This window comes from Aliiroseovarius sediminilitoris, from assembly GCF_900109955.1.
In the GTDB taxonomy this organism is placed as follows: Bacteria; Pseudomonadota; Alphaproteobacteria; order Rhodobacterales; family Rhodobacteraceae; genus Aliiroseovarius; species Aliiroseovarius sediminilitoris.
Window position 1 is genome coordinate 1,758,087 of sequence record NZ_FOJB01000001.1, and the last position, 54,292, is coordinate 1,812,378.

Annotated in this window: 61 protein-coding genes, 2 tRNA genes and 1 pseudogene (2 of these 64 only partly in view); 32 read left to right on the plus strand and 32 right to left on the minus strand. The window is 58.9% G+C overall.

Features of this window, described 5'->3' with window-relative positions:
• The 3 genes from BMY55_RS08685 to BMY55_RS08695 all read right to left on the minus strand — a co-directional run.
• Window positions 1-1,535, minus strand: partial view of a hypothetical protein gene (locus tag BMY55_RS08685; RefSeq protein ID WP_091429942.1) — the 5' portion only. 334 nt of this gene lie to the left of the window's left edge; only the first 1,535 of its 1,869 coding nucleotides appear in the window; it begins with the start codon at window positions 1,533-1,535; its stop codon lies beyond the left edge, outside the window.
• Complete coding sequence (locus tag BMY55_RS08690; RefSeq protein ID WP_091429943.1) at window positions 1,532-1,813, minus strand: hypothetical protein; 282 nt, start codon at window positions 1,811-1,813, stop codon at window positions 1,532-1,534. The genes BMY55_RS08685 and BMY55_RS08690 overlap by 4 nt, the downstream gene beginning before the upstream one ends.
• Before the next feature lie 354 nt (window positions 1,814-2,167).
• Window positions 2,168-2,257: transfer RNA gene (locus tag BMY55_RS08695), tRNA-Ser, on the minus strand.
• A 168-nt stretch (window positions 2,258-2,425) separates the two neighbouring features.
• On the opposite strand from BMY55_RS08695, the gene BMY55_RS08700 reads away from it, so the two are divergent.
• Together BMY55_RS08700 and BMY55_RS08705 are read left to right on the plus strand one after the other, a co-directional pair.
• The gene (locus tag BMY55_RS08700; RefSeq protein WP_091429944.1) at window positions 2,426-3,256 is read left to right on the plus strand and encodes a DUF2059 domain-containing protein; all 831 of its coding nucleotides are present in this window, start codon (window positions 2,426-2,428) and stop codon (window positions 3,254-3,256) included.
• The gene (locus BMY55_RS08705) at window positions 3,256-4,137 is read left to right on the plus strand and encodes a hypothetical protein (protein ID WP_091429945.1); all 882 of its coding nucleotides are present in this window, start codon (window positions 3,256-3,258) and stop codon (window positions 4,135-4,137) included. Before BMY55_RS08700 ends, BMY55_RS08705 begins: the two co-directional genes overlap by 1 nt.
• Window positions 4,138-4,182: 45 nt before the next feature.
• Here BMY55_RS08705 and BMY55_RS08710 read toward each other — a convergent pair whose 3' ends face one another.
• The gene (locus BMY55_RS08710; protein ID WP_091429946.1) at window positions 4,183-6,351 is read right to left on the minus strand and encodes a tetratricopeptide repeat-containing sulfotransferase family protein; all 2,169 of its coding nucleotides are present in this window, start codon (window positions 6,349-6,351) and stop codon (window positions 4,183-4,185) included.
• 328 nt (window positions 6,352-6,679) lie between these two features.
• Here BMY55_RS08710 and BMY55_RS08715 point away from each other — a divergent pair, with 328 nt between their 5' ends.
• The 8 genes from BMY55_RS08715 to BMY55_RS08750 all read left to right on the plus strand — a co-directional run bounded on the left by BMY55_RS08715 (window position 6,680) and on the right by BMY55_RS08750 (window position 12,852).
• Window positions 6,680-7,291 (plus strand): 50S ribosomal protein L21, encoded by a 612-nt coding sequence (locus BMY55_RS08715; protein ID WP_091432229.1) that lies wholly within the window; start codon window positions 6,680-6,682, stop codon window positions 7,289-7,291.
• 21 nt (window positions 7,292-7,312) lie between these two features.
• Entirely contained in the window at window positions 7,313-7,582 is a 270-nt protein-coding gene (gene rpmA / locus BMY55_RS08720; RefSeq protein WP_091429947.1) for a 50S ribosomal protein L27, read from the plus strand.
• Window positions 7,583-7,778: 196 nt separating this feature from the next.
• The gene (locus BMY55_RS08725) at window positions 7,779-8,318 is read left to right on the plus strand and encodes a GNAT family N-acetyltransferase (RefSeq protein ID WP_091429949.1); all 540 of its coding nucleotides are present in this window, start codon (window positions 7,779-7,781) and stop codon (window positions 8,316-8,318) included.
• Window positions 8,319-8,330: 12 nt separating this feature from the next.
• Window positions 8,331-8,846: a GNAT family N-acetyltransferase gene (locus tag BMY55_RS08730; RefSeq protein WP_091429951.1), complete on the plus strand. Its 516-nt coding sequence runs from the start codon at window positions 8,331-8,333 to the stop codon at window positions 8,844-8,846.
• Window positions 8,846-9,358 carry a GNAT family N-acetyltransferase gene (locus BMY55_RS08735; protein WP_177179315.1) on the plus strand — a complete coding sequence of 171 codons (513 nt, stop codon included), beginning with the start codon at window positions 8,846-8,848 and terminating at the stop codon, window positions 9,356-9,358. Before BMY55_RS08730 ends, BMY55_RS08735 begins: the two co-directional genes overlap by 1 nt.
• A 90-nt stretch (window positions 9,359-9,448) precedes the next feature.
• Window positions 9,449-10,480, plus strand: coding sequence for a GTPase ObgE (gene obgE / locus BMY55_RS08740; RefSeq protein ID WP_091429955.1), 1,032 nt, complete (start codon window positions 9,449-9,451; stop codon window positions 10,478-10,480).
• A complete protein-coding gene (gene proB / locus BMY55_RS08745; protein ID WP_091429957.1) occupies window positions 10,468-11,574 on the plus strand; it encodes a glutamate 5-kinase in 1,107 nt (368 codons plus the stop codon). Before obgE ends, proB begins: the two co-directional genes overlap by 13 nt.
• Before the next feature lie 30 nt (window positions 11,575-11,604).
• Window positions 11,605-12,852, plus strand: a complete 1,248-nt coding sequence (locus BMY55_RS08750) for a glutamate-5-semialdehyde dehydrogenase (RefSeq protein ID WP_091429959.1) — start codon at window positions 11,605-11,607, stop codon at window positions 12,850-12,852.
• A 6-nt stretch (window positions 12,853-12,858) separates the two neighbouring features.
• On the opposite strand, the gene BMY55_RS08755 is transcribed toward BMY55_RS08750, so the two are convergent.
• Window positions 12,859-13,458 carry a histidine phosphotransferase family protein gene (locus BMY55_RS08755; protein ID WP_091429961.1) on the minus strand — a complete coding sequence of 200 codons (600 nt, stop codon included), beginning with the start codon at window positions 13,456-13,458 and terminating at the stop codon, window positions 12,859-12,861.
• A gap of 25 nt (window positions 13,459-13,483) precedes the next feature.
• On the opposite strand from BMY55_RS08755, the gene BMY55_RS08760 reads away from it, so the two are divergent.
• The 3 genes from BMY55_RS08760 (at window position 13,484) to BMY55_RS08770 (ending at window position 15,391) form a co-directional block, all read left to right on the plus strand.
• Window positions 13,484-13,675 (plus strand): DUF3553 domain-containing protein, encoded by a 192-nt coding sequence (locus tag BMY55_RS08760; RefSeq protein ID WP_091432231.1) that lies wholly within the window; start codon window positions 13,484-13,486, stop codon window positions 13,673-13,675.
• Window positions 13,676-13,781: 106 nt separating this feature from the next.
• On the plus strand, window positions 13,782-14,558 hold the full coding sequence (locus BMY55_RS08765; RefSeq protein ID WP_091429963.1) for a GNAT family N-acetyltransferase: 777 nt from the start codon (window positions 13,782-13,784) through the stop codon (window positions 14,556-14,558).
• Window positions 14,555-15,391 (plus strand): lysophospholipid acyltransferase family protein, encoded by an 837-nt coding sequence (locus BMY55_RS08770; protein ID WP_091429966.1) that lies wholly within the window; start codon window positions 14,555-14,557, stop codon window positions 15,389-15,391. The genes BMY55_RS08765 and BMY55_RS08770 overlap by 4 nt, the downstream gene beginning before the upstream one ends.
• Here BMY55_RS08770 and BMY55_RS08775 read toward each other — a convergent pair.
• Both BMY55_RS08775 and BMY55_RS08780 read right to left on the minus strand, forming a co-directional pair.
• Window positions 15,388-16,017, minus strand: coding sequence for a thiamine phosphate synthase (locus BMY55_RS08775; RefSeq protein ID WP_091432233.1), 630 nt, complete (start codon window positions 16,015-16,017; stop codon window positions 15,388-15,390). The two genes, BMY55_RS08770 and BMY55_RS08775, sit on opposite strands and share 4 nt — an antisense overlap.
• Before the next feature lie 82 nt (window positions 16,018-16,099).
• Complete coding sequence (locus BMY55_RS08780; protein ID WP_091429968.1) at window positions 16,100-16,429, minus strand: TfoX/Sxy family protein; 330 nt, start codon at window positions 16,427-16,429, stop codon at window positions 16,100-16,102.
• Window positions 16,430-16,511: 82 nt separating this feature from the next.
• Between BMY55_RS08780 and BMY55_RS08785 the strand changes: the two genes are divergently transcribed.
• The gene (locus tag BMY55_RS08785; protein WP_091432235.1) at window positions 16,512-17,255 is read left to right on the plus strand and encodes an RNA methyltransferase; all 744 of its coding nucleotides are present in this window, start codon (window positions 16,512-16,514) and stop codon (window positions 17,253-17,255) included.
• Here BMY55_RS08785 and BMY55_RS08790 read toward each other — a convergent pair whose 3' ends face one another.
• Entirely contained in the window at window positions 17,256-17,732 is a 477-nt protein-coding gene (locus BMY55_RS08790) for a disulfide bond formation protein B (RefSeq protein WP_091429969.1), read from the minus strand. It lies immediately after the preceding gene.
• Window positions 17,729-18,307, minus strand: coding sequence for a YqaA family protein (locus tag BMY55_RS08795; protein WP_091429971.1), 579 nt, complete (start codon window positions 18,305-18,307; stop codon window positions 17,729-17,731). Before BMY55_RS08795 ends, BMY55_RS08790 begins: the two co-directional genes overlap by 4 nt.
• A gap of 167 nt (window positions 18,308-18,474) precedes the next feature.
• On the opposite strand from BMY55_RS08795, the gene ypfJ reads away from it, so the two are divergent.
• The 7 genes from ypfJ to BMY55_RS08830 all read left to right on the plus strand — a co-directional run bounded on the left by ypfJ (window position 18,475) and on the right by BMY55_RS08830 (window position 24,954).
• Complete coding sequence (gene ypfJ / locus BMY55_RS08800) at window positions 18,475-19,314, plus strand: KPN_02809 family neutral zinc metallopeptidase (RefSeq protein WP_091429973.1); 840 nt, start codon at window positions 18,475-18,477, stop codon at window positions 19,312-19,314.
• 294 nt (window positions 19,315-19,608) lie between these two features.
• Window positions 19,609-20,646 (plus strand): TRAP transporter substrate-binding protein, encoded by a 1,038-nt coding sequence (locus BMY55_RS08805; RefSeq protein ID WP_091429975.1) that lies wholly within the window; start codon window positions 19,609-19,611, stop codon window positions 20,644-20,646.
• 111 nt (window positions 20,647-20,757) lie between these two features.
• Complete coding sequence (locus tag BMY55_RS08810) at window positions 20,758-21,342, plus strand: TRAP transporter small permease (RefSeq protein WP_143064314.1); 585 nt, start codon at window positions 20,758-20,760, stop codon at window positions 21,340-21,342.
• On the plus strand, window positions 21,339-22,691 hold the full coding sequence (locus BMY55_RS08815) for a TRAP transporter large permease (protein ID WP_091429978.1): 1,353 nt from the start codon (window positions 21,339-21,341) through the stop codon (window positions 22,689-22,691). Before BMY55_RS08810 ends, BMY55_RS08815 begins: the two co-directional genes overlap by 4 nt.
• A 74-nt stretch (window positions 22,692-22,765) precedes the next feature.
• Window positions 22,766-22,851: transfer RNA gene (locus BMY55_RS08820), tRNA-Leu, on the plus strand.
• 68 nt (window positions 22,852-22,919) lie between these two features.
• On the plus strand, window positions 22,920-24,038 hold the full coding sequence (locus BMY55_RS08825) for a cystathionine gamma-lyase (RefSeq protein WP_091429980.1): 1,119 nt from the start codon (window positions 22,920-22,922) through the stop codon (window positions 24,036-24,038).
• 241 nt (window positions 24,039-24,279) lie between these two features.
• Window positions 24,280-24,954 carry a Hint domain-containing protein gene (locus BMY55_RS08830; protein WP_143064315.1) on the plus strand — a complete coding sequence of 225 codons (675 nt, stop codon included), beginning with the start codon at window positions 24,280-24,282 and terminating at the stop codon, window positions 24,952-24,954.
• A 19-nt stretch (window positions 24,955-24,973) separates the two neighbouring features.
• Here the strand turns inward: BMY55_RS08830 and BMY55_RS08835 are convergent, their stop codons facing one another.
• The 9 genes from BMY55_RS08835 to BMY55_RS08875 all read right to left on the minus strand — a co-directional run bounded on the left by BMY55_RS08835 (window position 24,974) and on the right by BMY55_RS08875 (window position 32,762).
• The gene (locus BMY55_RS08835) at window positions 24,974-25,573 is read right to left on the minus strand and encodes a nucleotidyltransferase family protein (RefSeq protein WP_091429984.1); all 600 of its coding nucleotides are present in this window, start codon (window positions 25,571-25,573) and stop codon (window positions 24,974-24,976) included.
• A gap of 7 nt (window positions 25,574-25,580) precedes the next feature.
• A complete protein-coding gene (locus BMY55_RS08840; RefSeq protein ID WP_091429986.1) occupies window positions 25,581-26,936 on the minus strand; it encodes a branched-chain amino acid ABC transporter permease in 1,356 nt (451 codons plus the stop codon).
• On the minus strand, window positions 26,933-27,943 hold the full coding sequence (locus tag BMY55_RS08845; RefSeq protein ID WP_091429988.1) for a branched-chain amino acid ABC transporter permease: 1,011 nt from the start codon (window positions 27,941-27,943) through the stop codon (window positions 26,933-26,935). The genes BMY55_RS08840 and BMY55_RS08845 overlap by 4 nt, the downstream gene beginning before the upstream one ends.
• A complete protein-coding gene (locus tag BMY55_RS08850) occupies window positions 27,943-28,284 on the minus strand; it encodes a hypothetical protein (RefSeq protein ID WP_091429989.1) in 342 nt (113 codons plus the stop codon). Before BMY55_RS08850 ends, BMY55_RS08845 begins: the two co-directional genes overlap by 1 nt.
• A 2-nt stretch (window positions 28,285-28,286) precedes the next feature.
• A complete protein-coding gene (locus tag BMY55_RS08855) occupies window positions 28,287-29,114 on the minus strand; it encodes an ABC transporter ATP-binding protein (protein WP_091429991.1) in 828 nt (275 codons plus the stop codon).
• Window positions 29,111-29,893, minus strand: a complete 783-nt coding sequence (locus tag BMY55_RS08860; RefSeq protein WP_091429992.1) for an ABC transporter ATP-binding protein — start codon at window positions 29,891-29,893, stop codon at window positions 29,111-29,113. Before BMY55_RS08860 ends, BMY55_RS08855 begins: the two co-directional genes overlap by 4 nt.
• A 93-nt stretch (window positions 29,894-29,986) precedes the next feature.
• Window positions 29,987-31,171, minus strand: coding sequence for an ABC transporter substrate-binding protein (locus BMY55_RS08865; RefSeq protein WP_091429994.1), 1,185 nt, complete (start codon window positions 31,169-31,171; stop codon window positions 29,987-29,989).
• Between the two features lie 98 nt (window positions 31,172-31,269).
• Window positions 31,270-31,776, minus strand: coding sequence for a GNAT family N-acetyltransferase (locus BMY55_RS08870; RefSeq protein ID WP_091429995.1), 507 nt, complete (start codon window positions 31,774-31,776; stop codon window positions 31,270-31,272).
• Window positions 31,773-32,762 carry a GlxA family transcriptional regulator gene (locus tag BMY55_RS08875; RefSeq protein WP_091429997.1) on the minus strand — a complete coding sequence of 330 codons (990 nt, stop codon included), beginning with the start codon at window positions 32,760-32,762 and terminating at the stop codon, window positions 31,773-31,775. Before BMY55_RS08875 ends, BMY55_RS08870 begins: the two co-directional genes overlap by 4 nt.
• 237 nt (window positions 32,763-32,999) lie before the next feature.
• Here BMY55_RS08875 and BMY55_RS08880 point away from each other — a divergent pair, with 237 nt between their 5' ends.
• Window positions 33,000-34,373 (plus strand): class II 3-deoxy-7-phosphoheptulonate synthase, encoded by a 1,374-nt coding sequence (locus BMY55_RS08880; protein ID WP_091429998.1) that lies wholly within the window; start codon window positions 33,000-33,002, stop codon window positions 34,371-34,373.
• A gap of 91 nt (window positions 34,374-34,464) precedes the next feature.
• Here the strand turns inward: BMY55_RS08880 and BMY55_RS08885 are convergent, their stop codons facing one another.
• Window positions 34,465-35,340: a PAS domain-containing protein gene (locus BMY55_RS08885; RefSeq protein WP_091430000.1), complete on the minus strand. Its 876-nt coding sequence runs from the start codon at window positions 35,338-35,340 to the stop codon at window positions 34,465-34,467.
• Between the two features lie 169 nt (window positions 35,341-35,509).
• Here BMY55_RS08885 and BMY55_RS08890 point away from each other — a divergent pair, with 169 nt between their 5' ends.
• From BMY55_RS08890 to BMY55_RS08905, 4 genes and pseudogenes are all read left to right on the plus strand, one after another.
• A complete protein-coding gene (locus tag BMY55_RS08890; RefSeq protein WP_177179316.1) occupies window positions 35,510-36,403 on the plus strand; it encodes a YicC/YloC family endoribonuclease in 894 nt (297 codons plus the stop codon).
• 4 nt (window positions 36,404-36,407) lie between these two features.
• Complete coding sequence (gene gmk / locus BMY55_RS08895) at window positions 36,408-37,052, plus strand: guanylate kinase (protein ID WP_091430003.1); 645 nt, start codon at window positions 36,408-36,410, stop codon at window positions 37,050-37,052.
• Window positions 37,049-37,573, plus strand: coding sequence for a gamma carbonic anhydrase family protein (locus BMY55_RS08900; protein WP_091430005.1), 525 nt, complete (start codon window positions 37,049-37,051; stop codon window positions 37,571-37,573). The genes gmk and BMY55_RS08900 overlap by 4 nt, the downstream gene beginning before the upstream one ends.
• A gap of 90 nt (window positions 37,574-37,663) precedes the next feature.
• Window positions 37,664-37,957, plus strand: a pseudogene (locus tag BMY55_RS08905) (4a-hydroxytetrahydrobiopterin dehydratase); the annotation flags it as partial.
• A 242-nt stretch (window positions 37,958-38,199) separates the two neighbouring features.
• Here the strand turns inward: BMY55_RS08905 and BMY55_RS08910 are convergent.
• Window positions 38,200-38,745, minus strand: a complete 546-nt coding sequence (locus tag BMY55_RS08910) for a peroxiredoxin (RefSeq protein WP_091430008.1) — start codon at window positions 38,743-38,745, stop codon at window positions 38,200-38,202.
• A gap of 82 nt (window positions 38,746-38,827) precedes the next feature.
• On the minus strand, window positions 38,828-38,998 hold the full coding sequence (locus tag BMY55_RS16925) for a hypothetical protein (RefSeq protein ID WP_177179317.1): 171 nt from the start codon (window positions 38,996-38,998) through the stop codon (window positions 38,828-38,830).
• Here BMY55_RS16925 and lipA point away from each other — a divergent pair.
• Window positions 38,997-39,947, plus strand: coding sequence for a lipoyl synthase (gene lipA, locus BMY55_RS08915; protein WP_091430010.1), 951 nt, complete (start codon window positions 38,997-38,999; stop codon window positions 39,945-39,947). The genes BMY55_RS16925 and lipA overlap by 2 nt on opposite strands.
• 189 nt (window positions 39,948-40,136) lie before the next feature.
• Here the strand turns inward: lipA and hpt are convergent, their stop codons facing one another.
• Window positions 40,137-40,682, minus strand: a complete 546-nt coding sequence (gene hpt, locus BMY55_RS08920) for a hypoxanthine phosphoribosyltransferase (RefSeq protein WP_091430012.1) — start codon at window positions 40,680-40,682, stop codon at window positions 40,137-40,139.
• Between the two features lie 69 nt (window positions 40,683-40,751).
• Between hpt and BMY55_RS08925 the strand changes: the two genes are divergently transcribed.
• Entirely contained in the window at window positions 40,752-41,222 is a 471-nt protein-coding gene (locus tag BMY55_RS08925) for a type II toxin-antitoxin system RatA family toxin (protein ID WP_091430013.1), read from the plus strand.
• A gap of 15 nt (window positions 41,223-41,237) precedes the next feature.
• Here BMY55_RS08925 and BMY55_RS08930 read toward each other — a convergent pair whose 3' ends face one another.
• The 4 genes from BMY55_RS08930 to BMY55_RS16775 form a co-directional block, all read right to left on the minus strand.
• Window positions 41,238-43,187: a DEAD/DEAH box helicase gene (locus tag BMY55_RS08930; RefSeq protein ID WP_091430015.1), complete on the minus strand. Its 1,950-nt coding sequence runs from the start codon at window positions 43,185-43,187 to the stop codon at window positions 41,238-41,240.
• Between the two features lie 124 nt (window positions 43,188-43,311).
• Window positions 43,312-44,250 (minus strand): site-specific tyrosine recombinase XerD, encoded by a 939-nt coding sequence (locus BMY55_RS08935; RefSeq protein WP_091430017.1) that lies wholly within the window; start codon window positions 44,248-44,250, stop codon window positions 43,312-43,314.
• Window positions 44,247-45,734: a hypothetical protein gene (locus tag BMY55_RS08940; RefSeq protein ID WP_245744698.1), complete on the minus strand. Its 1,488-nt coding sequence runs from the start codon at window positions 45,732-45,734 to the stop codon at window positions 44,247-44,249. The genes BMY55_RS08935 and BMY55_RS08940 overlap by 4 nt, the downstream gene beginning before the upstream one ends.
• 115 nt (window positions 45,735-45,849) lie before the next feature.
• Window positions 45,850-46,110 carry a hypothetical protein gene (locus BMY55_RS16775; RefSeq protein ID WP_177179251.1) on the minus strand — a complete coding sequence of 87 codons (261 nt, stop codon included), beginning with the start codon at window positions 46,108-46,110 and terminating at the stop codon, window positions 45,850-45,852.
• Between the two features lie 23 nt (window positions 46,111-46,133).
• On the opposite strand from BMY55_RS16775, the gene BMY55_RS08945 reads away from it, so the two are divergent.
• Both BMY55_RS08945 and aroB read left to right on the plus strand, forming a co-directional pair.
• On the plus strand, window positions 46,134-46,649 hold the full coding sequence (locus BMY55_RS08945; RefSeq protein WP_245744767.1) for a shikimate kinase: 516 nt from the start codon (window positions 46,134-46,136) through the stop codon (window positions 46,647-46,649).
• A gap of 1 nt (window position 46,650) precedes the next feature.
• A complete protein-coding gene (gene aroB, locus BMY55_RS08950; protein WP_091430020.1) occupies window positions 46,651-47,763 on the plus strand; it encodes a 3-dehydroquinate synthase in 1,113 nt (370 codons plus the stop codon).
• A 49-nt stretch (window positions 47,764-47,812) separates the two neighbouring features.
• Here the strand turns inward: aroB and ssb are convergent, their stop codons facing one another.
• On the minus strand, window positions 47,813-48,283 hold the full coding sequence (gene ssb / locus BMY55_RS08955) for a single-stranded DNA-binding protein (protein WP_091430022.1): 471 nt from the start codon (window positions 48,281-48,283) through the stop codon (window positions 47,813-47,815).
• Window positions 48,284-48,496: 213 nt separating this feature from the next.
• On the opposite strand from ssb, the gene BMY55_RS08960 reads away from it, so the two are divergent.
• A complete protein-coding gene (locus tag BMY55_RS08960) occupies window positions 48,497-49,105 on the plus strand; it encodes a lytic transglycosylase domain-containing protein (protein ID WP_407639023.1) in 609 nt (202 codons plus the stop codon).
• Between the two features lie 9 nt (window positions 49,106-49,114).
• Here BMY55_RS08960 and BMY55_RS08965 read toward each other — a convergent pair whose 3' ends face one another.
• The 5 genes from BMY55_RS08965 to miaA all read right to left on the minus strand — a co-directional run bounded on the left by BMY55_RS08965 (window position 49,115) and on the right by miaA (window position 53,799).
• Window positions 49,115-49,462, minus strand: a complete 348-nt coding sequence (locus tag BMY55_RS08965; protein ID WP_091430024.1) for an antibiotic biosynthesis monooxygenase family protein — start codon at window positions 49,460-49,462, stop codon at window positions 49,115-49,117.
• Window positions 49,463-49,512: 50 nt separating this feature from the next.
• Window positions 49,513-50,058 carry a VOC family protein gene (locus tag BMY55_RS08970; protein WP_091430026.1) on the minus strand — a complete coding sequence of 182 codons (546 nt, stop codon included), beginning with the start codon at window positions 50,056-50,058 and terminating at the stop codon, window positions 49,513-49,515.
• A gap of 92 nt (window positions 50,059-50,150) precedes the next feature.
• Window positions 50,151-51,797, minus strand: a complete 1,647-nt coding sequence (locus BMY55_RS08975) for a hypothetical protein (protein ID WP_091430028.1) — start codon at window positions 51,795-51,797, stop codon at window positions 50,151-50,153.
• A 90-nt stretch (window positions 51,798-51,887) separates the two neighbouring features.
• The gene (locus BMY55_RS08980; protein ID WP_091430030.1) at window positions 51,888-52,694 is read right to left on the minus strand and encodes an AraC family transcriptional regulator; all 807 of its coding nucleotides are present in this window, start codon (window positions 52,692-52,694) and stop codon (window positions 51,888-51,890) included.
• Window positions 52,695-52,899: 205 nt separating this feature from the next.
• Window positions 52,900-53,799 (minus strand): tRNA (adenosine(37)-N6)-dimethylallyltransferase MiaA, encoded by a 900-nt coding sequence (miaA, locus tag BMY55_RS08985; protein ID WP_091430032.1) that lies wholly within the window; start codon window positions 53,797-53,799, stop codon window positions 52,900-52,902.
• Between the two features lie 127 nt (window positions 53,800-53,926).
• On the opposite strand from miaA, the gene pyrH reads away from it, so the two are divergent.
• Window positions 53,927-54,292 carry the beginning of a UMP kinase gene (gene pyrH, locus BMY55_RS08990; protein ID WP_091432240.1) on the plus strand. Its footprint extends 408 nt past the window's final position, so only the first 366 of its 774 coding nucleotides appear in the window; its start codon is at window positions 53,927-53,929; the stop codon falls past the right edge of the window.

The following is a 54,292-nucleotide window of genomic DNA, read 5'->3' on the forward strand; positions in this document are numbered from 1 at the left end:
GCACCCAACAAGAAATGGTTTTCTTCGATCCAGATGTCACCGTCTTCCTGATAGGTATAGATATAGGGACAACTGCCAATGCCCCCTCCGGCAAACAGGATGAAGTTGTTCGGGTCGTGCTGGCGGAAATCATATTTGATGCCATCCACTTCGACTGCCTGAATGGCCCATGCGGGACCGTATTCGAACCGCTCTACCAATTCAGGAATGCGCCCTTTGGGCAAGTCGGACGGGGGCAGGGCAAACAGCACGTTTGAACGCTCGTTCGGATGAACGAATGCAATCGGATTGGTCGCCGAGGTCGCAGCTTCGTCCCGGATCGCTTCGCTCGCTGCATAATTGTCACGATAGCTCGATGTGATCCAATCAAAAAACTCCGGCAACAAAGGCATTTCGATGCGAACCGGAATGACCAGCTTTTCCCCCGGCGCCAGCATTCCCGGCGGCCACAACCGCTTTTCCACAGGGCGCGCCGCGGCCAGAAGGGCCTGTGTGTCGTCATGGCGTCGCAAGGTCATCTGATTGGTTTCGGCGATGCTGAAGGCGCCCACATCCATCGGCGTGTCGCCAACGTTTTCCAGGACTGCCACTAGCAGATCGGCACTGCGCGTGTTGGCGGTGAACGACCAGCCGTAATGGATCCCGGGTTCACCCATCACAATGGCATAATTGTCGGGCAAGCCGTTTCGTGCAAGGTATCGCAGCGCATCAAGGGAGGTGTGCTGAATGCGGCGTCCCGCAGAATATCCCGCGCCTGCATTGGCAAACAGCCCGCGTTCGGACCGTTGACGAAGGTCACTTGTGCTGCGCGCGTCATTGGAAATATCAAGCGCTCGACCCAGATAGGCATCATAACGGGTTTCATAATCCTCCAGGTCCGCCAGAGTCAGGGATCGCCACAGGGTGGGCGCGGTCATTTTCGATCCGGGTTCGACCCATTCCGCCGGCCCGGATGACGTGCCCCAAAAGGTCTGATAGCCCGCCGGGATTGCATATTGTTGAAACAGGGATCGGGCAGCATCCAGATCGGGGACGAAAAGCTCTCCGGGACCGAAGACCCGCCAGCCTTCGTTTGCCTTCAAATCCGGCATTGCGCCCGCATCGCTTTGAAACACCTTGATGTCAGCGTTCACCTCTTGCGCGTAGTCGGCAAGCCCCATGCTGAAGTCGCCACCTTCGAACCCCACATTGCCAGACAGATAGCTGCCCCCGATTTCCTGACCGAATTTATCGGTAAGATTGCGGATTTCGGAATGGACGGCGTTGTTGACGATGGCCTGCTGGCCGCCCAGATACTTCTCCCATTCAGGTGACAGCTTGCCGTTGATCAGAAAGCTCTGCCCGATGCCACCCAACCGGTAGTAGACCACACGGAACCGGGGTTTCTGGTCGCGGTCCTTGTAGCATACGACCGTCACATCGCCGCCGACATCCTGAATGACCGGACTGCAATCCCCATAGGTCGTGATGTCCTGAGCATGCGCGGCAAAGGGCAGGGCGGTCAGCGCCGCGATCCATGCCGCGCGCCCGATCATTGGCCGCCCGTGATGGAGACGTCGCCATCTACGTCCTGAACGATCGGGCTGTTGTCACCGCTTGTGGTCACGTCGCCGCCGGTGTCGATCTTTTGCGTCGTCGTCGATGGTCTAGGGGTGTCCGAGGCGAACAGACCCGCCTTGTCGGCCGCGGCAAGCAAGGTTGCAACGGCTGTCACAACGGCGGCAATGCCCGTCAGAATGCCGGGAATTGTCTTCCAGAACGACTTCTCTTCAGGTTTTTTCCTGCCGTCTTGCTGTGGTTTCTGGTCTGTCATCGGGGTTGGATATACGCGATCCGTTAGCTTAAAATACGATAAAGCCCGACTTCGAACAACCATGAGTTTACCCGCATGTTTGGTGCGGGCAAAGCGGGCTTGCCTGTGGCCCTTCCCATGGACCCCATGCATAAAGGGCACATTCTTGTCCGACGTGTCGAAAGATTGCTTGAAGGCTTTCTTTTCGCAGCGGCCAATCAGACATCTTTCGGGATGGCGACTTGCGACGAATGTAGGTGACGTTTTCTGATGACGTAAATTGTCGCTGTGCCGACACCCCATTAAACCATGCTTCATGCTTGGTGATGAACGTAAAGTCTGAATAACAATTTAAAACAAGCGGTAAAGGGGTAGTGGCGGAGAGACAGGGATTCGAACCCTGGGTAGGCTTGCACCCACAACGGTTTTCGAGACCGCCCCGTTCGACCACTCCGGCACCTCTCCGCGGGGGTCTTGCGGGGGGCATAATTCGCTCGCGCGGCATGTGCAAGCCATTTTTTTTTGAACAATTCATTGCCGACCGGCGGTTTCGTGATCGAGCAGAGCTTGGCACCCGAACTGTGTGGGGCTAGGTTATGGGGAACCAAACCAATCAAAAGGGCAATTGTTCCAATGAGACTTAACAGATTGGCACCGTTATTTGCCTTTGTGCTCTTGATTTTAGGGGGTGCGACTGCGGCGCAGGCGGCGGAAGAACAGGACATTCGCGACTTCCTGAAGGTCACGGGCTTTGACGTTGCGATTGCCTCGATCCAGCAGGGCGCGATGGCGGGACCGGCGCTGACCGGCGAGGATCCCGATGTGTTTGGCCGCCAATGGGTCAAACTGGCCGAGGAGGTTTTCAACCCTGACGAGATGATCTCGGAGGCGGTCGAAATGCTGGGCGCCGTCATGCCGGACGAGCTTCTGGATCACGGTGCGGCCTTCTATGGTAGTCCGCTTGGCCAGCGTTTGGTCGAGGTGGAAAATGAAAGCCACATGGCGGATGACACCGTGAAATATGCCGAAGGAGAGCGGCTGACCGGCGAATTGCTTGAACAAGACAGTATCCGCATTGATCTGTTTCGCGAAATGGGCACGGCGATTGGATCGACGGAAACCGCGATCAGGTCGATCGTGGAAATTCAAGTCCGGTATTTGATGGCGGCTGTGGCGGCGGGGGCCAGCGACTTTGACATCTCGGAGGAAGATCTGCGCCTGATGTTGATGGCGCAGGCGGGTGAGATGCGCAAGAACATCGAGGTCAACAGCCTTGTCGCGAATGCCTATGCCTATCGTGATCTGACCGATGAAGAACTGATCGATTATCTCGCCGCGCTTCAGGATCCGAAGATGGGCCAGGTCTACGAGATCTTGAACGCGGTTCAGTATCAGATCATGGCCGAGCGGTATGAGACACTGGCCAGCCGTTTGGTCGATCTGCGCCCCGAGCAGGAACTGTGATGCCCATTCGACTGCGACATACATTTGGCGTCGCAGCGATGCTTTTCGCACTGACGGTGTCTGGTGTGGCAACCAGTGCCTGGGCTGTGCCGCGTGATGTGACACCTGTGGGGCAGAACGAGACGCAGACTTACGACAAGCTCTGGTCGCTTCTGCGATTGAACGAACTGCTGGACATCATGCATGAGGAAGGGGCCAGTATGGCGCTGGAGGCCGATGTTGATTTGCTGGGCCATCCGGGTGGCGATCCGTGGCGTCGTCGGGTGCAGGCGATATATGATGTTGACCGCCTGAAGTCCGAAGCCGAGACTGCAATGAAAGCAGCGCTGGATGCCGCGCATCTGGATGCGCTATGTGATTTCTATGAAACGGATGACGTGCAGAGCGTTGTCGATCTTGAAATCACCGCCCGTCGTGCCTTTCTGGATGCCGATGTTGAAGATCGTGCTCGTCGCGCGTGGCTGAGCGGACGCATCCTGACGACGCATGAAGAGGCCATTCTGCGGTTTGTCGAGGTCAATGACCTGGTTGAACGCAACGTGATGGGCGCGCTGAATTCAAACTATGCATTCTTGCGGGCGATGACCGACGCCCATCCGGTTGCAGACGAAAAGCTGACCGAACAGGAAATCCTGTTCGAGGTCTGGTCGCAAGAGAAGGAAATCCGGCGCGACACTTCGGAATGGTTGTTTGCCTTTCTGTCGATGGCTTATGGTCCGCTGCCGCAGGATGTGCTGGATGACTATGTGGCGTTTTCCGAAACCGAGGCCGGTCACGCGCTGAATCAGGCGATGTTCGAGGCGCTGGATCAAATCTATGTCAGATTGTCCGCCGATCTGGGCCGTGCCGTGGGCGAGCTTGGGGCGCAGCAAGACCTCTAGACCACCGGTGAGTGGAAAAAGATGGGGCGGGCGGGGCGCATCTGGTCACTCCTCTGGCACTCCGTCCAACCCTTTCAGGCCGTCGATCATCTCGCTCAGCTGGTTTTCGTATCTACGCCATTTCCCGATGGACGAGCTGTATAACGGTTGCCGCACCTGCGCCAGCGACAGCGTTTTCACGTCACGGTCGGTCTTGTGGAAGTCCAGACAGGCGTCTTCCCACTCCAAATCGCAAAACTCCAACAGCTTTCGCACTTCCCGTTCGGGGTTGGCGACAAGGGCTTCATACTCAAGCTCATAGATACGGTCGGGTGCCATCTCTTGCCACAATGCAAGGTATTGGGTGAACAGGCGATAGGTCTCGACAAGATCCGATTGCGTGTAGGTATAAAGGTGCAGCCCCGTGACAAAGCGGTTCTTGAACATCGACCACAAATTGTCACGCGGATCGCGGCGCAGGGCGACAATCTTGGCATTGGGCAGTGCCAGCCATGCCAGCGGCGCGATCTGATAGGTCGAAATTGTCTTGTCGGTGATCCGCCCCGCCCCCGGAACACGAACATCAATGGCGGCCTGATAGTCGCGGCCCAAGGTCTCGAACTGGTCCGGGGTCATATCGGCAACAGTGCCCCCGTCGCGGTCAGTTCTTGCAACAGACCGAAACACCAACGGGTGCAGGATGCTCAACTCGTCTCCGCCGGTAATGGTCGAATGGCTGGCCAATATCTGCTCTACCAAAGTGGTTCCGGATCGCGGCAAGCCGGTCACGAAGATGGTTTGGTTGTCCTGATAGCCGACCTTGCCAATCTGGCGCTTGTCGAAGCCATCAAGAAACGCTTTCAGCTTGTCGAAATCCCGTTGCGCCTTGGCGCGGTCATAAGGGTGGCGCTTTGCCATGATTTCATTTGCGCGCGACAGATAGTGCCAGGCTTGATCGTCGTCGCCAAGGTCCTCCATGACTTTCAGAAGCCCATAGCCCAAATCCATGCGGCCATCATCGGGCAGGTCGTCACGCAGCCACAGGTTTTTCATTTCGGTGACGACCGGATCATCGGCAGCAAGTTTCTTGCCATGGGCGATCATCCGGTAAATCGCACCGGATCGCACATCGCGCGCCAGGGCATCCCGCAGAACGGTATCAGCGGCCTCCATAGCCCCTTCCTGTTGCAGGATGTTGGCCGCAATGGTGACAACGCGCAGATTGTTCGGATCAGCCTCCAAAGCCGCCTTGATGCGTTCATGGGCAGCATCGGCGTCTCCCGCCAGCTTGCGGGCGACCGCCCCAAGGGCAAGCGTTTCTCCGGTGGGCGGGGCAAGCCGCTCCAGATGATCCAGATCGGCCAACGCAGCGGCAGCGTTTTCCAGAGAGAGATGCGCCTGCGCCCGCGTCATCAGGGCCAGACGGTTGTCCGGATCCTGTTTCAAAAGCCTGTCAAGGCAATCCACCGCTTCGTAGGGCGAACCCAGATCCTGATAGAGCTTGCCAAGGTTGCCCAAAACTATCGGGTTGTGCGGAATCAGCCGTCGGGCATGCAGCAGCAAAGGCTTGGCCTCCTGATGACGACCGGACGCCAAAAGCAATTGCCCCAGTTGTGCGGCGGCCTCGCCGTAATCGGGGTCAATGGTCAAGGCTGATCGAAAGGCGGTTTCCGCCTCCGCGGTGCGGCCCAGACTGGCCAGTGCCGCACCGTGTATGGTCGACAGAATCTCGCTTCCGCCACGCGTGGCGATCAATTGGCGCGCCTGCGCTTCGGCCTCTGCCATCTTGCCGGCATTGATCTGCGCGACCAGCCTGTCGATCTCGGCGGTCGTCACTTTGGTCGACACGCGTGCGGTGCTGGTCTGGACGGCATCCATTGCCTTGGCGATCGCCTTCCGATCGCGCTGTCCCAGATTTGCGGCTTTCAGCTGCGCCTTTGCCTCTTTCCGGGCGGTGTCATCGCCATAGGCGGCGATGGCGGCAGCGTAAGCCTGCCACACTTTCAATTCGGTCGGCGCAAGTTGGGCGGCGCGTGCCAGAAAGTGACTCGCATCCTTTGGACGCCCCGCCTGCATATGAATCTGTCCCATGTGAAAGGGGATCTCGGCGCGTTTCGGGGCGAGCTTCGAAATCTGGGCAAACAGGTCCAGCGCCTCGCGTGGTTTGCCGCCGCGTGCAAGCCCCATGGCGCGATTGAACATGGCAGGGATCTGGTTGGAATTTAGCGGCAGCATCGCAGGCTCCTTGCGCTTTGGTCATAGGCATGAGCAGCGGGCGCACATGCAGGATATTTCCATTCATGGCCTAATATGTCATGCCATGGGTCGCAAGGGTTGTTGCGTGGCAGAGCGGGGTCGTGCGCCGGTGGAGTTTTCACTGGAAACCGGCTTGACTTGCAGGCCGTTTCACCCGATAAGCCGCCACTCCTACCGGGAATTTCCCGAGTGGGGGCGTTTAACATTGCCCATCGGGGCGCGCTGTTCGAGGCAAGTGAAGGGATCAACCCTTCGACAAACACCGGGTTTTCGGGGCCACAGAACGCGGAATATGAAGGAAGATCAAATGTTTGCGGTTATGAAAACCGGCGGCAAGCAGTATAAAGTCCAGGCAGGAGACGTTTTGCGCGTCGAAAAGCTGGCGGCTGCTGCGGGCGAAAAAGTCCAGTTCAACGAGATTCTGATGGTTGGTGCAACCGTCGGCACCCCCACCATTGCCGGTGCTGGTGTGCAGGCCGAAGTCATCGACCAGATCAAAGGCGACAAAGTCATTCACTTCGTGAAGCGTCGTCGTAAACATGGCTCCAAGCGCACCAAGGGCCACCGTCAGCAACTGACGCTCTTGCGCGTGACTGACATCCTGGAGAAGGGTGCAGATAAGTCGGGCGTGAAAGCTGCGATTGGTGCGGGGTCGGTTCCGGGTGGTGCTGCCGCTGCGCCGGCCAAGAAAACCGCGCCGAAAAAGGCTGCCCCGCAGAAAGCCGAGAAGGCCGAGGCCTCTGCGGCTGCTGCTGCGGACGACCTGACAGCAATCACCGGTGTCGGTCCCGCCGCCGCCAAGAAGCTGGCCGACGCTGGCATCACCACCTTCGCCCAACTTGCGGCCGTTGACGTTGACAGCTTTGACGCTGTCAAAGTTAAGCCCGAGTGGGTTGAGCAGGCCAAAACGCTGGCCTAATCTGAGCTAAGGAGAGATAGCATGGCACATAAAAAAGCAGGCGGTTCATCCCGTAACGGCCGCGACTCGGCCGGTCGTCGCCTTGGCGTCAAGAAATTTGGCGGTGAAGTCGTGATTCCCGGAAACATTATTGTGCGTCAGCGCGGCACCAAAATGTGGCCGGGCGCGAATGTTGGAATGGGCAAGGATCACACCATCTTCGCGACGGTTGAAGGCCAGGTCCAATTCCATAAAGGCCTGAAAGGCCGCACCTTTATTTCGGTTCTCCCGGTGGCGGAGGCCGCTGAGTAAGCCGAACCTGACAAGGTTGTGACAAACCAGGGGCCGGCTGTGAATGCCGGCCCCTTTTCTTTTTGTATCAAGCACCTATCTGCCATTCATCGGGATTTCATAATTTGGTCTTATTGCCCCCCATATCCTGCGATATGTCCACCAGGGAGAACTGACCAACCCGGTGCGTTCTGCGCTTTTCAGAGGAGGGAAAGCCATGAAGCATGTTGAGATCACACGCCAACCGCTTATCGAGGCGGACCGCTTTGTGCTTCGCCCCGTTCGACGTTCGGATGCGGGGATGCTGTCCATGTATACGGCGGATGAACGCGTGGCGTCTGGCACACGGTCGATCCCGCATCCCTTGCCACCCGGCACGACCGAGGCATTCATCGAACGGTCGTTGCAAGACGAGCGTAATGAAGATGTCTGGGTGATGGACGCCGCGCAAAACGATGGGCGCGAAGTCCTGGGCGTGATCAGCCTGACCCATTTGGATCGGGCGCAATCTCAACTTGGCTATTGGGTCGCGCCGGGGTTCTGGAACACTGGCATCGCGTCAGAGGCCGTGCAGGCGATTGTTGCGGCCAACCCACAGCACAACACGTCAATCTTTGCCGAGGTTTTTCAGGACAACGCCGCATCAGCCCGTGTTCTGACCCATGCGGGGTTTGAATATATCGGCGACGCCGAAAGCCACTGCGTGGCGCGCAACGCCAATGTGCCGACATGGACTTACATCAACAAGATATCTTAACGCGTTGCTATAATGGATGATTGTCTTATCAGGACGAAGCGGCTGACGCTCCGTCCTTTGACGGCTGCGGATGGTGATCAGGTGGTTGACTTGCTCAACGACTATGAGGTCGCGCGCTGGCTGACCGTCGTCCCGCACCCCTATACACTTGCTGATTTCAACGGGTTTCTGACCCATCTGGCCGACACCTCTCGGCTGGGCGGGTTGGCCATTGAACGGAACAACAGGGTCTCGGGCGTGGTTGGACTGGACCCGACACTTGGCTACTGGTTGGGGCGCGCGCACCAAGGACGCGGCGTGATGATCGAGGCGACGACGGCTCTCTTGGAGTGGGCCTTTGCCAATCTTGAGATCGACCAGGTCAGCTCGGGGTATTTTCGTGACAACATCGCGTCGCGCACGGTGCTGACAACGCTTGGATTTCGCCATACCGGCGTGATCGAACAGGTGCACTGCACCTCTCAAGACATTGATGTTGAACTGATTAAAGTCGAACTAAGTCGCGCAGATTGGCAGTCCCGCCGATGATGACCCGTCTGATCACTGACCGTTTGATGCTGCGCCGCACACAGCCTGCCGATGTCGACGCCTTCCACGCGCTGGTGTCTCACTTTGACGTGGTGCGCATGACCGCCAGTTGGCCCTGGCCCGCAGACCCTGCGTATACGAAATCGCGTTGTGCCCCCTGCGACCCGGCGGTCGGTCTGGCCGGTCCGGTATTTCGCCATGGCCAGCTTGTCGGTGCCATGGGCATCATGTCCCGCGAAGAGAATGGCCCGGAACTGGGTTACATGTTCGCGCCCGCGCATTGGGGCAAAGGATATGCAACCGAAATGGGGGTACAACTCATCGCTTATGTATGGGCGCATTACGATTGGGATGCGATCCGCGCAACGGCGTTTGAAGACAATCCGGCCTCGGTGCGGGTGCTGGACAAGCTGGGCTTCACCGAGACCTGCCCGACAATCGGCAGATGCAGGGCGCGCAATGGCGATGTTCCCCTGCGCAGTTTCACCCTGCCACGCCCCGTCAATCCGTAAGCTGTTTGCGACGCAAACCACCTTGAACTCTTGAGCCTCGGCTCATTTCCCTCTATCGCAAATATCGTAACCAGAAAAGGCGTGCGCCCGATGAAATTCCTCGATCTCGCAAAGGTCTATATCCGTTCGGGTTCCGGCGGCGGGGGCTGCGTGTCGTTTCGGCGCGAGAAATACATCGAATATGGCGGTCCCGATGGTGGGGATGGCGGACGCGGTGGCGATGTTGTCATCGAGGTCGTTGACGGGCTGAACACCCTGATCGACTTTCGCTATCAACAACACTTTTTCGCAGGCAACGGGCGCCCCGGCATGGGGCAACAGCGCACCGGACCGGACGGCGACGATATTGTCCTGCGGGTGCCTGTGGGAACCGAGATCCTGGACGAAGACCAAGAGACCGTGATTGCCGACATGACCGAGGTCGGGCAGCGTTTTGTGCTGGCCAAGGGCGGCAATGGGGGGTTCGGAAACCTGCATTTCACCAGTTCGACCAACCGCGCGCCGCGCCGCGCCAATCCGGGGCAGGAAGGCGTCGAGCGCACGATCTGGCTGCGTCTGAAGCTGATCGCTGATGTGGGGTTGCTGGGCCTGCCGAACGCGGGAAAATCGACATTCCTTGCCGCGACCTCGAACGCGCGGCCCAAGATTGCGGATTATCCCTTCACCACGCTGCACCCCAATCTGGGAGTGGTCGGTGTTGACAACGCCGAATTCGTCGTGGCCGACATTCCCGGCCTGATCGAAGGTGCGTCGGAAGGGCGGGGTCTTGGCGATCTGTTCCTTGGCCATGTCGAACGTTGTTCCGTTTTGCTGCATCTGGTCGATGGCACGTCCGAAGATGTGGTGGCAGACTGGCAAACCATCATCACCGAGATCGAAGCCTATGGCGACATTCTGGGCGGCAAGCCCCGCGTCACCGTTCTGAACAAGATCGACGCGTTGGATGACGAGGAACGCGCAGAAAAGCGCAAGATGCTTGAGGCCGTCGCCGGCCCAGTGATGTTGATGTCCGGTGTCGCTCATGAAGGGACCACCGACGTGCTGCGTGCGTTGCGTAAAGAGATTTCCGAGGACCGCATCCGCCAGAAACCCCGAGAGGAGCAACAGACGTGGCAACCCTGACGAAGGCCAGCCGTATCGTGGTCAAGATCGGCTCGGCGCTTCTGGTCGATGTCGCGACGGGGACATTGAAATCCGATTGGTTGCAGTCTCTGGCCGCCGACGTGGCTGCGCTGAAGGCGCGTGGGGCGGATGTGGTTCTGGTGTCCTCTGGCTCCATCGCCTTGGGGCGCGGGGTGTTGGGGTTGCCCTTGGGCACCTTGTCGCTGGAACAGTCGCAAGCGGCTGCTGCGGTCGGGCAAATCCGGCTGGCGCGAGCCTACGAAACGGCACTCGCCCCCTTGGGTGCGACCACCGCGCAGGTGCTGGTGACGCTGGAGGACAGCGCCGATCGCCGCCGATACCTGAACACACGCGCCACGTTAGAGACGCTTCTGTCGCTGGGCGTTGTGCCCATCGTGAACGAAAATGACACGGTGGCCACGGATGAAATCCGCTTTGGCGACAACGACCGGCTGGCCGCGCAGGTGGCCGTCACGGTTGGGGCCGACCATCTGGTTTTGCTGTCGGATGTGGATGGGTTCTATTCCGGCAACCCCAAGGACGATCCCGCCGCCACGCGCTATGACGTCATCGACGCAATCACGCCCGCGATTGAGGCGATGGCAGGCGACGCGGGCACGGGTCTGTCTAAAGGCGGGATGAAAACCAAGGTGATGGCCGCGAAAACCGCGACCGGGGCAGGGTGTGACATGACGATCACGCTGGGGTCGCGAATGAACCCCTTATCTGCCTTGGCCGAAGGCGCGGCGTCCACCTTGTTCACTGCGCGCACCGACCCGAAAGCAGCGCGGAAACATTGGATTGCGTCGATGAAATCGCGCGGCGCGGTGGTGGTCGATCAGGGGGCCGAACGCGCGCTGCGCTCGGGCAAATCGCTATTGCCTGCCGGGGTGGCCGCGGTGCGGGGTGATTTTCAGCGCGGCGACCCGATCGAAATACATGGGTCCGATGGAACTCATCTGGGCGCTGGCCTAAGCCGCTATACTGCGGACGAAGCGCGGGCGATCAAGGGGCAGCGGTCGGACAAGATCGAGGCCATTCTGGGCTATCCGGGCCGCGCCGCCCTGATCCATCGCGACGACATGGCCCTGTAAGGACAGCGATCAAGAGAACGGAGATCAACCATGAGCGAAGACATCACGTCCATGATGACCGAGATCGGACGCCGCGCGCGCGATGCGGCCAAGGTGCTTGCCTTCGCTCCGGCAAGGGCCAAGGAAAAGGCCCTGCTGGCGGCTGCGGATGCCTGTTGGGACCGGCGGGCCGAAATTACCGATGCCAACCAGAAAGACATGGCGTTTGGTCGCGACAAGGGTCTGTCGCCCGCCATGATGGACCGCTTGATGCTGGACGAAGATCGCATCAAGGGCATGTGCGACGGGTTGCGCGCCGTGGCGAGGCAGAACGATCCGGTGGGCGAGGTGCTTGAGGAATGGGATCGTCCCTCGGGCTTGCATATCAAACGCGTCCGCACGCCATTGGGTGTGATTGGCGTGATTTATGAAAGCCGTCCGAACGTGACCGCGGACGCGGGTGCGCTGTGCCTGAAGGCGGGGAATGCGGTGATCCTGCGTGGCGGGTCCGAGAGTTTTCATTCTGCCGGGCTGATCCATGCCTGTTTGCAAGACGGATTGCGTGCCGCAGGTTTACCTGTGGATGCCATCCAGCGTGTGCCGACCCGAAATCGAGCAGCGGTAAGCGAGATGCTGACAATGACCGATTACATCGACGTGATCGTGCCGCGTGGCGGCAAGGGGTTGGTGGGATTGGTCCAGCGCGAGGCGCGTGTGCCGGTCTTTGCACACCTTGAAGGCATCGTGCATATCTATATCGACAAGGACGCCGACCCGGACAAGACCGCACGGGTGGTGATGAATGCCAAGACCCGACGCACAGGAATTTGTGGCGCGGCCGAGTGCCTGTTGATTCACCGCGATACGGTCATCTTGGGACAGAAGGTGTTGAATGATCTTATGGATGCCGGGGTCGAGGTGCATGCGGGCGACGGGCTGACGGGCACCATCGCTGCCACCGAGGACGATTGGGGCAAGGAATTTTTGGACAGTATCATCGCGGCCCGGATTGTCGACGACGTGGACGGGGCGATTGACCATATCAACCGCTATTCTTCGTCTCATACCGATGCGATCCTGACCGAGAACGACGCGACTGCCGAACGGTTCTTCACCCGGCTGGACAGCGCGATCCTGATGCGCAATGCCTCGACCCAGTTTGCGGACGGAGGCGAGTTCGGCATGGGCGCTGAGATTGGCATCGCCACTGGCAAGATGCACGCGCGCGGGCCGGTGGGTGCGGCGCAACTGACATCGTTCAAGTATCTGGTCGAAGGGGACGGCACGACCCGCGCGTGATATCTCCTAGAACTCCACGCTGATCGAATGTTCTGCTATGGTCACGCCGGCATTGCGACCTTGGCGGGCCAGTTCGGGCCCAACCAGCGCGAAGTGAACCTGCGCCGGGGGCACGTCGGCGTCGCTTTGCAGGGTCGAGACCATGTTCCATAGAACGGTGTCCACTTTCATCTTGTCCGCCTGACCCTGTATCCGCCAGTGTGCACCGTCGCGGCGCACTTCGATCCGACCGCCCCAAGGCATTGCGGTCTCAAAGCACTGAAGGATCAGGAAAGCCAATTTGACCGCGCAGCGCGGTTGGTTTCCGGTGGGGTGCCAGTCTACTTCGATCTTACGACCATCCACGCCGGGCGCAAGAATGGCACGGATTTCGTGTTCTGCGATCAGTTGATCTTCAGATGCAGCACCAAAGGCCACGCGGAAATAGCGAATGCGCAGGTTGGCGTTGGTGACGCTTTCTGCGATCAGCGCCATTTCCGGGCTATCGGCCAAACCGGAAAGCTGCAACAGTTCAACGCCGTTGCCGATCGCGCCCAGAGGGCTGATAAGATCATGGCAGATACGAGAGCCGATAAGGGACGTCAGGTCGCGGTCTTGTTGGGTCATGGAAGATACCTTGAAAGGAAGACGGATGAATTTGGGATCGATGCTGGAACCGGGTATGTTGGTGCGTCATCCGAACCAACCGGACTGGGGCGTAGGGCAAGTGCAATCAAATATCGGCGGCAAGATCACGGTGAATTTTGAGCATGCTGGCAAGCAGGTGATTGTTTCGGATCGCATAGACCTGATCCCGGTTTTTGAACCTCCGCAAGCAACTTAAAGTAAATCATCGGAAAGCAATACAATCATAACGAGCCGCCCACTCAGTTGCAAACCCTAAGCCACCACCATAAAAGCCCAGCAAAGTTAGCAAAACGTTAATAACGATGCCCAAACCCGATTTTGCCCTGCGCCTGGCCCAAGACGAGGCTGACCTGATCGCTGCCCAGCGATTGCGCTATGACGTTTTCGTGGCTGAACTGGGCGGAACGGGCAAGTTGGTCGATCATGACGCGCGGCTGGAACGTGACGCGTTTGACCCCTATTTTGACCACTTGATTCTGTTCGATCAGGCCCGTGAAGGATGCCCTGCCGTGGGCGTCTATCGGTTGCTGAGGGGGGATCGGCTGTCGACGACCGGAAACGGCTTGTCGCGGTTTTATTCCGAAGATGAATATGATCTTACGCCACTACGAACTTCGGGTCGTAAGCTGTTGGAATTAGGGCGTTCCTGCCTTCATCCCGACTATCGTGGCGGCCGCGCGATGATGCTTCTCTGGACCGGGTTGGCCGACTATGTGGCAGAGCACAAGATCGAGCTTCTGTTTGGTGTCGCCTCGTTTCATGGCACGGATATCAACGCATTGGCAGCGCCTTTGTCCTTGCTGCATCACCGCCACTTGGCACCCGAAGCGTTACGGGTCAAAGCTCAACCTGCGCATTTTCAATCCATGAACCTGATCGATGCGGATCATATCGACCGGCCTGCCGCGATGCGGGCGGTGCCATCGTTGATCAAGGCCTATCTTCGGCTGGGTGGCTTTGTTGGGGAAGGGGCCTATGTTGACCATGAGTTCAACACGACGGATGTGTGCCTGATCATGGACACCGAACAGATGAGTGAGAAACACAAGGCAATCTACACCGGAAAGTCCCACAGATGACCGCCCAGTGGCATGGTGAGCCAGAGCCGCATCCCTTCCGTCCGTCTGGTGCAGATTGGCTGCTTATCGTCGCGCGCGGGTTTCCCTTGGCAGTGCTTGTTTTCGGCGGTTTGGTCGTGCTGTTGCTTATCCGACTGATCGAGCGGCCCTTGTGCGGCATCAGGCGACCGATCACACCGCACATCACCCAATTTGTCTGCCGTGTGGCGTTTGTGATCCTTGGCATCCCCTTCAAAGCGATCGGAACTCCCATGCGCGAGAAGGGGGCGGTGGTTGCCAACCATGCGGGCTGGCTTGATATCTTCTCGCTTAACGCCAGGAAGCGCGTCTATTTCGTGTCGAAATCCGAGGTGGCGGGTTGGCCCGGTATCGGCTGGTTGGCGCGCGCAACGGGCACCGTGTTTATCAACCGTGACCGGCGCGAAGCCACAATGCAGATCGAGGTCTTTCGCGAACGCCTCCAGGCCGGCCACAAGTTGCTCTTTTTTCCGGAGGGCACATCCAGCGACTCGCGCCGCGTTCTGCCTTTCAAATCAACGCTTTTCGCCGCGTTCTTTACGCCTGAAATGCGAGATTTCATGTGGGTTCAGCCGGTCACGGTGCGCTATATTGCGCCCCATGGTGCCGATCCGCGTTTTTACGGCTGGTGGGGCGATATGGATTTTGCGCCGCATCTGGTGCAAACGCTTGCCGCGCGTCGGCAGGGCCGGGTTGAAGTGGTCTATCACGCGCCGGTCAAGGTGTCTGACTTTGCCGGTCGGAAAGAACTGGCGGCCTATTGCGAAACCGCCGTTCGAAGCGGATTGGACGATTTGAAGGACCAGGCGACTTAACCGGTCATTGCACCCAAAAGCCGCGCCAGCGTCGCCGATGGGTCGTCCGTGCGCCAGATTTCTTCCCCGATGGCGAAGAAATCGGTGACGGGTGTCAAAGCACGGATGGTGTCTTCGTCCAGCGCGCCTTCAGCCACCACGGGCACTTCGATCATCTTGGACCACCAATCGAACAGGTCCGCCTCGGCCCGGGTGCCATCGCCAAGTGCGGTCGCGCCCACAGGCCCGAAGCTGACGTAATCTGCGCCCACTTCACCAGCCGTCATGCCATCATGGCGCGAGGCACCGCAAAATGCTCCGACAATGGCGTCGTGGCCAAGATCGTCGCGGCTCTTGCGCACCCGGCGCGCGCCATCCCCCAGATGAACCCCATCCAGCCCCAGGCGTTCAACCATCAGAGCGTGGTCCGCGATCACGATCGGCACGTCGCGCGTATGGGCCACTTCGCGGCAAGCGTCGGCGGCGCGCATGATGCGGTCCTCGTCCGTTGTGGCCAGCGATAGCCTCAGACAGGCGGTTTCATGGGCGTCCAGCACGCGGGCGAGCTGATCGGGAAACTGCGACAGCTCAAATTCGGGCGGTGTCACCAGATAAAGCTGGGGAAGTTCGAAAACTGTCTCGGCCATCGCGCGCGGTCCTCTTCGTGGGGTGTTTTGCAGCTTCATAGACGGCTAGAGCGTCTTTGCAAGCCTGACAAGGGGATCGGCGTCACTTCGCAGGCAGCGAGGCGACATATTCCAGCGCCAAGCGAAGCAGGTCGCCGCGCGTGTCATCATCTGCCATTGCGTCCGGACCCGCCTCGATGAAGCCGCCCATGCGTCGGCCCGTGAACGCCATGGGTTCTGCCCCAGGCAGCGCCAGCGCAGCGGCTTCATTTACCTTGCCAACGCGATACATCGCGCCATCCTTGTGCACGCCGCACAGCATGTTGCCATTCAGCATAAAAGCGATCCCGCCGAACATCCGTTTTTCGGACAATCCGTGGGTCGCTGAAAGATCGTCTGTCAAAAGCTCATAGATTCCTTCGTCATATGCCATGCGCGACCTCATGCTTGCCCTGATGCTGCGCTCAGCGTATCACGCGCCCAATCAAAGGGAAGGGTCGGCATTGGCGGATCACATGACGGATAATCTGGGGCCGCAGCCCGAAATCGTGCTGGTGCGTCCGCAGATGGGCGAAAACATCGGGGCAGCGGCGCGCGCGATGCTGAATTTCGGGCTGGAGCGGATGCGCATCATCGCCCCGCGCGACGGTTGGCCGAACCAATCAGCGGTGGCCATGGCGTCTGGTGCGGGCCGGGTGCTGGACGGGGCGGGGGTCTATGACACGCTCGCGGACGGGATCGGCGATTGCGACTATGTTTACGCCACGACAGCGCGTTCGCGCGATTTGGCGAAACCGATCCTCAGCCCTGAACGCGCCATGGCCGAGGCGCGCGCGATGCGGGCAGAGGGCAAGAAGGTGGCGATCCTGTTTGGGCCGGAACGGACCGGGCTTGAGAATGGCGAGGTGGCGCGGGCAAACGCGATCATTTCGGTGCCGGTGAACCCCGGGTTTGCGTCTTTGAACCTTGCGCAATGCGTGCTTCTGACCGCCTATGAATGGCGGCGCCAGACCACCGAGTTTCAGCACGAGGTGATGGAATGGGCAGGCTCTGAGCGCGCACCGTCCATCGAGGTTGAGAAACTGGCGGAGCATTACGAGGCTCGACTGGATGAGGCCGGGTTCTTCTATCCGCCGACCAAGGCGCCGGTCATGAAAACCACGCTGCGCAATATGTGGAGCAGGATGCCCATGACGCGCGCCGATGTGCAGATTTTTCACGGTATCCTGCGCCAATTGTTGCGAGGCAAACAGGGTTGATCAGGTTTTTCGGGTGGCCGCCACCACCCAAATGATCGCCAACACGAGCGCGCCGACCGCGTTCAGGTTCGCCATGGTGACACCAAACAGATCCCATGGGATTTCATCGCAGCGGATCAGCGGCGCATCGTTGATTTTCGACAGCAGGTCATCGACAGACATATCTGCGACACCGCTGCCGGTGCACGAGCTTGGGCCGTCCCACAGCTTGCGTTCAACGCCTGAGTGGAAAAAGCCGATAGCGGATGTCGTTGCTGCCGCCAGCGCGCCAAGCCAGGCAAGCGCTTTCTGCTTTGTCGAAAGTGCCACGCCTCCGATCACGATGGCGGCAGCATGGGGCCAGCGTTGCCACAGGCACAGTTTGCAGGGCGCATAGCCCAAGGCCTGAAAGACGAATGCGCCGCCAAGGATCAGCGCCGAGGAGATGGCTGCGAAGGCGATCAACTGGTTCGCCGTGAAGCGGTCAAGAAATCTCATAGATATTTTACCGTGTAAAATCCGCCGATCAGGATCACGACGAACAGGATGAACATCAGACCCAAACGCCGCTCGATGAAGTCGCGGATCGGCGCGCCGAATTTCCACAAAAGGGCCGCGACAACAAAGAAACGCAAGCCTCTTGCAATCACGCTGGCGACCATGAAAACGCCAAAGTTCAGGCCGGTGGAGCCGGACAGAATGGTAATGACCTTGTAGGGGAACGGTGTCACACCCGCGATCAGCACAGCCCAGGCACCCCATTGGTTATAGGTCTCGGCAAAGTGGCCAAACTCGTTGGTTTTGCCATAGAATTCCAGCACAGGCTGGCCGACGCTTTCAAACAGACCCCACCCGATGAAATAGCCAAACGCCCCGCCGAGGACGGACGCGACCAGCGCGACCGTGGCAATCACGAAAGCGCGCGACGGGCGGGCGATGATCATCGGGATCATCAGGATATCGGGTGGGATCGGAAAGACCGAGCTTTCCAGAAACGCCACAAACGCCAGCCCCCACAACGCGTGGCGCGTGTCTGCCAATCCCATGGTCCAATCGTAAAGACGCCTGATCATCTGCGTGCCTCTTGCTTTTTGCTCACGAACCACGCCCCGTGCGTGACGTCAAGGGACAGGCGGGACATCATGGCTTGATAGAAGTCGAATGGCCGGTAAACTGGCTGTGAAACGATAGTGCAATGGTCCGATGCTTCGGTTGTCGGGTGGGCAAAGGGAGCATCACGATGAAATGGCAAGGCCGGCGCGGAAGTCGGAACATCGAAGATCGACGCCGGGCAGGGGGCGCGGCGCAGGTCGGCGGGCTTGGGCTTTTGGCGGTGTTGGCCATCGGCTATTTCCTGGGTGTTGACGTTACCCCATTCCTGCAAGGCGGCGGAACGCTCGGATCGGGCGGCGGCGGCGAAATCACCGAGGCCGACCGGCAGGAGGGTGAGTTTGTCTCGGTCACACTGGCCGATACCGAAGAAGTTTGGGACGAACTGTTTCGAACTCAAGTTGGGCAGAGTTACAATCCGGTGACGCTGGTGCTTTACAAAGGTGTCACGCAAAGCCCCTGTGGCGGTGCGTCTGGTGCGACCGGACCGTTCTATTGTCCGGGGGATCGCAAGGTTTATCTGGACACCTCGTTTTTCACCACGCTGTCCCGACAGTTGGGCGCAAAGGGGGATTTCGCGGCGGCCTATGTGGTTGCACATGAGGTGGCGCACCATGTGCAGAACGAGTTGGGCATTCTGGGGCAGGCCAATTCCATCCGCGCGCAGGTTGGTGAAGCCGAGGCTAACGCGGTCTCGGTTCGGATCGAGCTTCAGGCAGATTGCTATTCGGGCATCTGGGCACGCGAGGCGCAGGCACGGTTTGGCTCGCTGGAACGTGGCGATGTGGCCGAGGCGATGAACGCCGCTCGTCAGATCGGTGATGATACGCTGCAACGCAGTGCAGGCCGCATACCGATGCCGCACACCTTTACCCATGGCACATCCGAACAGCGCCAGAACTGGTTCCTACGGGGCTATGAGAGTCGCGATATGCGCAGTTGCGATACCTTCTCGGCGGACCAGATCTGAACGGTGATTCTTTTTGGATTGGTTCGGGAATTGAACCGACAGCGTCCAACGTGGATGCACATACGCCAATATTACATGCGTTAAGTAGCGGAAAAATCGTCATGTTTACAAGGTTGTTGCGCATGCAACGAGTTTTGTTTACGAATATTTCAGCGACAGGATCATAAGCAAACCCGACCGTGCAGTCGATAATACTTGCGTGACGGCAAAGAGCCTGTTTTTATCGGTTTGTCTGTAAGGCGGTGGAACCGCCAGTGGCAGACCGGACATAGTTCGCGTTTGGGAGGAAGCGAAATGAAATTCACCATGAAAACTGCTTTTGTTGGCGCTGTAGCACTTGGGCTGACCGCCGGAGCCAGCTTCGCGCAAGAAGTCACGCTGAGATGTCAGCACTTTTTACCGCCGACTGGGTCCACGCCGCTCTATTTCATGACGCCATGGGCCGAAAAGATCGAACAGGAATCCGGTGGTCGGATCAAGGTTGAACTTTATCCGGCCATGCAGCTGGGCGGCAAACCTCAGGCGCTGTATGACCAGATACGCGATGGCGTGATTGATTGTGGGTGGGCGCTGCCCGCCTATACGCCGGGCCGTTTCCCCGAAGCAGAAGCGTTCGAACTGCCCTTCATGACGGGCCGCAACGCCGAAGCCTCCTCCAAGGCGGCGTGGGAGTATTCGGAAAAATACCTGATGGAACGGATGAGCGACGTCAAACTTCTGGCCACCCATGTCCACGGCCCCGGTGTTGTCCACAAGAAGGGTGAACCGGTAAAGGCACTTGAGGATTTTCAAGGGCTGAAACTGCGTGGACCGTCGCGTCAGGCCAATGCGTTGTTTGAAGAACTGGGCGCATCCCCCATCGGCATGCCGCTTCCGACCTTCCCCGAAGCACTGTCCAAGGGCGTTGTGGATGGCGGGGTGATCCCATGGGAAATCGTGCCACCGCTGAAGGTGCACGAACTGGCAGACAGCCACACGGAATTTCCCGGCGATCGCTCGCTTTACAACACGTTCTTCATCTGGGCGATGAACAAGGACACCTATGCCAACCTGCCGGACGACCTGAAAGCGGTGATCGACGCCAACTCGGGACTTGAGACCTCGGGTTGGGCTGGCGCCTCGTTCGACAAGGGCGACGTGATCGGGCGCGAGATTGTGGCGGGCACCGACAACACCATTCACGAGCTTGATCCGGCTCTGGTCGCCGAAATCCGGGCCATTGGCGACAAACAGGTTGAAGCCTGGGCGGCTGACATGACCTCCAAAGGCCTGGATGGTGAAGGCATGGTGGCCTATGCCAAAGAGCTTGTCGCCAAATATGCCGACAACTGATCGACGATAAAAACAGCTCCGGGCAGCGGGTTTGCCCGGAGTTTTTTTTGCGCAAAGGTGGTGCATCGAAAAAGGCACGCCGACCCGACATCAGATAAACAGGGGATAGCTTTGGCAATCGCGAAATCGGCACAGATACGGGTTGGCCGCTGGTTGGAACGCGCAAGTCGTTGGATGGCGTATTCCGGCGGGGCGGTTCTGGTCGCAATTGCACTGACAACGGTGATTTCGATCATCGGGCGGACGCTTTCGGGTTTCGGTCTCATCCCCGTCAAAGGCGACTATGAAATCGTTGAGATGGGATGCGCGATTGCGGTCTTTGCTTTCATGCCATGGTGCCAGTTCAAGCGCGGTCATGTCACGGTCGATATCTTTATTTCCAAACTGTCCGACAGGATGCAGGCGATCCTTGGACTGATCGGGGATCTGTTCCTGACGGGGGCAGCGTTCATCATCCTGTGGCGGCTGTGGTTGGGGTTCGGCGAGAAGTTTCCGTTCGGTTCGGACGGTCTGCGCAATGTCCTTGGCATGGGGGCGAAACCCTTCTTTGCCGAAAGCACTTATGAACTTGAAATACCCCTATGGATCCCTTTCGGTCTGAGCTTGGTTGGCGCGGCATTCTTTATGATTGTCGCGGCCTATTCGGTCTGGCGGTCTTTCAACTGGGTGCTTGATGGCAAGGAGGAACGGGTATGACCGGGATCGAACTGGCGATTGTCGCCTTTGCCCTGATGCTGCTTGCGATCTTTCTGCGCCTGCCCATCGGGTTGGCCATGGGGCTGACCGGGTTTTTCGGCATCTGGTACCTGATGGGGCATCCATCAGTGACGCTGAGCCAGCTCAAGACGCTGTCGTATGACACGTTCTCCAGCTATTCGCTGTCCATCGTGCCGCTGTTTCTGCTGATGGGGCAGTTTGCGACGAAATCCGGCATGTCCGGCGCATTGTTCGAGGCTGCAAGCGATTGGCTTGGCCACCGAAAGGGTGGAGTGGCCATGGCCGCCGTAGGGGCCTGTGCGGGTTTCGGCGCGGTGTGTGGCTCGTCGCTGGCGACGGCCTCTACCATGGGGCAAGTGGCCTTGCCGGAAATGCGAAAACGTGGCTATTCCGACGCCCTGTCCACCGGCGTTCTGGCCGCAGGCGGGACACTTGGGATCCTGATCCCGCCCTCGGTCATTCTGGTCATCTATGCGATCCTGACAGAGCAGAACATCGTAAAAATGTTCATCGCCGCCTTGGTGCCGGGCATCCTCGCCGCGCTTGGATACATGCTGACCGTGGCCGTCATGGTGCGGATCAATCCAGACAGCGCCACCACCGCGGATCGGGTGCCCTATGCGCACCGGTTCCGGACTTTGTTATCGATCTGGCCGGTGGTGGTGATCTTTGGTCTGGTGATGGGCGGTATCGCTGCGGACTGGAACTGGACCAAGACTGGTGTGCAAGCCTTGTTCACCCCAACCGAAGGCGCCGCCGTGGGCGCGGTTGCCACCGGGCTTTACGGTGTGATGACCGGCGGGCTGACCTGGAAGGGGTTTCTGGACAGCATCCTGTCCACTGCGCAATCCACTGCGATGATCTTTTTCATCGTGCTGGGCGCGCAGATCTTCAACTCGTTTCTTGCCTTCACGCAGGCCCCGCAAATGCTGGCCGAATGGGTCACAGGACAGGGATTTTCGCCACTGGTGGTTTTGACACTGATGCTGATCGCCTATCTGGTCTTCGGTTGTGTCATGGACAGCCTGTCGATGATCCTTCTGACCATCCCGATCTTCTATCCGATCATCGAGGTGCTGGATTTCGGTCTGACCCCTGAAGAGGCGGGCATTTGGTTCGGCATCCTTGCCCTGATCGTGGTCGAGGTCGGATTGATTACGCCGCCGGTGGGCATGAACCTGTTCATCATCAACTCGATGGCCCGCGATATACCGATGTCGGCAACCTATCGCGGGGTCGCGCCCTTCGTGCTGTCCGACCTGATCCGCGTTGTGGTTCTGGTCGCCTTTCCGGGCATCACGCTGTGGCTGGTCGGGGTGATGTTCTAGCAGCAATAAAAACGCCGGGGGCAGGGCAAAACCTCGTTGACGTTGCCTCGGCGCTTGGGTAATCCCATCGCAGTGCCCAAGTGGCGGAATGGTAGACGCAGGGGATTCAAAATCCCCCGCCTTCACGGGCGTGAGAGTTCGAGTCTCTCCTTGGGCACCACTCCGAAGTCAGGTAGAACGGTCGTCACGTGGCGCATCCTTGCGCGATGTGTCGTAAGGGATGAAGGTATGGATAAACACGCACAGAAGATTGCCGCTGATCTGTTGCACCTTCGGGGGCAGGTTTTATCAAAAGGCGATCCAGTGGCGCTGCCGCTCGTATCCAGTTCGATGTTTCATCTGCCGGGTGATCCCGAGGGTGCGGCGGCCTATGGGCGCGTGGACAACCCAACCTGGGACGCGCTGGAGCATAGCCTGTCCGTGCTGGAAGACGCGCCCTGCGTTGCGTTCCCGTCGGGCATGGCGGCAATCTCGGCGGCGCTGTTTGCCACTCTGAAGGCCGGGCAAACCCTGTTGATTCCATCGGACGGCTATTACGTCACGCGTCTGTTGTCTGACCGATTTCTGTCGCAGTTCGGTGTGCGCGTGGTTCAGCGGCCCATCCTTGGCTTTGCGGATGGTGGCTTTGATGGCATCGACGTGGCGTTCATCGAAAGCCCCTCCAACCCCGGGCTGGACCTGTGCGACATCCATGCGATCGCAACGGCGGTGCGCAAGGCGGGCGGAACCACCATCGTAGACAACACGACCATGACGCCATTTGGCCAGCGCCCGCTGGATCTGGGGGTGGATATGGTCGTGGCGTCCGATACCAAGGCGCCGGGTGGACATTCCGACCTTTTGATGGGCCATGTTGCCACGCGCAATACGGCGCTGCGCGACGCGGTTCTGGACTGGCGCAAAATGTCCGGCGCCATCCCGGCACCCCATGCGGCGTGGCTGTTGCATCGCGGGCTTGAAACGCTCGACGTGCGGTTCGATCGCATGTGCCAATCGGCGGCAATCATCGCCCCGGCCCTGGCTGATCATCCGGCCATTACTGCGATCCGTTATCCGGGGCTGGCGACCGATCCTGCGCATGCGTTGGCAAAGCGGCAGATGTCGCGGTTTGGATTCCTGATCGGGCTGACGCTGGACACCAAAGACCGGGCCGAGGCCTTCATCACAGGCTGCCGCTATCTTCGTCCCGCCACCTCGTTTGGCGGTCTGCACAGTTCGGCTGAACGACGGGCGCGTTGGGGGGATGATGTGGCCGGCGGGTTTGTGCGGCTGTCCGTTGGTTGTGAACCCGTCGATCAGCTTCTGGCTGACCTGATGACATCATTGGACCGCCTGATGTCCAAATAGGGCCGACAATATTGCAAGAATCATAGTCACTTCACTGCATAACTCCAGGGTGGTTAAGAGATGTCCACGCCACAACCATAGGTCGTGAATCATGGCGCGAATGCGGCCATATTGCCTGAACTTTACCCGCAAGGATTGAAAACACACTGATTTTCAAAGGTTTTCTTCATAATTTGGGCGCAAATTGCTAATATGTTCGTATCGCCGGGGGTTATCCGGCTTGTTTTCAGGGGTATTTGAGTTGAGCTTGCGTGATATCCGAGTGCAGGAGACCATCCCGATCCATTGGACGGGCTTTTCATCGACATCGCCAGTGAATGACCCAATGCGGGGGCGCCACTCCCGCAGGGGCATCGCGTCGTCTGGACTGTCGGCCAATACGCGGGTCGAAACGTTGCGCGGCCCTGTGATTGCGCGTGAATTGCAGATCGGGGATCAGGTGAAGACCTATGGTGGTGGTTTCTCGACCCTGCGTTGGGTTGGCACATCACGCGTGGCCGATGAGGCGAGTGTACCGATGCGCCGCACGTCATTTGATGGTCATGAAAGCTCAACGCTTGTGACATCGGACCAATTGGTTCTTGTATCGCATTATCAGACCGAAATTTTGTTTGGGGCCAATGAAGTGTTGTGCCCGGCCATCCATCTTGCCGACATTGGCATGTTCTCACCAGATCCGACCGTGAACCCCATATTCGTGCATCTGCTGTTTGACACCTATGAGCTTGTGAAATGCGGTGATGACTGGTTGGAAAGCCTGCGGCCGAATATGGATCAAATCGTCGCCGAAGACGCCAAGACAGCGCAGGAAATCCTGTCGCATCTTCCCAAACTGGTCAGCCAACAGGGCCGCGCGGCCTATGTGCGCACAAGACCCGTCCTGGATGAGCGCGAGGTTGCCTTGCTGTTTGGCTAGAACACGCGAACCGGCGCAATCAGGGCTGCGCGGTCCGCGTCAACCACAATTGCCAATCTTCGCCCGTATCAATGTCGAAGGCAGCGTGATCGTCCGGAAGGGGAACAATCCGGGTTGGCACGTCCTTTAGGGTGTTTTGTGCGCCTTGATCCCCTTGAAGAACATCAAGTTTGCTCAGAAACCGTGCGGGAACAAGCACCGGATGGCCGGGGGTAAGGTTCTGCGTTCCACCTCGCAAGATGCAATCTGGACCGAAGGCCGCACAGACCTGGTTTATGTCCTGAGTTGTCAGGGCTGGCATATCGGCCAGCATGATCAACACTCCATCCAGATCAAGGGGCAACATCCCTATCGCATCCGACAGACTGTGGCCCATGCCAAGGCTGGCATTCGGGCAGAAAAGGGGCGTGGCTTTTGTCGCGCGAACAATTTTCAGCCGGTCGGTGTCTTGGTCGGGCAGGGCGACAAATACAGGACGTCCGGTGGCAAGTGCGGTGTCGATCCGGTCGGCCAGCAAGGGCGCACCGTCACGACCCCGCAGCAACAGCTTGTCCCGCCCCATCCGCCGCGACTGGCCTGCGGCCATGATCAAGACTGCAAGGGACGTGGCTTGGGACATGCCGGTGCTACCTCTCGGGGATCAGCCCCCTTGGGCTGAACCGCAACACCAAAAGCAAGATGATCCCCATAGAAAACAGGCGCATGTGGGCCGCGGAATCCAGAAGATGCGTTTTCAAGGGCGATCCGTCCGTCATGCCGGAGGTGACAATCGACATGAGCCAATTGCCGATCGGCTCAACCTGAATCCAGAAAAACCAGATGACGAAAGCCCCCAGCACAGACCCAAGGTTGTTGCCCGATCCTCCCACGATCACCATCACCCAGATCAGGAAAGTATAGCGGAGCGGTTGATACGTGCCCGGCGTCAACTGCCCGTCCAGCGTGGTCATCATGGCACCCGCCAGTCCGCACAAGGCTGACCCGAGCACGAAAATTTGCAAATGGCGGTGGGTCACGTCCTTGCCCATCGCCCTTGCTGCGACCTCGTTGTCGCGAATGGCGCGCATCATGCGACCCCAAGGCGATTTCAGGGACAATTGCGCCAAGATCACCAGCACCACCAACACAATTGTGAACAGCAGCGAATAGGACAGCTTCACCGCCAGCGTCGAGGCCGTGGTGACGTTCATACCGATCGCATCGGCCTTTTGGATGAAACTGGTGCTTTGTTGCAAGTCCACCTCATACGGCACGGGGCGGGGCAGTCCGATCACGTTTTTCACACCACGGCCAAGCCAGTCTTCGTTCTTGACGACGGCAAGGATGATCTCGGCGATACCCAGCGTTGCAATGGCAAGGTAATCCGACCGCAAGCCAAGTGCGGTCTTGCCGACCAGCCATGCGGCCCCCGCCGCCAGCAATCCGCCCACCGGCCAAGCCAGCAGGGTCATATATCCATGGCCACGGTAATTGTCTTGACCGCCGGGATTCAACCCGCCCAGATATCCGGTTTGCGCCGGATTGATCGCCTCGACCCCTGCGACGCCCGCATCGAATATCCAGCGGAAGACGACGAAACCGACCACAAGCGTGGCAAACATGACCAGCGCGCGCAAACGCCCTTGCGCCAGGGTCTTGTATTGCCAGACCATCAGCATGATCGTGCCCGCGCCCATGATAAGGCCCGCGACGATCCTGAATCCGCCCGCGCCCCAAGCCCCGGGGGTGGGGGGCATCGCGATCAGGACTGTGGCCAATCCTCCCAAAGCGACAAAGCCCATGATCCCGACATTGAACAGGCCCGCATAACCCCATTGCAAATTCACACCCAACGCCATCACGGCAGAAATCAGCGCCATGTTCAGGATGGTCAGGGAGGAGTTCCAACTGCCCGCAAAGATCCACCAGTCCGTGGAACCTTGCAGAACGAACAGAAGCGCCACCAGCGCAAACAGAAGCGGTGTGCGAAGGGATTGGCTCATACCGATTGCCCCTTGAATAGACCCGTGGGTTTGAACAGCAACACGATGATCAGAATGACAAAGCTGACCGCGAATTTGTAGTCGGTGGACATCAACTGCACGAGGCTGGACGGCTCAAGACTTTCGGGCAGCACATAGGTCGCGACCTTCTTCCACGCATAGGTCACTGCGACCTCGGAAAAGGCGATGACGAAGCCGCCCGCGATGGCCCCCAGCGGGTTGCCCAGCCCACCGACAATGGCCGAGGCGAAGATCGGCAGCAGAAGCTGGAAATAGGTGAACGGCTTGAAGGTCTTGTCCAGACCGTAAAGCACGCCTGCGATGGTGATCAGACCGGCCACGATGATCCATGTGATCATCACGACGCGTTCGGGATTGATACCGGACAGCAGCGCCAGATCCTCGTTGTCGGAAAAGGCGCGCATGGATTTCCCGGTGCGCGTCTTGTTCAGGAACCAGAACAGCGCGGCGACGACGATGACAGCGGTCACGATGGTCAGGCCCTGGCTGGTCTTGAACGCCAATCCTTCCTCCAGCCCGGTCATGGTCTTGAAGTCGCGCGCGCTGATGATGAAACGTGCGCCGTCACCGAATTGCTGGTCATCGGGACCGATGATGAAGCGCACAACACCGTTCATGATGAACATCACGCCCATCGAGGCCATCACAAACACGATGGGTTTGGCTTTGACCCGGCGATAGAACCGATAGACCACGCGGTCGGTGGCCAGCAGCATCAAGGCGGTTCCGACGATACCGAAGGGCAGAGCCAGAAGCGCGGTGGGCAGCGGGTCGATGGACAGGCCCATCGACTGGAACCACCAGGTGACAAGGATCGTCACCATCGCCCCGAAGGCCATGCTGTCGCCATGCGCAAAGTTCGAGAACCGCAGGATGCCGTAAATCAGCGTGACGCCCAGCGCACCCAGCGCCAGCTGGCTGCCATAGGCCATCGCGGGGATCACGACGAAGTTGAGAAGCGCCACAATGGCGTTCAGAAGATCCATCAGAACTCTCCCTCGCATGTGCCCAGATAGGTGATCGACGTGGGCCCGTCATTGGAGTGGGCAGTAAAGCGCGCAGTGCCGGCATTGCGCGATAACAGGTATTCCGCGCCTTCGCCGGTGGCGAAGACGGTGGTCACGGGCGCGTCATTCTTTACGCCCACGACGGTCAGATCGCCAAAATCCGTGACCAGTTTCGCGTCGTCCAACGCGGCGGTCAGCGAAAAGCTGGTGTCCTGACAGGCCTCGGCTTCATAGCATTCTGTGGTGAAGGTGCAGGTCTGAGCAAGGGCGGGCAGGGCGACAAAGCTGGTCGCGGCGGCCATGCAAATATGTTTCAGCATCCTCATCCCCCCAAGAACGACCGGCGCACTTCGGGGTCCGCCAACAGTTCTTTTCCGGTGCCTGTATGCGCGTTCGCGCCCTGCACCAGAACATAGCCTTTATCCGCAATTTCAAGCGCTTGCCGCGCGTTCTGTTCCACCATCAAGATCGAGATGCCAGTGCGCGCCACTTCGATGATCCGGTCAAACAGCTCGTCCATCACGATGGGGCTGACGCCGGCGGTGGGCTCGTCCAGCATCAGAACTTTCGGTTTGGTCATCAGAGCGCGCCCCACGGCAACCTGCTGTCGCTGGCCCCCCGACAACTCGCCCGCGGCCTGGTTGCGCTTCTCATAAAGGATCGGGAACAACTCATAGACCTGCGCCATGGTCTGGGAAATGTCATCCTCGCGAATGAACGCCCCCATTTCGAGGTTTTCCTTAACGGTCATTGACGTGAAAATATTCTGGGTTTGCGGCACGAAGCCCATGCCCTTATGGACACGCGCCTGCGGGGACAGGTCGGTGATATCCTCGCCATCCAGCCGGACCGAGCCTTGCCGCAAGTTCAGCATCCCGAACACGGCTTTCATGCCGGTGGATTTGCCCGCGCCATTGGGGCCGACGATCACCGCAATCTGGCCTTTGTCCACGGCGATGGTGCAGTCATGCAGAATGTCGGGGCCGGATTTCCCATAACCGCCGGTCATGCTGTCACCAATCAGAAAGGCATCGCCCGTGTGCATCTGGTGCCCGGTGCCGGTGGCCGGGATCATCGAGCCCTGACCCTTTGGGTTTACGATCGACGCATCCTTGTTGCCGCGATCGTCCTGATAGGGGTTCCCGCTCATGCGCCTACCTTATCCCTGTTTTTCAAACCGGTGCCCAGATAGGCCTCGATCACGTGTTCGTTGGCCTTGATCTCGTCCAGCGTGCCTTGGGCCAGCACCTTGCCTTCGGCCATGCAGATCACCGGGTCGCAAAGGCGGTCGATGAAATCCATGTCGTGTTCAATCACCACGAAAGTATAGCCGCGTTCTTCGTTCAGACGTTTGATGGCGTCGGCAATCGTGTAGAGCAGCGTGCGGTTCACACCCGCGCCGACCTCGTCCAGGAAAACGATCCTGGCGTCGACCATCATAGTGCGGCCCAGTTCCAGCAGCTTTTTCTGCCCGCCCGAGATTTCGCCCGCGCGCAGGTCGGCGATGTGGGAAATGGTCAGAAACTCAAGCACTTCATCGGCCTTGGCACGCAGGGCGCGTTCTTCATCGGCAATGCGTTTGCGGCCAAACCACGTGTTCCAGAGTTGTTCGCCCGTCTGCCCGCCGGGCACCATCATCAGGTTCTCGCGGCAGGTCATCGAGCCGAACTCATGCGCAATCTGGAACGTGCGCAGAAGCCCCTTGTGAAACAATTCGTGCGGCGGCAATCCGGTGATGTCTTCGCCCGCCATGGTGATCCGGCCCGATGTCGGTTGCAGCACCCCGGCAATCACGTTGAACAAGGTGGTCTTGCCCGCGCCGTTGGGTCCGATCAACCCGGTGATCGAGCGTTCCTCGATCCGCATTGTCGCGCCGTCCACTGCGTGAAAGCCGCCAAAATGCTTGTGAACGTCTTCGATGACGATCATGTCTGTCCCCTCTCGCAACCGGAAGTAGGCCGCCCGCCTTACCAAAACAGCCCGGAAAACATCCGGGCTGTTTCGTTAGGTTTATAAGGTTGTTTAGTGGAACTTAACAGCCTCGATGGCGCCATCTTTGATTTCGATCTCACGATAGCTGCCACCGCTTTCACCGGGGCCGATCAGTTCAACGTCCGAGCCGCCGACATAGTCGATGTCGCCGCCTGCTGCGAGGATCTCAAGACCTTTCGCCAGCTCACCAGGGCCGATGGGTTCGCCGGGGGCGTTGGCCACTTCGGTCACGGCTGCGCTGACGGCAGCGCCGTCGGTAGACCCTGCGGCCTGCATCGCCAGAAGCAGGACAGCGGCGCTGTCATAGCCTTCCTTGGCATAAGGCGACGTGCCGTCGATCCCGCCAGCGGCCAGCATTTCTTCCAGCTTGCCAGCGCCGTCATTTGACGAGCTCGGGTGTTGGCCGAAGCTGCCGTCGATGTCGCTGCCGAACTTCTGGGTCAGGATGTCAGACACCATGCCGTCGGGAAGAACGAATGTGTCAAACGCACCGGTGTCAAGCGAGCCCTGGATGATGCCCGAACCGCCCTGGTCCGAGTATCCCGCCACCACAAGCGCCTGACCGCCAGCAGATGCCAGCGCGCCAACCTCGGCCGAATAGTCGGCTTTGCCTTCTTCGTGGGCGGCGTTGATGGTCACAGTGCCACCGGCTGCTTCAAACGCGGCCGCGAAGCTGTCGGCCAGACCCTTCCCATAGTCGTTGTTGGTATAGGTAAGCGCCACTTCGTTGATGCCACGGCTGGTGATGATATCGGCCATGATCTCGCCCTGACGCGCATCGGACGGGGCCATGCGGAAGAACAGTCCGTTGTCTTCGATGGTCGACAAACCTGGCGACGTGGCTGACGGCGAGATCTGCACGATCCCGTTGGGCAAAGCCACGCTGGTCAGAACCGCACCGGTCGCGCCCGAGCACATTGCGCCGACGATACCGGCGACGCCTTCACCCGTGACCAGACGTTCGGCGGCTGCGGTGGCTGCGGCGGCATCGACGCAGGTTGAATCACCGCGCACGGCCGTCACAGTGGACCCGTTCATGAACAAGCCCGAATCGTTGACTTCTGCGATGGCCATTTCCGCGCCGCCCGCGATGTGGGGCGCCAGCGATTCAAGCGGGCCGGTGAAGCCAAGAAGGACACCCACCTTCACTTCTTCTGCAAAGGCTGCGCCGCTCATCAGTGCGCTGGCGGCGGTTGCCATAAGAATCTTTTTCATACTTTCTCTCCCAGTTGGAAAATATCCGAAGGCGAGCCTAGGCAAGCGTTTCGGAAAAGAAAAGAGCCAAGCGGTGTCGGACGGAAAAAAGCGGCACGTCACGCTTGGCGTTGGGGTCGGGACAGGTCGTAGTAGGTGCTGTCACACCATTCCCCGTTCACCTGCAAGGTGTTTTCGGCATGGCCCGTCACCTGAAACCCAAGCCGACTCAGCAGCCGGGCCGAGGTGATGTTGCGCGGGTCGATTTCGGCAGTGATCCTGTCAATCTGCGGATGCCGGTCCCAGGCGGCGTTCAGGACAGCCCCAAGGGCTTCGTGGGCCAACCCCTGGCCCCAATGATCGGGATGCAGGATGTATCCCAGTTCGGCAATGCGCCAAAGACCGGCCTTGCCAATCACCCGGCCTTGATGCTCGACGACAAATTCAACGCCGGTGGCCGTGTGCGACCGAATCATGTCGTGCAGCACCTGTTGCGTCTGCGCGCGCTGGGTATGGGCGGGATGGCTCCAGTATCGCATGGCCTCAACGTTGCCAAACACCCTGTGCAGGGCATCCAGATCGTCCTGTCGCGGCGCGCGCAGGCACAACCGGTCGGTTCGGATCACGTCGCGACGCGAGTGGCGTGGCTGCCACGTTCACGATAAGGCGTTGTGTCATAATGCGACCGATAGCACTTCGAGAAATGCGACGGGCTTGAAAAGCCACAGGCCAGCGCCACATTGATCACGCTCATATCCGTTTGCATCAACAGATTGCGGGCCTTCTGAAGCCGCAACTCCATGTAATACCGCTTGGGCGAACGGTTCAGATAGCGCCGGAACAACCGTTCAAGCTGTCGTGTCGACATGCCCACGTCGGCAGCAAGGATTGACGGCGAAATAGGCTCTTCGATATTGGCTTCCATCTTCTGGATCACATCGCTGAGCTTGGGATGGCGCACACCGATCCGTGTGGGCACCGACAGGCGCTGGGTGTCGCGGTCAGTGCGGATCGAGGTATAGATTTGCTGGTCGGCGACGATATTGGCGATGTCCTCGCCATGTTCATCCGCAATCAGTTTCAGCATCAGGTCAATCGACGAAGTGCCGCCTGCTGCGGTCATGATATTGCCGTCGATCACAAATACGCGTTTTGTCAGATCGACCTCGTCGAAGGCTTCGGCGAAGCTGTCGTGGTTTTCCCAGTGAATGGTCGCGCGTTTGTCGTTCAACAGACCTGCCTTGGCGATCACATGTGCGGCGGTGCACAAGCCTGCGACTTTGACGCCACGGCGCGCTTCACGCCGCAACCAGTTCAAAAGCTTTTGTGAACAATGGGTCTGAACATCCACACCCGAGCAGATGATCACTGTATCGTCGCGCCGAAGCTCGCCCAGATCACTATCCAGATTGAACGACGGCCCGGCAGACGATGTAATGGTCTGTCCGCCTTCGCCCATGATCACCCATTCATAAAGCGTTCGTCCGGCGGCGCGGTTGGCAATGCGCAACGCGTCCACGGCGCCCGCAAAGCTGAGCAGCGTAAACCCTTCGACAAGCACGAAAACAAACCGTTGGGGGGCCGAGCGCGTCGATACGGGTTTTTCAGTCATCCGAGTCACCTTGTGCAGATCGGTCTCTTTGTGTTGCCGGGGACCACATCAGGTTTGAACGGATGCGGCAAGAGCGAAACCGCCGACATTTACACAACCAGTCAGGACTGGCCTTTCAGGACCTTAACGCGACCTATCCCTATTCCATAACGGTAATTGCACGTTAGCGCTGACCGCGCTAGAAGAAGGGCCTTAAACCCGCAGCCGCGGGATCATGACGCAAGACGGAGCAGAGACATGACGGAGTGGGACAAGTCGACCTGGCGCACAAAGCCACGGGTGCAGATGCCTGACTATACCGACGCGGCCAAACTGGCCGAGGTCGAGGCACAGCTTGCGAAGTATCCTCCGCTGGTCTTTGCCGGCGAAGCAATGCGCCTGCGTGCACAGCTCGGTCGCGCCTCGCGCGGTGAGGCGTTTCTGTTGCAGGGCGGGGATTGTGCCGAAAGTTTCTCGGATTTCTCGGCAGATGCGATCCGCGACACGTTCAAAGTGATGCTGCAAATGGCGATGGTGCTGACCTATGGCGCGAAAGTGCCGGTGATCAAGGTTGGCCGGATGGCCGGTCAGTTCGCCAAGCCACGCTCAGCCCCGACCGAGACGGTGGGTGGCGTCGAGCTTCCAAGCTACCGCGGAGACATTATCAACGAATTGGACTTTACCGAAGCCTCGCGCGTTCCTGATCCGCAGAAGATGTTGCAGGCCTATACCCAAGCGGCCGCGACGCTGAATCTGTTGCGTGCCTTTTCAACGGGTGGTCTGGCGGATGTGCATAAGGTGCACAGTTGGACCCTTGGCTTCACCGAAAACGATGAGGCCGAGAAATACCGCGAAATGGCCGAGCGTATTCAGGACACGCTGGACTTCATGCGCGCCGCTGGTGTCGACAGCGACCGGGCCCATACCTTGCAGACCGTGGACTTCTACACCTCGCATGAAGGGTTGTTACTGGAATATGAAGAGGCGCTGACGCGTTTGGATTCCACCACGGGCAAAACCGTTGCGGGGTCCGGCCATATGTTGTGGATCGGGGATCGCACCCGGCAACCCGACGGGGCGCATGTGGAATTCTGCCGCGGGGTCATGAACCCGATTGGTCTGAAATGCGGGCCGACCACGACGGCGGATGACCTGAAGCTGTTGATGGCCAAGCTGAACCCGAACAACGACGCGGGTCGGCTGACCCTGATCGCGCGCTTCGGGGCAGGGAAAGTGTCAGAACACCTGCCGCGCTTGATCCAAACCGTGAAGGAAGAAGGGGCCAACGTCGTGTGGTCCTGCGATCCGATGCATGGCAACACGATAAAATCGGCAACGGGCTACAAGACCCGGCCGTTCGAATCCGTGCTGAAGGAAGTGCAGGAATTCTTCGCCGTCCACAAATCAGAAGGCACCATCCCCGGCGGTGTGCATTTCGAGATGACGGGTGCTGACGTCACCGAATGCACTGGTGGCGTGCGCGCCGTCACGGACGAGGATTTGTCGGACCGCTATCACACAGCCTGCGACCCGCGCCTGAACGCCAGCCAGTCTCTCGAACTGGCATTCCTTGTGGCGGAAGAGCTGTCGTCGATGCGCAGCGAAGACGCGGCGGCCGTCAAAGCCAGCTGATCGCCCGAACACGCGGAAACAAAAGAAAACCCCGGTCCAAACGGCCGGGGTTTGTTTTGTCTGTGATGCCCGCGCGGCGGGGTGCGGTTGTTCAGTCCTGTTTGACAAGCCGCAGATGGCCACCGGGCCGTGCCGGCGCGTTCATGCGCAAGGGCTGCGAGGCTCCATGGAAACTTGCCGCAAGTTCAGCCATGCCCGGCACCGGGATGCCGCTGGTATCCGATGGGCGCATGATATGACCTTCGCCTTTGCGATTTTGTCCAGCCTGCGTCGGCCGGATATCGACGCGCGTCACATCCGGCTTGTCCGATCCCGACGATCGGGAAGTTGGCGCGCCACGGATGTCCCAGTAACCTGGTCGGGCAATGTCGCGCTTTTGCCGCCGCGCCGCATCGCAACTTTTGTGCTCAGGCGTCTGTGCCACCGTCAATGGACGGATGTCCAAGCTGCGAATTGTGAACCGTTGCGGTCCACGGCCAAGTTTTCCATCGACCTGAAACCCGCCAAGAACGCGCGTGACATTGCCGTGGATGTCTTTCAGGGGAAGCAGGATCAATTGCGCGTCCAATTTCTTGTGAAACAGATTGGATTCGCTGCGCAATGTCAGACTGACTTCGGCGGGTGTCGTGAACACGCTTTCCAGCGCTTCTTGCATCTCGTGTCGGGCGTCGGGTGTAAACAACGCGCTTAGAGGCATGCCGCGCACTTCCATCGACAGAACATCACTGACATGCTGACCCGCCAAACGGATGCGGGCATGGCCCGGCGCGATGCGTTCCAGTATCATTGCATATGTCAGGTTTTTTCCAAGACCGCGAGGGTCCACGTCACCGCGTGCGGGCATCAGACGACCATTCCGCAGTGCGTGCCAGTAAGCTTCAATCTGTGCGATGGCAGGAAATTTGATCGTCCGCCGGGCTGACGCCAGCGTGACAACATTACCATCTTTAAGATACTCAATTTTCATCTTCGCGTCCCAGGGTTTGAAACGATTTTAATAAATTTGGTGATAACCAGCGAGCTTGTTCAAATTGTGACCGTTTGTTAACGATTGGAAGGATAATCCTTACCGATGTCTTAATATGTCACATTCCATTCGAAATTGGCATAAAAACTTAGCAAATGGTTAATTCTACATGCCACTATCCATGACGGGCTTTGCCAGCACTGCGACCGAGGATGCCCGGTACAACTGGGTTTGGGACCTGCGGTCGGTAAACGCGCGCGGGTTGGATATCAAAATTCGGGTGCCCGATTGGTTGGGTGGCCTGGAGGAGGTTCTTCGCAAAAGCCTGAAGGCGGCAGTGGCGCGGGGCAGCGTCTCGGTCAGCCTGAAAATCACCCGTCGGGACGAGGCGGGATCGCAATCGATCAACCCCGACGAACTGACGCGCGTGTTGACCCAGTTGACCGCTATTGCCGCCGAAGCCGAAGCGCGCGGTTTGCGGGTCGCGCCGGTGCAACCCACTGATATTGCTGGAATGCGTGGCGTTTTGGAACAACGCGCCATGACAGATGACGACACGGCGCCCTTGCTGGCCAGATTGACAGAAGACATTCCCGCGCTGGTGGATCAGCTTCTTGCGTCGCGGGCACAAGAAGGTGCGGCGTTGGTCCAGGTTTTGTCAGATCAGCTAGACGAGGTGGCCCGGCTTGTCGCGGCGGCCGAGGCCGTGATGGCCGCCCGTCAGGATGCCCAAGTCACCGGGTTGCAAGACGCCCTGTCACGCGTGATGGCCAATACCGACGGGGCCGACCCTGATCGCGTTGCGCAAGAACTTGCCATATTGGCCGTGAAAACCGATGTGCGCGAGGAAATCGACCGGCTGAACGCCCATATCGACGCCGCACGCGGGCATCTGGCTTCGGATCAGCCCGTGGGCCGCAAGCTCGACTTTCTGATGCAGGAATTCAACCGCGAGGCCAACACCTTGTGTTCCAAGGCACAATTCAAGGATCTGACCGCCATTGGCCTTGACCTGAAGCATGTCATCGATCAGATGCGCGAACAGGTTCAGAACGTGGAGTAACGATATGTCCGACAGGCGCGGCCTTCTTATCATCCTGTCTTCGCCCTCGGGCGCGGGCAAATCTACTTTGGCGCGGCGGCTGATGGACTGGGATCCGACGCTCAGCTTCTCGGTCTCGGCTACCACCCGCGCGCCGCGCGAGGGCGAGGTGGACGGGCAGCACTATCACTTCGTGGACGAACCCAAGTTCAAGGACATGGTCATTCAGGGCGAAATGCTGGAACACGCCCACGTCTTTGGCAATTTCTACGGCTCGCCGTCTGAACCCGTGCGCAAGGCAATCGAAACGGGACGTGACGTTCTGTTCGACGTGGACTGGCAGGGCGAGGTGCAGATCCGCAATTCGTCCCTTGCCTCGCATTCGCTATCGATCTTCATCCTGCCGCCCTCGATCAAGGAATTGCGCGCCAGGCTTGAAGGGCGCGGACAGGACGACGCAGCGACAATCGCCAAGCGGATGCAGAAAAGCTGGGACGAGATCAGCCATTGGGGCAGCTATGATTATGTGCTGATCAACGATGATCTGGAAGAAACCGCACAAAGACTGATCACCATTGTCGAGGCTACCCGGCAGCGCCGCAACCAGCAACCGGGATTGTTGAACCATGTCCGTAAGTTGCAAGCCGAATTTGAAGAGGGAAGTGAATGATCTACGAATTGGACGAGGTTTCACCTGACATCGCCAATGACGCGTTCATCGCGCCGGATGCCAACCTGATCGGCAAGGTGCGGATTGGCGCGCGCGCTTCGGTCTGGTTCGGCAGCACCTTGCGCGGCGATAACGAATTGATCGACGTAGGCGCGGGAACAAACGTGCAGGAAAACTGCGTCTTTCACACGGATATGGGCTTCCCCCTGACCATCGGTGAAAACGTCACGGTCGGCCACAAAGTGCTTCTGCACGGCTGCACCATCGGTGACGGCAGCCTGATCGGTATGAACGCCACCGTAATGAACGGCGCTGTGATCGGCAAAAACTGTCTGATCGGGGCAGGGGCGCTGGTGACCGAGGGTAAAGTGATCCCCGACGGGTCCCTGGTGCTGGGTGCACCCGGCAAAGTGGTGCGGGAGCTGGATGCGGCGACGATCGAAGGGCTGGAGGCGTCCGCCGCGCATTATCAGGAGAACGCGGCGCGGTTCTTGACGGGGTTGAAGGCTTTGGGTGCGTAGGTATCCAGTATCTTCTTCGCATCCGAGTGGACACAGGTTTCTGCCGGCTGTTCGGCAAGTTATACTCTTTTGAATGGAGGAAAGCTGAGAATGGCAGATATTTTGACACCCGAAGAGCGTCGGGAACATCTGATCCCAATGGGAGAAGTCGGTTGGGGAGCGGTCTCGGGCCGCGATGCAATTCGAAAGGTTTATATCTTTCGTGATTTTGTGGAGGCTTGGGGCTGGATGTCGCGCGTGGCGATTTGGTGTGAAAAGTGGAACCATCACCCAGAATGGCTCAATGTCTATCGAACTGTCGACGTCACCTTGACGACACATGATGCCGACGGACTAACGAATCTGGATATTAAGCTGGCGAAGAAAATGGACGCACTTGCGGGCGCTTCGACCGCTGCAAGCCATCAATCGGACCTTTCGGAGCCGATTGCCTGTCTGTGTAATCCGGACGCGCCCCGTTGAGAACAAGGCGTTCAGGGGCTGATCGCGCTAAGCTGAATTGGCCCTGCACTTGCATTTCTGAACGGCGGTACCGATCCGCAACGAAGATATGCAGGCAGGCTATGAACACGTTCAAAAAATTGAGCCGCTGAGATCAGCGGCCCAATTGGCATTTTCGATTTGCCTTACGCAACTTTCTCGGCCGCCTCTTTCAGCCAAGCCAGCACGTTTTCTGGCGCGCTTTCGCCGTAGGGGTCTTCGCCGTGGTTGTCGCAGCGGCCGGGTTCTTCGAACCATGCTTCGACCACGCCGTCATTGATGATCGCGGCATAGCGCCACGAGCGGGCACCGAAGCCAAGGTTGTCCTTGTTGACCAGCATGCCCATGCCGCGGGTGAACTCGCCCGAACCGTCGGGGATGACCTTGACGTTCTCAAGCTCCTGGTTGCGGGCCCAGGCGTTCATGACGAAGCTGTCATTGACGGACATGCAATAGATCTCGTCGATGCCTTGTGCGCGGAAATCTTCGGCACCTTTTTCAAAGCCGGGCAGTTGGTAGGTCGAACAGGTGGGCGTGAACGCGCCGGGCAGCGAGAACAGGACGACGCGCTTGCCTTTGAAGTAATCGTCCGAAGTCATGTCCTGCCAACGGAAGGGGTTGGGGCCTTCGATGCTGTCGTCACGGACACGGGTGCGGAAGGTGATGTTGGGAACGCGAACGCCGGTTTGCATGTCAAAATCCTTTTCTTGTCGCCCGCCCGGGGAATCGCGCGGGTTGGGTCGGTGATGTTGTTAGAACGATTCCAGATGGGGCTCAACGAAGATTTTGCAAGTGCAGCATTGGGTCACAGATGACCACTGCCATGCATTCGGCGCGGCGCTTGGTATGCGCCAGGATCATGTCAGCCATGCGGCTTTCAAGGTGACTCGTCAGCAGGATAACGTTATATGTCACACAGCCGACTTTGGCGCGGAGGAATGCCATGCGTGACCTGAAAATCCCGGAAAGCCGCCACCCTGAAAAGGCGCATCGCCCGGACAATGCACAGCCGAAAAAGCCCAGCTGGATCCGTGTGAAAGCGCCCGGCGGCAAAGGCTATGCCGAAACGCACCGGATCATGCGCGAAAACAAGCTGTCCACGGTGTGCGAGGAAGCCGCTTGCCCCAATGCGGGCGAATGCTGGAGCCAGGGCCACGCCACCATGATGATCATGGGCGATATCTGCACGCGCGGCTGCACCTTCTGCAACGTCGCTACGGGACGACCCGACGAACTGGACGCGTTTGAGCCGGGCCGCGTGGCCCATGCGGTGAAAAAGCTGGGGCTGAATCACGTCGTGATCACGTCGGTGGACCGGGACGATTTGAAGGACGGTGGGGCAGACCATTTCGCCCAGACCATCCGCGCCATTCGTCACCAGTCGCCCGACACGACGATCGAGATTCTGACCCCGGATTTCCTGAAATGCGACCCGACCGTTCTGGAAACCGTGGTCGAGGCGCGGCCGGACGTGTTCAACCACAACCTTGAAACCGTGCCCGGTCTTTATCCGCAGGTGCGTCCCGGTGCGCGGTATTTCCATTCGCTGCGCCTGTTGCAGCGGGTGAAAGAGCTTGATCCGTCGATGTTCACCAAATCCGGCATCATGGTGGGGCTTGGCGAAGATCGGCAGGGCGTGTTGCAGGTGATGGACGATATGCGCGCGGCGAGTATTGATTTCCTGACCATCGGGCAGTATCTGCAACCGACCCCGAAACACCACGCGGTAGAGCGGTTCGTGCATCCCGATGAGTTCAAGGATTACGAAACCGCGGCTTACGGCAAGGGGTTCCTGATGGTGTCTTCGACCCCGCTGACGCGATCATCCTACCACGCGGGTGATGACTTCGCGCGGCTGCGCACCGCGCGTGAGGAGCAGCTTGCAAGAAGTTGATTGAAAACAGAATTAAGGTTTGAAGCGGACGCGTTCAATCTGCATCCAATCCGGCATTCCGAACATCTTTTCAATTGCTACAATCAGCAAACTGATTGCGACCACAGCCAAGATCAGCTTTACCCGTTTGGCTGATGGTGGGTTGCGCGCCCATCTTGACATGCGCATGAACCAACGTGGGTTCATGGTTCAGTCTTCATCCAGAAACCGCACCTTGCCGATATGCGGCAGATTGCGGTCGCGCTGTGCGAAGTCGATGCCATAGCCCACCACGAATTCGTCCGGGATGTCAAACCCGATCCAGTCGGCGCAGATGTCGACCTCGCGGCGGGAGGGTTTGTCCAACAGCGCGATGGTCTTCAGTTTGCGCGGGGATTTGGCCTTCAACAGTCCAACGACATGTTTCAGGGTGAAGCCAGTATCGACAATATCCTCGACCACCAGCACGTCACGCCCCGAAATCTCGCCGCGTAAGTCTTTGAGAATGCGCACTTCACGGCTGCTTTCAGTCGAATCTCCGTAGGACGAAGCCTCCAGAAAATCGACTTCGACCGGCAGATCCAATTCCCGGACAACATCGGCGATGAAGACAAAGGATCCGCGCAGCAGCCCCACGACCACCAGCTTGTCGGTGCCCTTGAACTCGTCTTGGATCTCCTGCGCCAGCTCTTCAACCCGTGCCGCAATCTGCTTGGCCGAGATCATCGTGTCGATGACATATGGTCGCTGTGCCATGTCTTCCCCCTTGATTTCCGGTCGTATTCCTAGGACATGTGCGGGCAAGTGAGAAGGGAAAACGTCGTCATGCCGACACATGGTGAAAAACGCGTCCTGCCATATACGGCCGAGCAGATGTATGATCTGGTGGCAGATGTGGGTCGATATCCCGAGTTTCTGCCATGGAATTCCGCCGCGCGTGTGCGTCGTATCACGCCTCAGCCGGATGGGCGCGACCTGATGGACGCCGATCTGGTGATCAGTTTCAAGGTGTTTCGCGAACGTTTTGCCAGCCGGGTCTGGTTGGACAAAGAAGGGCAACGGATCGACACAGAATATTTGGACGGCCCCTTCAAATATTTGAAATCCCATTGGATATTTCATCCGCATCCGGATGGGTGTGAGGTAGAGTTTTTCGTGGACTTCGAATTCAAGAGCGCGATTTTGCAAAAGGTGATCGGGCTTGTGTTCAACGAAGCGATGCACCGGATCGTCGCGGCGTTCGAGACGCGCGCCTCAGCGCTTTACACCCCACAAGGCCAGACCCCGCTCGCCTAGGGGCGCGGTTCTTCGTCAGCTTTGCCGCCGTTTCGGTGCGCTGTCACCACCCTTGGCTTTTGCGATCGCCTTGGCGGCAGCACGGGCCCTGTTTTTCTTGCTGGACGCTTTACCTTTCGGCGGGGGTGGCCCTTTTTTACCGTCGGTCGGGCGTTTACCCTTGGGCTTGTCGCCATCAGGTTTGGGTGCCTTGCGGGGTTTCCGATCCTCGTCCTTCGACTTGGCATAGGGTTTGACCGGACGATCTGCGTCCTTGTCGTCTTTCCACTTGTGCTTGGGGTTGGATTTGCGTTCGGACGGCGCGGCAGTCTTGACCGGCCCTTTGCGGTGCGGCTTCGGGTCCGCCTTGTCAAACTTGCGTGGCTTGCCACGCGGCGCAGGTTTGCCGGTGCGCCCAAGATCCGGGTGGGTGTCCAAACGTTCGACGGCAAATGTTTCGATCGTCATGCCTGCGCCGAGGGTGGAAAGGAACCCGTCGACCTGAGCCTCCTTCACCTCGAAATAGGATTTATCGTCCTGAATGCGAATGGCCCCGATGTCGTTGCGGGTGATATTGCCCGCCTTGCACAGCATCGGCAGCAAGTGGCGCGGATCGGCCCCCTGTTCCCGCCCTTTGGCAAGGGTGAACCAGACGCTTGGCCCAAACGGCTTGCGCTCTTCAGGTTTGGCGTTGGTCGCTGACAGCTCTTCCGGGGCGGCATGGGCCGTGTGGTAAAGCTGAAGATAGGCTGTGGCCAATTGAGCGGGGGTGAATTTCGCCACCAGCTCTTCGGCCAAGGCGGCCTCGTTCGCGGTCGGCTCCTGCGTCCAGACCTCATCTTCCAGAATGCGCTTTTGATCTTCGGCATGAACCTCTTGTGCGGAAGGGGCAGGGCCCCAGTCTGCGGTCAGCTTGGCAAAGCGCAAGAGGCGTTCGGCCTTTTTGCGCGATGCGGGCGGCACAATCAGCGTGCTGACCCCTTTGCGCCCGGCACGCCCGGTGCGGCCCGACCGGTGCAGGAGGGTTTCGTGGTTGTTGGGCAGTTCGGCGTGAATCACCAGATCCAGCTTCGGCAGGTCGATGCCGCGCGCCGCCACGTCGGTTGCCACACAGATCCGTGCCCGACCGTCGCGCATGGATTGCAGCGCGTTTGACCGTTCGTTCTGGGTCAACTCACCAGACAGAGCCACGACGGAAAAGCCACGGTTCGACAGGCGGGTGGCCAACCTGCTGACCATCGCACGGGTGTTGCAGAAGATGATGGCATTGGGAGCTTCAAAGAAGCGCAGCACGTTGATGATCGCGTTTTCACCATCACGGGGGGCCACGGCCATGGCGCGATATTCAATATCGCTGTGCTGACTTTTCTCGGCCACGGTGGTTACACGTTGCGCGTCTTTCTGATAACGCGCGGCAAGGGTCGCGATGCTTTTCGGCACGGTTGCGGAGAACAGCAGGGTTTGGCGATCTTCGGGGGTTTCGTCCAGAATGAACTCAAGATCTTCGCGGAAACCCAGATCGAGCATTTCGTCTGCCTCGTCCAGCACCACACTGCATAATGCTGACAGATCAATCGAGCCGCGCATGACGTGGTCGCGCAAACGCCCCGGCGTGGCGACGACGATATGCGCGCCACGGGCCAAGGCGCGACGTTCATCGCGCATATCCATCCCGCCCACGCAGGACGCCACAACCGCTCCGGTCTTGGCAAACAGCCAGTTCAGCTCGCGTTTGACCTGCATGGCCAGTTCGCGCGTCGGGGCGATCACCAGACCCAGCGGGCTTGCGGCCGGTCCGAACTGATCGTCCTCTCCCAACAGAACCGGTGCGATGGACAGGCCGAAGCCTACGGTTTTTCCCGATCCGGTTTGTGCCGACACCAGCAGGTCCGCGCCTTCCAGCGCGGGGTCGGACACGGCGGTCTGGACCGGTGTCAGTGTGTCATATCCGCGCTCGGCAAGCGCGTCAGAGATAAGCTGTTTCACGGGCGATCAATTCTGTTCTGTTGGGCAGGGCAAGATGGGCGATGATGTGCTGTGGCCCTGCGGTATTGGATGCGAAAGCGGGCTGATAGCCTGTCCGCCCGCGAATGTATAGCGCAATAACGCGTCAGTCGGGGTCCGATAGCGGGTGATGGGTCAGAACAAGGTCTTTCAGACGTTCTTCCAACACATGGGTATAGATCTCGGTGGTGGAGATGTCGGCATGGCCCAGAAGGGTTTGGATCGAGCGCAGGTCAGCGCCATGGGCCAGCAGATGCGTGGCGAAGGCATGGCGCAGGCGATGGGGCGTTACCGCCGAGGGCGCGACGCCGGCGGCCACGGCAATTTCTTTGATCAGCCCATAGAAACGATGCCGGGTCAGATGGCCGCTTTTTCCACCAGACGGAAACAAAAATGGCGACGGCTTCGCGCCGGTTTTTGCGCGCGCCTCCTCCTCGGCCTGATCGCGGGTCGCAAGCCAGACGGCCAGCGCATCGCGGGACGGGGCGGACAGCGGCACCATGCGTTCCTTGCCACCCTTGCCCCTGACCAGCAGCATATGTGGTTCGCCCCGCGCGGCAGCGACGGGCAGCGAGACAAGCTCGCTGACCCGCATACCGGTCGCATAGATCAATTCCATCAGGCAGGTGTTCCGTTGCTTGTCCATCGGGCTGCGACCGTAATCGCGCGCGGTGGTCAATAGCGCGTCAACCTGATCTTCGCTCAGGATCTTCGGCAGGGATTTCGACCGTCCCGGCCCCCGGATCTTGATTGCCGGGTTGTCTTTGCGCCAGCCTTCTTCGTAGGCAAACCGATATAATTGCTTGATGGCAGACAGGCGACGGGCGCGGGTGGATTGGGCCAGTCCCATCGTGTCGCAATCCACCATGAAAGCCTCGATATCGGCGCGGGCAATGTCGGCAAAGCCCATCCCCCTGTCGTCCGCAAATTCGGCAAACCCTTTCAGGTCGCGCCCATAGGCCAAAAGCGTGTTCTCGGACGCGTCAAGTTCGGCCGCCTGTGCGTCCAGAAAGGTCGAAATCCAGCGGGCGTGGTCGGCGTTCATCCGCGCCTCTCAAGGATCAGGAATTCAAGCGCGGCCTGACGGGCAACCTGTTCCAGCCCCACTTGTCGGAAAAAGGCCAGCGCATCGGTCAGCTCATCCAGATCGCCATTGCTGCCCGCAGTGAACAGCTCGATCGCGCGCAAGATGGCTTCGCCCAGTCGATCCTGTTCGACGAGCGAGCGCAGGCGGACCGGCAGGGCGGTGGCCGAGAACCCCTCCAACACCGCGCGGGTGCGATCGTCAATCGGCGACAGGTCAGCGGTTTGACCGCGGGCGATCCCCAAAAGAATCGGGGCAAGCGCGTCGCCTGGGCTTGGTTGTGCGGCCTCGGCCACCTGTTCATATTGCGCCGACAGAAGCCCGAGTCGCAGCGCAATGTCCCCCGCATTTCCCGGCAGATTACGCGTGGCAAGATCGGGGCCGAGCAGCTGCGCAAAGGGGACTTCCAGACCGCTTTCTTCCAGGTGTGGCCACAGGTTCAGAACCGCGCGCGCCGTTTTGTCGTCATCCTGTGCGGCCAGGGCGGTTTCGACGCGCTTCACCGCGCTCATCCGGTCCCAGATGCCGCCGGACGCTGCGGGCTTGCGTTCGGAATACAGCCCCAATAGCTGGTTTTCGGTGACGGCACCCACACGGGCCAATCGTTCACCCGCCTCGGCCCGAGCCTTCCAGCCGATATTTGCGCGCAAGTCGGATTGCGCGAAGGCCAGCGGCAGGGATGCGGTGTTGATATGCAGCCCAATGGCTTCGAACATGCGGAATGTCAGGGGCGAGGGGTGATCAGGTCGGGGCAGGTCGGGTTCACCTTCAAACAGGTCCGGGTCAAGAAACCGCGCGAGCAGAGCATCCTCTTCATCACTGATATATCCCAGCGCCCGTCCAGTTTCCAAGGTCAGCACAGCGGCATCCCAATCGCCGCTTCGTGCAAGACAGAAAACCCGTGCTGGATAGGTGGGACTAAGCTCGGGCGTGGCGCGCAGTGTTGTGCATTGCAAGTCTTCGTTGCCCAGCAGAAGCGCGGTATCGAAGGCACGACGAAAAACGCGGGGATTCACCGAACCGGAACGGGACAGCAATGCCTCGGCCTGGTCCAGTGCACCCAGCGACAACAGCCGGTCGACCCGAGCCAGAAACAGGCGATCTTCGCCCGCGCTGGCCCCTTTGGGAGGATCAAGTTCGGCCAGCATCAGCTTTTGAAGCAGGCTTTGCATCGCCGGCTGTAAATCCAGATCAAGCGCCGCAATGCGGCGTGCAAGATCATCGGGGCGTGACAGACCCCAAAGGTCACGCGGCAACCCTGTCACCACACCGGGTAACAATCCGACCGCATCTAAAACCGGCGTTTCCAACAGTGCCATTGTCACCTCGGCGACAGAGGCTCCGGTGCTTGTGGCCGGTTCATCCAATGCCGGGGGCAGGATAGCGCTCTCGGATGACGGGGGCGGCAGCGCGATACTGTCTGAAAGCCAGTCGATGGCAGACAAGGGACCAGCCCCTTGCGGAGTCTGTGCCGTAGTAGGGGACGCCAAACTGCTTAGAACACACAACAGCGCGCCGCTCAGGTAAGCGGCGCGTCCTGATTGTCCGTCCCGTCGCCGCTCAGCCACCATTCAGCGTCACAGTACTGCTTTGCGGTGCGGTCCTTGGTGCCATGTCGCCAAAGAACGCGAAACCGGTCAGCCCGATAAAGCCAACGATTGCCAAGAAGAATATAAGCTTGATCAAACGGATCAGCATGTCGTTCCACCCATTTTCTGCCTCAAGTGGTGTTTTGTCTGATTTTATATATGGCATTTTCTGTAAGATCACGCCATTCAGGAAAGAAATCCGAATTTGGGCAAGTGGGCGCCGTTTTGCCATTCAAGTTGAAGAAATCCATCGTCATGGTTGGCATGATGGGTGCGGGCAAGACCGCGGTCGGACAGGCGGTGGCCAACCGTCTGCATGTGCCGTTTCTGGACAGTGACGAAGAAATCGTGCGGGCTGCCAACATGTCGATCGCAGAGATTTTCGAACGGGATGGCGAAGAATTCTTTCGCAAGCGCGAATCAGAGGTGATTGGCCGCCTTCTGGACACGGAACGCGCGGTGCTGTCCACGGGTGGTGGCGCATTCATGTCCGAGCAGAATCGGAACATGATCTCGGAGCGGGGTGTGGCGGTGTGGCTGAACGCCGATCTTGATTTGCTATGGTCACGGGTCAAACACAAGGACACCCGCCCCCTGTTGCGCACTGCAAATCCCAAGGTGACCTTGACTGAAATCTATGACACCCGTGTTCCCGTCTATGCTCAGGCCGATCTGTCGGTAGAGGCACAGCGCGATTTTACGATTGCAGATATGGCAAATGCGGTGGTGGCGGCGTTGCTGACACGCCCCGATGTGCTTGAGGAGACCTGATATGACCACGGTTCATGTGCCACTTGGTGATCGCGCTTATGACGTGCGGATCGGACCCGGGCTGTTGTCGCGGGCGGGTGTAGAGATTGCGCCTCTGCTGAACCGGCCAAGGGTCTGGATCGTGACGGAACAGACTGTCGCGGGGCTGCATCTTGCAACGCTTCAGGATGGTCTGTCGGCCGAGGGGATTGACTCGGAAGCCCTGATATTACCGCCTGGCGAGGGAACGAAAAGCTGGCCTTACCTGACACAAACTGTCGAATGGTTATTGGATGAACGGGTCGAGCGTAACGACGTTGTCATCGCTTTTGGTGGCGGCGTTATCGGTGATCTGGTGGGGTTTGCTGCCGCAATCCTTCGCCGTGGCGTGCGCTTTGTGCAATTGCCCACCTCGCTGCTCGCGCAGGTCGACAGTTCGGTCGGGGGCAAGACCGGGATAAATGCGCCGCAAGGTAAGAACCTGATCGGTGCCTTTCATCAACCTTCTCTGGTTCTGGCCGATATCGAGGCGTTGGGGACGCTGAGCCCGCGCGATTTTCTGGCCGGTTACGGCGAGGTCGTGAAATATGGCGGGCTGGGCGACGGCGCGTTCTTCGAATGGCTTGAGGTCAACGGCCCGGCACTGGCCGCGGGCGATATGGAACTGCGTGAAGAGGCCGTGCGCCGATCCGTCCAGATGAAAGCCGACATCGTGGTGCGCGACGAGACCGAGCAGGGGGATCGCGCCCTTCTGAACCTTGGTCACACGTTCGGCCATGCGCTCGAGGCGGCAACGGGTTATTCCGACCGTCTGCTCCATGGTGAAGGCGTCGCCATCGGGTGCGTGTTGGCGTTCGAAACGTCGGCTCGGTTGGGGCTGATCAGTCAGGAAAGCCCGTCGCGATTCCGTCAACATCTGGCGGCGATGGACATGAAAAAGGACCTGTCCGATATTGCAGGCGATCTGCCGGACACAGACGGTTTGATCACACTGATGGGGCAGGACAAGAAGGTCGAGCAGGGCAAGCTGCGGTTCATCCTTGCCCGCGCCATTGGGGATGCTTTCGTGGCCGATGACGTTGATATGGACGTTGTGCGCGCGGTTCTGGATGAGGCGTTGGCCGGACGGGCCTAGGAAAACAGCCGCCCAAAAAGGACGGCTGCTTGTGTCTTTTCAGATGTCATCAGAACGGGATTTCATCGTCGAACCCGCCGCCCGCAGGCGCGGCGCCGGGATCTCCTCCGCCATAGACACCCTGATTGCCATCACCCTGATTGCCGCCCCCTTGGCCACCGCCTTCGCCGCGCCCATCAAGCATGGTCAATGTGCCGTCAAATCCTTGCAGCACCACCTCGGTCGAATAGCGGTCGTTACCGGATTGGTCTTGCCATTTGCGGGTTTGCAGTTTGCCTTCGACGAAAACTTTCGACCCTTTGCGCAAATATTGCTCGCAAATGCGCACCAGACCTTCCTGGAAGATCGCAACCGAATGCCACTCGGTTTTCTCGCGCCGCTCGCCCGTTTGTTTGTCTTTCCAGGTTTCCGACGTGGCGATACGCAGGTTGCACACCTTGCCACCGTTCTGGAATGTGCGCACTTCCGGGTCAGCGCCCAGATTGCCGATGAGCATGACCTTGTTAAGCGAACCCGCCATCCGTCGTCCTTTCGATTCTGTAATTCGACCCCATCGTTACACCATGTGGTGGCGCAGATGAAAACGGAAATCCCGTTGACCTTGCCAGATTGGCCCGTCCAGAACAGCGGGATTTCCAAGCGTGTCAGAGCGCATCTTCGCAAAATGCCGCACCCTCTTCCCCAAAAAGACGAAGTTGCGTATATTGCGCCCGAGGATTTTCAGGGGACAGGCATGTCGCGCAAGAAATTTTTGAAGACATACGGTGCCGTTTTGGGTCTTGTGGCGGGCATCAACTCGATGGGCGAGGCCGCTTTTGCAGAAAACCTGTTCTCAAGCTCGGGCGGTCGGGCGGCTTTTGCCTCGCAGACCCGTGTTCTGGATACGCGCGCGGCCCAGCAATATGCGGCCAGCACGCGCCTGATCCCCAACAAAGATGCCGTGCCGACATATGGCATTCCGTCCTTTAACGGAAAATACAAGGGCGAGTATCTGGCGCTGGCGAAAGCCGCCGCGCTGCGCCACGGCATTCCACAAGACCTGTTCTTGCGACTGGTGCAACAGGAAAGCGGTTGGAACCCGCGCGCGCGCAGCCATGCAGGTGCTATTGGACTGGCACAGCTTATGCCGTTCACCGCGCGCAAGTTGGGGGTCGACCCTCATAACCCCGCCCAGAATCTTGAGGGCGGCGCACGTTATCTGCGCCAGCAATATGATCGGTTCCGGTCGTGGAAATTGGCCCTTGCGGCGTATAATGCCGGGCCGGAAGCGGTGCTGAAATATTCTGGGGTGCCGCCTTACAAAGAAACGCGCGGCTATGTCCGGGCCATTCTGGGCAGTTAGGATAGCCGCTCAGACAGAACGGCCATGCGGTCCGCAATAGGCGCGTTCGACCTTTGCCACCCGTAAACTGTATCGTTCATACCAGCCTTTGATCCCGAGCTTTTGCGCGATCAAATGATCTGATACCTGTTTCCACGCCTGAATGGCGTCTTCATCTGCCCAATACGACACGGTGATCCCATGGCCCGACGCATCGCGGGTGGTTTCAGCCCCCAAAAACCCTTGCTGAGTCCGAGCAAGGTCGAAAATCTTGTCTGCCATTGCCTCGTATCCCGGCGCGGCCTTGGCCAGTTGATTGGTGAAAATCACCGCGTAATAAGGGGGCTTTGGCAGGGGGGCGAAGCGGGATTGGGGCATCTGGACGCGTCCTTGTGAGGATCGCGCCCAGATTAGAGTGGTGGCCTTGTTTATTCTACCCCGGACAATTCTTTCTTGTGCAGCCATTCGGCATGTTTTGGCGCGCGTTTGGTTTGCGACCATTCGTTCAGCATATCCCATTTGACCTCGTCCATCCGGGCCAGCATCGCTTCTTCTTCGGGGTCGGGACAGGCCAGTTCGACGCGGTGCCCGTTGGGATCAAAGAAATAGATCGAATGGAATATCGAATGATCGGTGACGCCGAGGACCTCGACACCTTCTTTCTCAAGATGTTCTTTGAACTCAATCAGTTCGTCGCGGTCTTTTACCTTAAACGCGATGTGCTGCACCCAGATCGGCGTGTTCGGATCGCGCCCCATCTCGGGTTTGGTGGGAAGCTCGAAGAAAGCCAGCACATTGCCGTTCCCGGCGTCAAGAAAGACGTGCATGTACGGGTCGGGCTCATGGGTTGATGGCACATGGTCTTCGGCGATCGCCAGAACGAAGTCCATGTTCAGCATTTTCCCATACCATTCAACGGTTTCCTTCGCGTCCTTGCAGCGATAGGCGACGTGGTGAATCTGTTCGATCTTCATGAGTGTCCTCCTGTTTCGATGTTAACTAACATAAAGTCATTTCATTTGCAACGAATAGGGTGAGCGAAAACCCTGACCCTGATCTGACCAGTTTATGCCGGGGCAAGAGAGAGGGCGTATGCGTAGGTTACGATGATGAAGGCGCTTAGGATCAGGGACCAGATCACGCTGTCGCGCGGCGACCGAAGTGACATGATCCGAATGACATGATCGCCGCTGGGCGTTGTCAGGCGCCGAAACAGCGACCGTTCCTGATCCAACTGGCCTTCGATCAGAATGAAAAATGAGAACACCATGGATGGCAGGTAGACGGTAATGAACATCTCGGCCAACCATGTTTCGGGGCGTGCCAAAAGGCCAATGGCGGCCGTGGCCACAAGACAGGCCGCCAGCGAGACATGCCTGCCTAACCGTAGGGTGCGATTTCGTACATGTGCCAGATGGTCAAGCTTTTGCGCAATCTCTCGATACCCATCTGCGATCAAGGCTCGGCGAAGCAAGTGATAGCGGCGTTTGAAACTGACGGGACTTTGGCGCCTGCACAGGTTCTGGAACGCGTCGGACAGATGCGTATCCTTGTCGGCCAAGGCATGATTCAACCCGATCAAAAGACGTTCCTCTTCCTCTGTCTGGCGTGACACCTGGCCCAGTCCCTCGACCAGAATGACGACGAAAAAGATGCTCAGAATGCTCAGAGCATCGAAATAGAACTCGTTTTCGATGAAAAAAGGAGGCACGAAGTAACACCATGAGCCAGCCGCCAAAACCGTCAGAACAAGCGACTTGAATGCCCTTGACGTGTCGGCGGCGATGGTCAGCAGCAGATTTGAACTCAGGATGAAGGTCAGGCCGATCAACTCGTGCCCCTTCAGGGATTCTCCGGTCCAGAGCGAGAACAGCAAAAGGGAAAAGGCGGGTGTAAAGAACCAGACAAACCCGTCGGATGCGCGTTTCAATTTTAATGTGGCAAAGGAATACAGAACCGAGGACGAAAAGTTCAGCCCGACCACCACAATCATCCATGGCAAGGCTGCCCAGAGGCTGGGCATCGGCACATCAATTTCTGGATTGCTGCCCGAAAGGAACACGAAATAGATCGCGAACAGTGGCAAAGCTGGCAGAAAAAAGAACTGCAAAAGGAAATAACTCAGGACAGGACCGATGTGATGACGGTCGCGCATCAACTTCACCGCGCGCGCCTTGAACGCGACGGACAAGCCCATGGCCACAGCCGAGGCCAGAGCAAGCAAGGCGCCGATCCATGTGCTCGTATCCACACCATCCAGCTTTGAGGGAAGGTCAAGCACCAGCACCACGCCTAGACAAGCGATGCTACCCCAAAGATAATCACTGCCGTTCAACCGGCTGAGTTGATCTCGCAAAAGATACCCCATCGCGATGGCCGACGGAATTGGCCATGTTTCGGCGATGACGATGGCCACCGGCGTATCAAGCGAGGCAAGAGACATCGTAAAAAGAAGCAGGGACAGAATGAAAAAGAAGGCCTGTATCGAGGCCAGCGACAGGATGTTCCGGTCCTTTAGGGACAGAAGGAACCGGCTGCGCCCCCAGGCAGATACCACCACAGGCAATGAAATCGCGACTTTCAGTGCAATCAGGACGACCGGGAAACTTGAAACGAGCTGTGGATCCATTTCCGAAAGGGCGACCGGAATGGCCGCATAGGCCGCAGCGGAAAGAAGGATCAACTCGATCGTCGAAGCGCGTTTGTAATTCATGAAAAAAACACTCGGGTTACAGCGTCAGGGCGACCTTTTGGCAAGTGTTTCAGGCGACACTACCCATGTGTTGCGAATTCGTCAGCCGGGTTAGCCGCCTTTACGAAACGCGGACGGTGTGGTGCCGGTTTGCTTCTGGAATGCGCGAGTGAAATAGGCTGCCGAGGCAAAGCCAAGCGATTTGGCGATGTCCTTGATCGGGATATGCGTTTCGGTCAGCAAACGACGCGCCTCGTAATGGATGCGGTCTTGCAGGATGGCCGAGGCGGGGCGCCCACAGGTTCGGTTGCACACACGGCTCAGATGGGTCGGTGTGACGCCCAGTTCAGCGGCATAGTCGCGCACCGTCTTGTCGGTGTGGAACTCCTGTTCGACGAGCGCGGCGAAAGCGTTCACCAGACGCCCTGTGGCCCCGATTTCCGATTGCTCGACCTTGGTGTCGGCCAGTTGGCGCTCCAGCCACACAGACAGCAGGCCCGCATGGCACATCATGGCGCGGTGGGCCGTATCGCTGTATTTTTCCATCTCGCGTTGCAGGTCATCGACAAGACCGTTCAGAACCATCTGCTTGTCCGCTTCGCGCAGACGCATATGGACAGCCTCGTCCGGCAGGGCCAACGCCTCTTCGCTGCCTTGCGGAAAGACCACGATGGTGCCGTTCACCTGATTGGACATTTCGAAACCGTGCATGGTGCCTGCGGGCAGGAACAAGCAGTTATGCGGACCATAACCGGCGGTCACACCGTTGACGGTGATCCGGCCCTGACCGCGGGTGAACCACAACAGAACCGGCGCGCCATAGGATCGCATGGCCTCGGTGCGCCACCTGCCACCACTGCCCAACCGGGCAAGCGGCAGGACACGGAAGGGCGACGAAAAAGTATCGGATTTGGTCATAGGTTCAGCGTCAGACGTATAATACGGGCAATATCGAGCAACGTATCATGGGTATCCCAAAAACACGTCGCTGTCCCCAGATTTTTTATGCAACAGCGTTATCCACAGCTTGTCCACAGGCTTTGGGCGACAAATGACGGGTTTTCGGCGGATTGATGCAGAAATGATAACGGTCAGCCATCAGCGTGCGGGCAGTGTGTCACGGTCAGGGCAGGGGAATCACCTGCCAGTTGCCCATCCGCTTGCGAAACCATGTCCGTTGCCTTTTGGCATATTGCTGCGATGCGACAATGGCATGGTTGCGGGCGTCTTCCAGCGTCATTTCTCCCTTCAGATGCGCGATCAACTCGACCGCCCCAATGGCTTTGGCGCTGGGGTCTTTGGGGTTCCAGTCGTCAAGGTTGGCGCGCGCCTCGTCCAAAGCGCCTTGTTCAAGCATCAAATCAAAGCGGTGCGCGATGCGGTCCCGCAACCAATCCCGGTCAGTGTGAAACACGAAAGGGCAGGTGTCAGCGAGCGGCAATAACGGTGGCGGCGTGCTGTCTTGCCAACTGGCCAAGCCGCGCCCGGTGGTGCGTTGAACCTCCCATGCGCGGGCCACGCGGGCTGGGTTCTGCTGGTCGATCCGGTCCAGTGTCTCGGCGTCCAGATCGGCCAGAAGGGCGGACAATCCCCCTTCGGCCATCCGCTGTGCGCCTTCGACGCGGATTTCGGGCGGAGTCAAAGGGATGTCGGCCAGCCCCTCGGTCAGGGCAGTCAGGTTCAGCCCCGTCCCGCCAACAATGATCGGGCGAAGCGGGCCTTTCAGGATCGGGGCAACATCGCGCAGCCAATGCCCGGCGGAAAAAGGATAGTTGCGCGGAACATACCCGTAAAGCCGATGCGGCACTTGAGCCTCGTCCGCGATTGACGGGCGCGCGGTCAGCACCCGCCAATTGTCAAAGACCTGAAGGGCATCGGCATTGACGATCACCCCACCAGAGGCTTCCGCGATGGCCATGGCCAAGGCTGATTTTCCTGACGCCGTTGGGCCAGCGATCACAACTGGTCGATCTTTCGGTACGCTTTTGGCGATGGACTTTATGTCAATTCGGGTCTGGGACATGTGGCCTCGTGCACATCTCGCCCCGAAGGGGCTTTTTTGACAGGGGACGCGGATCGCGCATTGAATAATGTGCCTTGATCGGTCATTTTGCGCCAAAACAATCACGACAACCAGAAAGTGGCAACCGATGAGTGATCAGGCCTCAGGGGTTTCGGGCAAAGACGCGTCAGACAGCGACGTCGATATCCCGCAACCGACCTATAAACGCGTCATGTTGAAAATTTCCGGCGAAGCGCTGATGGGGGATCAGGGGTTCGGTCTGAACCCGCCCACCGTTGAGCGCATCGCGCAAGAGGTCAAATCGGTCCATGATATGGGCGTCGAGATCTGCATGGTGATCGGCGGCGGCAATATTTTCCGGGGGCTGCAAGGATCGGCCCAGGGGATGGAGCGGACGACGGCGGATTACATGGGAATGCTCGCCACGGTGATGAACGCGTTGGCAATGCAATCGGCATTGGAAGGTCTGGGGGTCTACACCCGTGTGATCTCG

Bases quoted from the DNA above. Each gene is read 5' to 3' on its own strand.
- BMY55_RS08690 (WP_091429943.1), bottom strand. From the start codon at position 1,813: ATGACAGACCAGAAACCACAGCAAGACGGCAGGAAAAAACCTGAAGAG.
- BMY55_RS08700 (WP_091429944.1), top strand. From the start codon at position 2,426: ATGAGACTTAACAGATTGGCACCGTTATTTGCCTTTGTGCTCTTGATT.
- BMY55_RS08705 (WP_091429945.1), top strand. From the start codon at position 3,256: ATGCCCATTCGACTGCGACATACATTTGGCGTCGCAGCGATGCTTTTC.
- BMY55_RS08710 (WP_091429946.1), bottom strand. From the start codon at position 6,351: ATGCTGCCGCTAAATTCCAACCAGATCCCTGCCATGTTCAATCGCGCC.
- BMY55_RS08715 (WP_091432229.1), top strand. From the start codon at position 6,680: ATGTTTGCGGTTATGAAAACCGGCGGCAAGCAGTATAAAGTCCAGGCA.
- rpmA (WP_091429947.1), top strand. From the start codon at position 7,313: ATGGCACATAAAAAAGCAGGCGGTTCATCCCGTAACGGCCGCGACTCG.
- BMY55_RS08725 (WP_091429949.1), top strand. From the start codon at position 7,779: ATGAAGCATGTTGAGATCACACGCCAACCGCTTATCGAGGCGGACCGC.
- BMY55_RS08730 (WP_091429951.1), top strand. From the start codon at position 8,331: ATGGATGATTGTCTTATCAGGACGAAGCGGCTGACGCTCCGTCCTTTG.
- BMY55_RS08735 (WP_177179315.1), top strand. From the start codon at position 8,846: ATGACCCGTCTGATCACTGACCGTTTGATGCTGCGCCGCACACAGCCT.
- obgE (WP_091429955.1), top strand. From the start codon at position 9,449: ATGAAATTCCTCGATCTCGCAAAGGTCTATATCCGTTCGGGTTCCGGC.
- BMY55_RS08750 (WP_091429959.1), top strand. From the start codon at position 11,605: ATGAGCGAAGACATCACGTCCATGATGACCGAGATCGGACGCCGCGCG.
- BMY55_RS08755 (WP_091429961.1), bottom strand. From the start codon at position 13,458: ATGACCCAACAAGACCGCGACCTGACGTCCCTTATCGGCTCTCGTATC.
- BMY55_RS08760 (WP_091432231.1), top strand. From the start codon at position 13,484: ATGAATTTGGGATCGATGCTGGAACCGGGTATGTTGGTGCGTCATCCG.
- BMY55_RS08765 (WP_091429963.1), top strand. From the start codon at position 13,782: ATGCCCAAACCCGATTTTGCCCTGCGCCTGGCCCAAGACGAGGCTGAC.
- BMY55_RS08770 (WP_091429966.1), top strand. From the start codon at position 14,555: ATGACCGCCCAGTGGCATGGTGAGCCAGAGCCGCATCCCTTCCGTCCG.
- BMY55_RS08775 (WP_091432233.1), bottom strand. From the start codon at position 16,017: ATGGCCGAGACAGTTTTCGAACTTCCCCAGCTTTATCTGGTGACACCG.
- BMY55_RS08780 (WP_091429968.1), bottom strand. From the start codon at position 16,429: ATGGCATATGACGAAGGAATCTATGAGCTTTTGACAGACGATCTTTCA.
- BMY55_RS08785 (WP_091432235.1), top strand. From the start codon at position 16,512: ATGACGGATAATCTGGGGCCGCAGCCCGAAATCGTGCTGGTGCGTCCG.
- BMY55_RS08790 (WP_091429969.1), bottom strand. From the start codon at position 17,732: ATGAGATTTCTTGACCGCTTCACGGCGAACCAGTTGATCGCCTTCGCA.
- BMY55_RS08795 (WP_091429971.1), bottom strand. From the start codon at position 18,307: ATGATCAGGCGTCTTTACGATTGGACCATGGGATTGGCAGACACGCGC.
- ypfJ (WP_091429973.1), top strand. From the start codon at position 18,475: ATGAAATGGCAAGGCCGGCGCGGAAGTCGGAACATCGAAGATCGACGC.
- BMY55_RS08805 (WP_091429975.1), top strand. From the start codon at position 19,609: ATGAAATTCACCATGAAAACTGCTTTTGTTGGCGCTGTAGCACTTGGG.
- BMY55_RS08815 (WP_091429978.1), top strand. From the start codon at position 21,339: ATGACCGGGATCGAACTGGCGATTGTCGCCTTTGCCCTGATGCTGCTT.
- BMY55_RS08825 (WP_091429980.1), top strand. From the start codon at position 22,920: ATGGATAAACACGCACAGAAGATTGCCGCTGATCTGTTGCACCTTCGG.
- BMY55_RS08835 (WP_091429984.1), bottom strand. From the start codon at position 25,573: ATGTCCCAAGCCACGTCCCTTGCAGTCTTGATCATGGCCGCAGGCCAG.
- BMY55_RS08840 (WP_091429986.1), bottom strand. From the start codon at position 26,936: ATGAGCCAATCCCTTCGCACACCGCTTCTGTTTGCGCTGGTGGCGCTT.
- BMY55_RS08845 (WP_091429988.1), bottom strand. From the start codon at position 27,943: ATGGATCTTCTGAACGCCATTGTGGCGCTTCTCAACTTCGTCGTGATC.
- BMY55_RS08850 (WP_091429989.1), bottom strand. From the start codon at position 28,284: ATGCTGAAACATATTTGCATGGCCGCCGCGACCAGCTTTGTCGCCCTG.
- BMY55_RS08855 (WP_091429991.1), bottom strand. From the start codon at position 29,114: ATGAGCGGGAACCCCTATCAGGACGATCGCGGCAACAAGGATGCGTCG.
- BMY55_RS08860 (WP_091429992.1), bottom strand. From the start codon at position 29,893: ATGATCGTCATCGAAGACGTTCACAAGCATTTTGGCGGCTTTCACGCA.
- BMY55_RS08865 (WP_091429994.1), bottom strand. From the start codon at position 31,171: ATGAAAAAGATTCTTATGGCAACCGCCGCCAGCGCACTGATGAGCGGC.
- BMY55_RS08875 (WP_091429997.1), bottom strand. From the start codon at position 32,762: ATGACTGAAAAACCCGTATCGACGCGCTCGGCCCCCCAACGGTTTGTT.
- BMY55_RS08880 (WP_091429998.1), top strand. From the start codon at position 33,000: ATGACGGAGTGGGACAAGTCGACCTGGCGCACAAAGCCACGGGTGCAG.
- BMY55_RS08885 (WP_091430000.1), bottom strand. From the start codon at position 35,340: ATGAAAATTGAGTATCTTAAAGATGGTAATGTTGTCACGCTGGCGTCA.
- BMY55_RS08890 (WP_177179316.1), top strand. From the start codon at position 35,510: ATGCCACTATCCATGACGGGCTTTGCCAGCACTGCGACCGAGGATGCC.
- gmk (WP_091430003.1), top strand. From the start codon at position 36,408: ATGTCCGACAGGCGCGGCCTTCTTATCATCCTGTCTTCGCCCTCGGGC.
- BMY55_RS08900 (WP_091430005.1), top strand. From the start codon at position 37,049: ATGATCTACGAATTGGACGAGGTTTCACCTGACATCGCCAATGACGCG.
- BMY55_RS08910 (WP_091430008.1), bottom strand. From the start codon at position 38,745: ATGCAAACCGGCGTTCGCGTTCCCAACATCACCTTCCGCACCCGTGTC.
- lipA (WP_091430010.1), top strand. From the start codon at position 38,997: ATGCGTGACCTGAAAATCCCGGAAAGCCGCCACCCTGAAAAGGCGCAT.
- BMY55_RS16925 (WP_177179317.1), bottom strand. From the start codon at position 38,998: ATGGCATTCCTCCGCGCCAAAGTCGGCTGTGTGACATATAACGTTATC.
- hpt (WP_091430012.1), bottom strand. From the start codon at position 40,682: ATGGCACAGCGACCATATGTCATCGACACGATGATCTCGGCCAAGCAG.
- BMY55_RS08925 (WP_091430013.1), top strand. From the start codon at position 40,752: ATGCCGACACATGGTGAAAAACGCGTCCTGCCATATACGGCCGAGCAG.
- BMY55_RS08935 (WP_091430017.1), bottom strand. From the start codon at position 44,250: ATGAACGCCGACCACGCCCGCTGGATTTCGACCTTTCTGGACGCACAG.
- BMY55_RS16775 (WP_177179251.1), bottom strand. From the start codon at position 46,110: ATGGCAAAACGGCGCCCACTTGCCCAAATTCGGATTTCTTTCCTGAAT.
- BMY55_RS08945 (WP_245744767.1), top strand. From the start codon at position 46,134: ATGGTTGGCATGATGGGTGCGGGCAAGACCGCGGTCGGACAGGCGGTG.
- aroB (WP_091430020.1), top strand. From the start codon at position 46,651: ATGACCACGGTTCATGTGCCACTTGGTGATCGCGCTTATGACGTGCGG.
- ssb (WP_091430022.1), bottom strand. From the start codon at position 48,283: ATGGCGGGTTCGCTTAACAAGGTCATGCTCATCGGCAATCTGGGCGCT.
- BMY55_RS08960 (WP_407639023.1), top strand. From the start codon at position 48,497: ATGTCGCGCAAGAAATTTTTGAAGACATACGGTGCCGTTTTGGGTCTT.
- BMY55_RS08965 (WP_091430024.1), bottom strand. From the start codon at position 49,462: ATGCCCCAATCCCGCTTCGCCCCCCTGCCAAAGCCCCCTTATTACGCG.
- BMY55_RS08970 (WP_091430026.1), bottom strand. From the start codon at position 50,058: ATGAAGATCGAACAGATTCACCACGTCGCCTATCGCTGCAAGGACGCG.
- BMY55_RS08975 (WP_091430028.1), bottom strand. From the start codon at position 51,797: ATGAATTACAAACGCGCTTCGACGATCGAGTTGATCCTTCTTTCCGCT.
- BMY55_RS08980 (WP_091430030.1), bottom strand. From the start codon at position 52,694: ATGACCAAATCCGATACTTTTTCGTCGCCCTTCCGTGTCCTGCCGCTT.
- miaA (WP_091430032.1), bottom strand. From the start codon at position 53,799: ATGTCCCAGACCCGAATTGACATAAAGTCCATCGCCAAAAGCGTACCG.